The organism is Polaromonas sp. P3_B4, assembly GCF_056402835.1.
The window spans coordinates 162345-218333 of the sequence record NZ_JBFUGQ010000002.1 but is presented as its reverse complement, the minus strand read 5'-3'; the positions used below and the strand labels follow the sequence as shown (position 1 = coordinate 218333).

The 55989-nt window shown below is 61.8% G+C and carries 51 protein-coding genes and 1 riboswitch (2 of these 52 running past the window's edge); of the genes, 15 read left to right on the top strand and 36 right to left on the bottom strand.

The features are described 5' to 3' along the window. A protein-coding gene (locus tag AC1DVV_RS17880; protein ID WP_457282894.1) for a protein kinase domain-containing protein crosses the window boundary here: on the top strand, positions 1 to 307 show its final stretch. It extends 1766 nt beyond the left edge of the window; 307 of the gene's 2073 nt are visible here — the last part of the coding sequence; its start codon lies off the left edge, out of view; the stop codon is at positions 305 to 307. Positions 308 to 526: 219 nt separating this feature from the next. Here AC1DVV_RS17880 and AC1DVV_RS17875 read toward each other — a convergent pair whose 3' ends face one another. From AC1DVV_RS17875 to AC1DVV_RS17865, 3 genes are read right to left on the bottom strand one after another with little or no spacing between them, the layout of a single operon-like run. Then, positions 527 to 1558, bottom strand: coding sequence for a cytochrome d ubiquinol oxidase subunit II (locus AC1DVV_RS17875; protein WP_457282893.1), 1032 nt, complete (start codon positions 1556 to 1558; stop codon positions 527 to 529). Further along, a complete protein-coding gene (locus AC1DVV_RS17870) occupies positions 1551 to 2966 on the bottom strand; it encodes a cytochrome ubiquinol oxidase subunit I (RefSeq protein ID WP_457282892.1) in 1416 nt (471 codons plus the stop codon). The genes AC1DVV_RS17875 and AC1DVV_RS17870 overlap by 8 nt, the downstream gene beginning before the upstream one ends. 2 nt (positions 2967 to 2968) lie before the next feature. Beyond that, complete coding sequence (locus AC1DVV_RS17865) at positions 2969 to 3625, bottom strand: GbsR/MarR family transcriptional regulator (protein ID WP_477651344.1); 657 nt, start codon at positions 3623 to 3625, stop codon at positions 2969 to 2971. Positions 3626 to 4148: 523 nt separating this feature from the next. Between AC1DVV_RS17865 and AC1DVV_RS17860 the strand changes: the two genes are divergently transcribed. Continuing rightward, complete coding sequence (locus AC1DVV_RS17860) at positions 4149 to 4619, top strand: cupin domain-containing protein (RefSeq protein WP_457282890.1); 471 nt, start codon at positions 4149 to 4151, stop codon at positions 4617 to 4619. 27 nt (positions 4620 to 4646) lie between these two features. Here the strand turns inward: AC1DVV_RS17860 and AC1DVV_RS17855 are convergent, their stop codons facing one another. The 4 genes from AC1DVV_RS17855 to ahcY form a co-directional block, all read right to left on the bottom strand. After that, positions 4647 to 5270 carry a septal ring lytic transglycosylase RlpA family protein gene (locus AC1DVV_RS17855; protein WP_477689865.1) on the bottom strand — a complete coding sequence of 208 codons (624 nt, stop codon included), beginning with the start codon at positions 5268 to 5270 and terminating at the stop codon, positions 4647 to 4649. An 11-nt stretch (positions 5271 to 5281) separates the two neighbouring features. Continuing rightward, positions 5282 to 6118: a methylenetetrahydrofolate reductase [NAD(P)H] gene (metF, locus tag AC1DVV_RS17850; protein WP_457282888.1), complete on the bottom strand. Its 837-nt coding sequence runs from the start codon at positions 6116 to 6118 to the stop codon at positions 5282 to 5284. Positions 6119 to 6126: 8 nt separating this feature from the next. After that, positions 6127 to 7161 (bottom strand): TlyA family RNA methyltransferase, encoded by a 1035-nt coding sequence (locus tag AC1DVV_RS17845; RefSeq protein ID WP_477702223.1) that lies wholly within the window; start codon positions 7159 to 7161, stop codon positions 6127 to 6129. Between the two features lie 147 nt (positions 7162 to 7308). Then, on the bottom strand, positions 7309 to 8739 hold the full coding sequence (ahcY, locus tag AC1DVV_RS17840) for an adenosylhomocysteinase (RefSeq protein ID WP_457282886.1): 1431 nt from the start codon (positions 8737 to 8739) through the stop codon (positions 7309 to 7311). Positions 8740 to 8842: 103 nt separating this feature from the next. Next, positions 8843 to 8915, bottom strand: a riboswitch (S-adenosyl-L-homocysteine riboswitch). 451 nt (positions 8916 to 9366) lie between these two features. Between ahcY and AC1DVV_RS17835 the strand changes: the two genes are divergently transcribed. Next, complete coding sequence (locus AC1DVV_RS17835; RefSeq protein WP_457306586.1) at positions 9367 to 9798, top strand: DUF3592 domain-containing protein; 432 nt, start codon at positions 9367 to 9369, stop codon at positions 9796 to 9798. Next, the gene (locus tag AC1DVV_RS17830) at positions 9795 to 10616 is read left to right on the top strand and encodes an HAD-IIB family hydrolase (RefSeq protein WP_477702221.1); all 822 of its coding nucleotides are present in this window, start codon (positions 9795 to 9797) and stop codon (positions 10614 to 10616) included. Before AC1DVV_RS17835 ends, AC1DVV_RS17830 begins: the two co-directional genes overlap by 4 nt. A gap of 115 nt (positions 10617 to 10731) precedes the next feature. Here AC1DVV_RS17830 and AC1DVV_RS17825 read toward each other — a convergent pair whose 3' ends face one another. After that, positions 10732 to 11979 carry an MFS transporter gene (locus tag AC1DVV_RS17825; RefSeq protein ID WP_477702220.1) on the bottom strand — a complete coding sequence of 416 codons (1248 nt, stop codon included), beginning with the start codon at positions 11977 to 11979 and terminating at the stop codon, positions 10732 to 10734. Positions 11980 to 12085: 106 nt separating this feature from the next. On the opposite strand from AC1DVV_RS17825, the gene AC1DVV_RS17820 reads away from it, so the two are divergent. Then, positions 12086 to 12661, top strand: a complete 576-nt coding sequence (locus AC1DVV_RS17820; protein ID WP_477702219.1) for a TetR/AcrR family transcriptional regulator — start codon at positions 12086 to 12088, stop codon at positions 12659 to 12661. Positions 12662 to 12774: 113 nt separating this feature from the next. Here the strand turns inward: AC1DVV_RS17820 and AC1DVV_RS17815 are convergent, their stop codons facing one another. Both AC1DVV_RS17815 and uvrA read right to left on the bottom strand, forming a co-directional pair. Then, a complete protein-coding gene (locus AC1DVV_RS17815) occupies positions 12775 to 13746 on the bottom strand; it encodes a Bug family tripartite tricarboxylate transporter substrate binding protein (protein ID WP_457282881.1) in 972 nt (323 codons plus the stop codon). A gap of 312 nt (positions 13747 to 14058) precedes the next feature. Next, entirely contained in the window at positions 14059 to 19929 is a 5871-nt protein-coding gene (gene uvrA / locus AC1DVV_RS17810; RefSeq protein WP_477702218.1) for an excinuclease ABC subunit UvrA, read from the bottom strand. 200 nt (positions 19930 to 20129) lie between these two features. Here uvrA and AC1DVV_RS17805 point away from each other — a divergent pair, with 200 nt between their 5' ends. Continuing rightward, positions 20130 to 21242, top strand: coding sequence for an ABC transporter substrate-binding protein (locus AC1DVV_RS17805; RefSeq protein WP_457282879.1), 1113 nt, complete (start codon positions 20130 to 20132; stop codon positions 21240 to 21242). Between the two features lie 482 nt (positions 21243 to 21724). On the opposite strand, the gene AC1DVV_RS17800 is transcribed toward AC1DVV_RS17805, so the two are convergent. From AC1DVV_RS17800 to AC1DVV_RS17740, 13 genes are all read right to left on the bottom strand, one after another. Continuing rightward, positions 21725 to 22189, bottom strand: a complete 465-nt coding sequence (locus tag AC1DVV_RS17800) for a hypothetical protein (RefSeq protein WP_477702217.1) — start codon at positions 22187 to 22189, stop codon at positions 21725 to 21727. Between the two features lie 190 nt (positions 22190 to 22379). Further along, positions 22380 to 22538 carry a hypothetical protein gene (locus tag AC1DVV_RS17795; protein ID WP_457282874.1) on the bottom strand — a complete coding sequence of 53 codons (159 nt, stop codon included), beginning with the start codon at positions 22536 to 22538 and terminating at the stop codon, positions 22380 to 22382. Between the two features lie 121 nt (positions 22539 to 22659). Beyond that, positions 22660 to 24318, bottom strand: coding sequence for an MFS transporter (locus AC1DVV_RS17790; protein ID WP_457282873.1), 1659 nt, complete (start codon positions 24316 to 24318; stop codon positions 22660 to 22662). 192 nt (positions 24319 to 24510) lie between these two features. Then, on the bottom strand, positions 24511 to 25161 hold the full coding sequence (locus AC1DVV_RS17785; RefSeq protein ID WP_477702230.1) for a 2-hydroxychromene-2-carboxylate isomerase: 651 nt from the start codon (positions 25159 to 25161) through the stop codon (positions 24511 to 24513). Positions 25162 to 25208: 47 nt separating this feature from the next. Further along, positions 25209 to 25946 (bottom strand): YbaK/EbsC family protein, encoded by a 738-nt coding sequence (locus AC1DVV_RS17780; RefSeq protein ID WP_477702216.1) that lies wholly within the window; start codon positions 25944 to 25946, stop codon positions 25209 to 25211. A 16-nt stretch (positions 25947 to 25962) separates the two neighbouring features. Then, positions 25963 to 26883, bottom strand: coding sequence for a hydroxymethylglutaryl-CoA lyase (locus AC1DVV_RS17775; RefSeq protein ID WP_477702215.1), 921 nt, complete (start codon positions 26881 to 26883; stop codon positions 25963 to 25965). A 26-nt stretch (positions 26884 to 26909) separates the two neighbouring features. Then, complete coding sequence (locus tag AC1DVV_RS17770) at positions 26910 to 27368, bottom strand: DUF3592 domain-containing protein (protein ID WP_477702214.1); 459 nt, start codon at positions 27366 to 27368, stop codon at positions 26910 to 26912. Positions 27369 to 27404: 36 nt separating this feature from the next. Next, positions 27405 to 28334: a 2-hydroxyacid dehydrogenase gene (locus AC1DVV_RS17765; protein ID WP_477702213.1), complete on the bottom strand. Its 930-nt coding sequence runs from the start codon at positions 28332 to 28334 to the stop codon at positions 27405 to 27407. Positions 28335 to 28370: 36 nt separating this feature from the next. Continuing rightward, positions 28371 to 30362 carry an acetyl/propionyl/methylcrotonyl-CoA carboxylase subunit alpha gene (locus AC1DVV_RS17760; RefSeq protein WP_477702212.1) on the bottom strand — a complete coding sequence of 664 codons (1992 nt, stop codon included), beginning with the start codon at positions 30360 to 30362 and terminating at the stop codon, positions 28371 to 28373. Positions 30363 to 30472: 110 nt separating this feature from the next. After that, positions 30473 to 31141 (bottom strand): DUF4126 domain-containing protein, encoded by a 669-nt coding sequence (locus AC1DVV_RS17755; protein WP_477702211.1) that lies wholly within the window; start codon positions 31139 to 31141, stop codon positions 30473 to 30475. Then, positions 31141 to 31920, bottom strand: a complete 780-nt coding sequence (locus AC1DVV_RS17750) for an enoyl-CoA hydratase/isomerase family protein (protein ID WP_477702210.1) — start codon at positions 31918 to 31920, stop codon at positions 31141 to 31143. The genes AC1DVV_RS17755 and AC1DVV_RS17750 overlap by 1 nt, the downstream gene beginning before the upstream one ends. Before the next feature lies 1 nt (position 31921). Continuing rightward, positions 31922 to 32770, bottom strand: a complete 849-nt coding sequence (locus tag AC1DVV_RS17745) for an alpha/beta hydrolase family protein (RefSeq protein WP_477666803.1) — start codon at positions 32768 to 32770, stop codon at positions 31922 to 31924. Positions 32771 to 32905: 135 nt separating this feature from the next. After that, on the bottom strand, positions 32906 to 34528 hold the full coding sequence (locus tag AC1DVV_RS17740) for a carboxyl transferase domain-containing protein (RefSeq protein ID WP_477707227.1): 1623 nt from the start codon (positions 34526 to 34528) through the stop codon (positions 32906 to 32908). Between the two features lie 181 nt (positions 34529 to 34709). Here AC1DVV_RS17740 and AC1DVV_RS17735 point away from each other — a divergent pair, with 181 nt between their 5' ends. The 4 genes from AC1DVV_RS17735 to AC1DVV_RS17720 all read left to right on the top strand — a co-directional run bounded on the left by AC1DVV_RS17735 (position 34710) and on the right by AC1DVV_RS17720 (position 40587). Continuing rightward, positions 34710 to 35741, top strand: coding sequence for an AraC family transcriptional regulator (locus AC1DVV_RS17735; RefSeq protein WP_477702229.1), 1032 nt, complete (start codon positions 34710 to 34712; stop codon positions 35739 to 35741). 141 nt (positions 35742 to 35882) lie between these two features. Next, the gene (locus tag AC1DVV_RS17730) at positions 35883 to 37358 is read left to right on the top strand and encodes a KAP family P-loop NTPase fold protein (RefSeq protein ID WP_477707226.1); all 1476 of its coding nucleotides are present in this window, start codon (positions 35883 to 35885) and stop codon (positions 37356 to 37358) included. 41 nt (positions 37359 to 37399) lie between these two features. Next, positions 37400 to 39199, top strand: coding sequence for an ATP-dependent nuclease (locus AC1DVV_RS17725; protein ID WP_477707225.1), 1800 nt, complete (start codon positions 37400 to 37402; stop codon positions 39197 to 39199). A gap of 410 nt (positions 39200 to 39609) precedes the next feature. Further along, complete coding sequence (locus tag AC1DVV_RS17720; RefSeq protein WP_477702817.1) at positions 39610 to 40587, top strand: Bug family tripartite tricarboxylate transporter substrate binding protein; 978 nt, start codon at positions 39610 to 39612, stop codon at positions 40585 to 40587. Between the two features lie 57 nt (positions 40588 to 40644). Here AC1DVV_RS17720 and AC1DVV_RS17715 read toward each other — a convergent pair whose 3' ends face one another. Genes AC1DVV_RS17715 through AC1DVV_RS17705 form a run of 3 tightly spaced genes read right to left on the bottom strand, consistent with a single transcriptional unit; the run spans position 40645 to position 43260 of the window. Further along, complete coding sequence (locus AC1DVV_RS17715; RefSeq protein WP_477702816.1) at positions 40645 to 41580, bottom strand: hydroxyacid dehydrogenase; 936 nt, start codon at positions 41578 to 41580, stop codon at positions 40645 to 40647. A 29-nt stretch (positions 41581 to 41609) separates the two neighbouring features. Then, complete coding sequence (locus AC1DVV_RS17710) at positions 41610 to 42290, bottom strand: RraA family protein (protein ID WP_477702815.1); 681 nt, start codon at positions 42288 to 42290, stop codon at positions 41610 to 41612. A gap of 1 nt (position 42291) precedes the next feature. After that, positions 42292 to 43260, bottom strand: coding sequence for a Bug family tripartite tricarboxylate transporter substrate binding protein (locus AC1DVV_RS17705; RefSeq protein WP_477702814.1), 969 nt, complete (start codon positions 43258 to 43260; stop codon positions 42292 to 42294). A gap of 108 nt (positions 43261 to 43368) precedes the next feature. Here AC1DVV_RS17705 and AC1DVV_RS17700 point away from each other — a divergent pair, with 108 nt between their 5' ends. Further along, positions 43369 to 44124, top strand: coding sequence for an IclR family transcriptional regulator (locus AC1DVV_RS17700; protein WP_477707224.1), 756 nt, complete (start codon positions 43369 to 43371; stop codon positions 44122 to 44124). 99 nt (positions 44125 to 44223) lie between these two features. Here the strand turns inward: AC1DVV_RS17700 and AC1DVV_RS17695 are convergent, their stop codons facing one another. From AC1DVV_RS17695 to AC1DVV_RS17675, 5 genes are all read right to left on the bottom strand, one after another. Next, the gene (locus AC1DVV_RS17695) at positions 44224 to 44448 is read right to left on the bottom strand and encodes a DUF6500 family protein (RefSeq protein WP_477666814.1); all 225 of its coding nucleotides are present in this window, start codon (positions 44446 to 44448) and stop codon (positions 44224 to 44226) included. Between the two features lie 8 nt (positions 44449 to 44456). Beyond that, on the bottom strand, positions 44457 to 44816 hold the full coding sequence (locus tag AC1DVV_RS17690; protein WP_477666815.1) for a DUF1801 domain-containing protein: 360 nt from the start codon (positions 44814 to 44816) through the stop codon (positions 44457 to 44459). A 148-nt stretch (positions 44817 to 44964) separates the two neighbouring features. Next, on the bottom strand, positions 44965 to 45264 hold the full coding sequence (locus AC1DVV_RS17685) for a hypothetical protein (RefSeq protein WP_477666816.1): 300 nt from the start codon (positions 45262 to 45264) through the stop codon (positions 44965 to 44967). A gap of 48 nt (positions 45265 to 45312) precedes the next feature. Further along, positions 45313 to 46470, bottom strand: a complete 1158-nt coding sequence (locus AC1DVV_RS17680; RefSeq protein ID WP_477666817.1) for a formyltransferase family protein — start codon at positions 46468 to 46470, stop codon at positions 45313 to 45315. 88 nt (positions 46471 to 46558) lie between these two features. Further along, positions 46559 to 47719 (bottom strand): aminotransferase class V-fold PLP-dependent enzyme, encoded by a 1161-nt coding sequence (locus AC1DVV_RS17675; protein WP_477702426.1) that lies wholly within the window; start codon positions 47717 to 47719, stop codon positions 46559 to 46561. A 342-nt stretch (positions 47720 to 48061) separates the two neighbouring features. On the opposite strand from AC1DVV_RS17675, the gene AC1DVV_RS17670 reads away from it, so the two are divergent. The 3 genes from AC1DVV_RS17670 (at position 48062) to AC1DVV_RS17660 (ending at position 52285) form a co-directional block, all read left to right on the top strand. Continuing rightward, positions 48062 to 49576, top strand: a complete 1515-nt coding sequence (locus AC1DVV_RS17670; protein WP_477707223.1) for a sensor histidine kinase — start codon at positions 48062 to 48064, stop codon at positions 49574 to 49576. Beyond that, a complete protein-coding gene (locus tag AC1DVV_RS17665) occupies positions 49573 to 50259 on the top strand; it encodes a response regulator (RefSeq protein WP_457282848.1) in 687 nt (228 codons plus the stop codon). The genes AC1DVV_RS17670 and AC1DVV_RS17665 overlap by 4 nt, the downstream gene beginning before the upstream one ends. A gap of 82 nt (positions 50260 to 50341) precedes the next feature. After that, positions 50342 to 52285 (top strand): potassium transporter Kup, encoded by a 1944-nt coding sequence (locus AC1DVV_RS17660; protein WP_477689832.1) that lies wholly within the window; start codon positions 50342 to 50344, stop codon positions 52283 to 52285. Between the two features lie 260 nt (positions 52286 to 52545). Here AC1DVV_RS17660 and AC1DVV_RS17655 read toward each other — a convergent pair whose 3' ends face one another. Continuing rightward, a complete protein-coding gene (locus tag AC1DVV_RS17655; protein ID WP_457282846.1) occupies positions 52546 to 52923 on the bottom strand; it encodes a YciI family protein in 378 nt (125 codons plus the stop codon). Then, positions 52920 to 53132, bottom strand: a complete 213-nt coding sequence (locus AC1DVV_RS17650) for a hypothetical protein (protein ID WP_477689831.1) — start codon at positions 53130 to 53132, stop codon at positions 52920 to 52922. Before AC1DVV_RS17650 ends, AC1DVV_RS17655 begins: the two co-directional genes overlap by 4 nt. Positions 53133 to 53186: 54 nt before the next feature. Between AC1DVV_RS17650 and AC1DVV_RS17645 the strand changes: the two genes are divergently transcribed. Beyond that, positions 53187 to 54131, top strand: coding sequence for a hypothetical protein (locus AC1DVV_RS17645; RefSeq protein ID WP_457282844.1), 945 nt, complete (start codon positions 53187 to 53189; stop codon positions 54129 to 54131). A gap of 43 nt (positions 54132 to 54174) precedes the next feature. Here the strand turns inward: AC1DVV_RS17645 and AC1DVV_RS17640 are convergent, their stop codons facing one another. The 3 genes in view from AC1DVV_RS17640 to AC1DVV_RS17630 are tightly spaced (at most 16 nt apart) and all read right to left on the bottom strand, a layout consistent with a single transcriptional unit that may run on beyond the window. Next, entirely contained in the window at positions 54175 to 54837 is a 663-nt protein-coding gene (locus AC1DVV_RS17640; RefSeq protein WP_457282843.1) for an HAD family hydrolase, read from the bottom strand. 16 nt (positions 54838 to 54853) lie between these two features. Further along, a complete protein-coding gene (locus AC1DVV_RS17635) occupies positions 54854 to 55777 on the bottom strand; it encodes a metallophosphoesterase (protein WP_477702428.1) in 924 nt (307 codons plus the stop codon). Beyond that, positions 55764 to 55989: the 3' portion of a hypothetical protein gene (locus AC1DVV_RS17630; protein WP_477666823.1), read on the bottom strand. It continues 71 nt past the right edge of the window; 226 of the gene's 297 nt are visible here — the last part of the coding sequence; its start codon lies off the right edge, out of view — the gene reads right to left on this strand; its stop codon occupies positions 55764 to 55766. The genes AC1DVV_RS17635 and AC1DVV_RS17630 overlap by 14 nt, the downstream gene beginning before the upstream one ends.

The following is a 55989-nucleotide window of genomic DNA, read 5'->3' as shown; positions in this document are numbered from 1 at the left end:
GCCCTACTACATGAGCCCCGAGCAGGCCACCGGTCGCAAAGTGACGGCGCAGTCCGACCTCTACAGCCTGGGTGTGATGCTGTTCGAAATGCTGGCCAACCGCAGGCCCTACGTTGCCGAATCGCTCGAGCTGCTGCTGGCCAAACACCTGAATGCCGATACCCCCGCACTTCCCGAAGTGCATGCGGAATTGCAAGGCGTCGTCAACAAGCTGATGGCCAAAAGCCCCGAGCACCGCTACGAATCAGCCGAAGCCTTTCTGCTCGAACTCGAATCCATCGCGCCCGCGCCTGAGATCAGTTTGTAACCCCCGTCCAGGCTCACTTCGTGTAGCCCGTTCCCCCCTTTCAGGGGGCGGCGCCTGGGGCCGGCAAAGCCGGACCCTCGGCCCCCACTGGTGAATACCCCCGCTGGTAGCGCCCATAGAACTCTTCAACCAAGCAGGGCCGCGGAACCGGCTTTGCCGGGCCGCAGGCGCAGCGGCCCCTTGGGGGCAGGGAGCTACACGCAGTGAGCGACCGTGGGGCTAATACTTCAATGCAGTGCTCTTGCCCCAGAACACACGGTAAGCGAACACGGTGTAGCCGATGATCATCGGTAGCACCACCGCTGCGCCGGCCAGGATCACGCCCATGGCCTCGGGCGCGCTGGCCGACTGCCAGATCGTCAGCTTGTCGATCACCAGCCACGGGAAGAGGCTGTAAGCCAGGCCGTAGAAGGCCAGCAAAAACACGCCCACCGTCGCACCAAAAGGTACCCATGCGCCGTATTCATTGCCTTGTGCCAGGCGCACCGGCAGGCGCTGCAGGCTGCGGAAAATCACGCCAAACAGCACCGCCGTGGCCGCCGGGATTGGCAGCAGCAGCACGATGTTCGGAAACGAAAACCATTTGTCGAAAATGCTCTGGCTCACCAGCGGTGTGGCCACCGAGATGGCGCCGATACCGATCACGGTGAACAGGAGGCTGCGCCTGGCCCAGCGCACGGCTTGCAGTTGCAATTCGCCTTCGGATTTGATGATGAGCCAGCCGGCGCCGAGCAGGCAATACGCCGCGACCAGCGCCGCGCCGATGACGGCGTTGAACACAATCGTCCACCAGGTCGCCGCAAAACCGGTGATCAGCGAACCCAGCATGTAGCCCTGCGACCAGCTTGCGAGCAGCGAACCGGTGTAGAACATGCGGTTCCACAAGGGCTTGTGGCTGGCGCGCGCCTTCACGCGGAAGTCAAAGGCCACACCGCGCAGCGTGAGGCCGATGAGCATGAACGCCACAGGCAAATACAGCGCACCCAGGATGACGCCATGCGCCAACGGAAACACCGTGAGCAAGATGCCTACGCCCAGCACCAGCCAGGTTTCGTTGGCATCCCAGAAGGGGCCGATGCTGGCGATCATGGTGTCCTTGTCATCATCGCCGGCGGTGCGCATCAACACGCCCACGCCCAGGTCGTAGCCGTCAAGAATCACATAGGCCAGCATGGCCAGGCCCATCACCACCAGGAAAACAATGGGCATCCAGCCGGCGGCTTGCGTCAGGTCAGGGGCAAGGTCAAGCATGGGGAGCTCCTTCTTTTTCGGGGTAGTTCACAACGTTGAGGTCCTTCTCGGTCGCACCGGCGGTGCTGTCATCGCCGAACGGTTTGTCCGCATGTTTCCTGTGCCGCGCGAGGTAGAAGACCACCGACACATAAGACACCAGCAGCACCGCATACAGCGCGAGGTAGAGCGTCAACGTCAACGCGATGCGCGGCGCCGGCACTTTTGAAGCCGCCTCAGCCGCCGTCAGCACACCCGTCACCAGCCAGGGCTGCCGGCCGATTTCGGTCACATACCAGCCGGCGATGAGCGCAATCCAGCCGGCGAATGTCATGGCGACCAGCACGCGGGCATGCCACACCGTGAGCGTGCGCGCCGGGTCCTTCTTCCATGGGGCCAGTTGCAACACACTGGCCCAGCTCACGGCCAACATCAGCATGCCCACGCCTACCATGATGCGAAACGCCCAGAACACCGGCGCAACCGGCGGATGTTTTCCCTCGAACTCGTTCAAGCCCTTGACCTCGCCGTCCAGGCTGTGCGTGAGGTAGAGCGAGGCCAGCTTGGGAATTGCGATTTCGTAGTGGTTGGCCTTGGCCTTTTCGTCCGGCAATGCGAACAGAATCGCGGGCACGCCTTTTTCGGTCTTCCAGATGCCTTCCATGGCGGCCAGCTTGGCCGGCTGGTGTTCCATCGTGTTCAGGCCGTGCTGATCGCCCGCGACGATCTGCAGCGGAATCAGCATCGCAGCCATGTAGATGCCCGTCTTCAGGCCGGCCATGACTTCTGCCCCGCGATCGTTGCGCAGCCAGCGGTAGGCCGAAACACCCGCCACCAGAAATGCCACCGTCAGCCCCGACGCCAGCAGCATGTGCGTGAGGCGGTAAGGAAAGGACGGGTTGAAGATCACCTCGAACCAGCTCGTCACATGCGCCTGGCCGTTGATCATTTCAAAACCCGCCGGCGTCTGCATCCAGGAGTTGAGCGCCAATATCCAGAAAGCCGACAGCGTGGTGCCGCCCGCCACCAGCAGCGTGGCGATGGTGTGCATGGTTTCGCTCACGCGTTCACGCGCAAACAGCATCACGCCCAGCATGGTGGCCTCCAGAAAGAAGGCCGTCAGCACTTCGTAGGCCAGCAGCGGCCCGGCGATGTTGCCCACTTTCTGCATGTAGCCCGGCCAGTTGGTGCCGAACTGGAAGCTCATGGTGATGCCGCTGACCACACCGAGGGCAAAGGTCAGCGCGAAAATTTTCACCCAGAACTGGTAGGCGTCCATCCAGTATTGCGCTTTGGTTTTCACGAAGCGCAGCTTGAAGTACAGCAGCACCCAGCCCAGCGAAATGCTGATGGTGGGAAACAGGATGTGGAAGGTGATGTTGGCCGCGAACTGGATGCGGGCCAACAGGAATGCGTCTAAACCGTCCATCATCAACTCCTGTTTTCGTCGGGAAGGTTGGCAGCGGGTGCTGCTGGGCCGGGAAGCTCGCCGGAAGGCTTCGCCGCCACTTTGCTGGATGCGGTGCGGCCTGTCAAACCGGCCTTCATGCTGCTGGCGACCTTGTCTTTGACCTCCAGCAGCTTCTGCACCTTGGCGCCCATCTTCATCAGGCTCATCAGCGTGGCCGAGTCCATCTTCTGCACATCGGCCAGCCAGCCTGTCATCAGCTCGATCAAATCGTGCATCTGCTTCATGCGCGCCTGGGCGTGAATGTCGTCCTGGTTGGCCGGGTGTTCCATCAGCGCATCGCGCAGCATGGAAAGCGTCGGGTCAATCTCGCGCTTGCGGCGTTCCTCGGCCAGTGTGCGGAAGATGGCCCAGACGTCTTCCGGCGCACTGAAATACTCGCGCCTGTCGTTCGGCAGGTGCTGCAGCCGCACCAGGTTCCACGACTGCAATTCCTTCAGCCCCATGCTGACGTTGGAGCGCGAAAACGCCAGCGCCTCGCCGATTTCGTCGGCATTCAGGGCCCGTGGCGAGACGTACAGCAAGGCATAAATCTGCCCCACGGTCCGGTTAATGCCCCAACGGCTGCCCATTTCACCGAAATGGAGGACAAATCGCTGGGTCAGGGGAGCAAGGTTCATGGCGCAGGGCCTCTTTGGGTTATTGAATTTTCAGGAATTACTGAAATTCTAATAAATTGAAGCAGTTTGCGCTGGCGGCTGGATTGACCCTGTGTGCAGCCGGGTGAAATCGGGTGTAGCCGTCGAACGCTGACCTGACCCGACACCAGTTTGTGCTGGCAGGTTGCTATCGAATTCGTAGCTGCTTGCGTTTGTATCTATTGGGCTAGAGGCCAATCTCATGCGTAAAAAAGCCCCAAAACAGCGTCAAAAGCGGCCCCGCAAACGTTCATGTGCGAGCTAAAGCTGTTTTTCGCCGGTTTCAAGGCTATTTTCAGCATGAAAACAGCCTTCAGGCCAATCCAGACAAGCGCAATAAGCTATCAAATATATAGCACTACCAACATACAACCCAAGCTGTGGCAGCGGGATTTGCGCTGAAACGAAACGACCGGTTGCCGGGTCGGGTCACCGCTATTGGCAAGCCCGTCGCAACATGGGCATACTGGCCCGCCCATACACAACACCCCACAAAAAGGATTCCATGCGCCACACCACCACCGTCCTCGGCTTTTCCGTCACCGTTGCCTTTGTGGCCGGGATTGCGCTGTCGCCGCTGGCCCAGCACGCCCTGCCCGATGCGCACGCGCAGGCCGTGCCCCTGGCGCCGGCGATGATTGACCTTGCGGCGCTCAAGCACGGCGACATTCCCGGCACCCCAAACCCTGAAATGAATGCGAAAGGGCTGGTCATCACCGACAACGCCACCATCGGCATTCAGTCCGGCAATGTGGCCAAACACATTCACCCGAAAACCGACGAGATCCAGTACATCATCGAAGGCAGCGGTGCCATGTGGCTGGGCGGCGAGCGCAAGGAATTCAAGCCGGGCACGCTGATCATCATTCCCAAAGGCACGGCACACGGCGGCACGCTGGTGACCAGCGGGCCCGTCAAGGCGCTGGCCATCAAGATCCCGCCGCAGGCCAGGGACGACGTGACTTTTGTGAATTGAGCGAGCGCGCCTCGTCAGCGGGGCGATTCAGCGCGGCGTACGCGGCGCCGCTGGGCGCCGCCTTGCAGGCGGGCGCTTCCGGACCGCAGGCGCGGGTGTCGTCGCGACCTCCGGTGTGGACTCCGGCACCAGCAGCACAACTTCCTTCAGCCCCATGCCCAACATGCCGAGCTCTTCCGCCGCGGCGCGGCTCAGGTCGATGATGCGGTTGCCGCTGTAGGGTCCGCGGTCGGTGATGCGGACGTCCACATCACGGCCGTTGACCAGGCTGTGCACACGCACCATGGTGCCAAAAGGCAGCGTGCGGTGCGCAGCGGTGAACTCCTGCATGTCAAAGCGTTCTCCGCTGGCGGTGCGCCGGCCGTTAAAACGCGGGCCGTACCAGGAAGCCTGGCCGCGCTGGAATTCGCGGGGCACTTCGCCGGCCAGCAGCGACGGCCTGGGTGCAGCGGCAGAAGGCGGCACCTCGTCGGCTATCTCACCGGTCGCGGGTGATGCATCGGTGGCGGGACGTGAAGGACGCGGCGCCGGTGCAGCAGCACCCGGCACGGTGGATGGCTTGTTGGGTGGCGGCGTGGTGCATGCGGCCAGCAAGGCCAGCAGCACCGCAGCACTGAGGGTGACGGCAGACCGGCGTGCACCCTGCTGCATGGCGTGTAGCTTCAGGCGCGCTGCAGTCGCCCGATGATTTCGGTCGTCGCTGCGGCCTGGTTCATCGTGTAGAAATGAATGCCGGGCACGCCTGCGGCGTAGAGCTGCTCGCACAGGCCGGTGATTACGTCCAGGCCGAAGCTCTTGATGGACGCGGTGTCGTCGCCAAAGCCCTGCAGGCGCAGGCGGATCCAGCGCGGAATCTCGGCGCCGCAGGCATCGGAAAAGCGCATGAGTTGCGTAGAGCTGGTGATGGGCATGATGCCGGGCACGATGGGCACGTCCACACCCAGAGCCTGCGCGTCGTCGACAAAACGGTAGTAGGCGTCGGCGTTGAAAAAATACTGTGTGATGGCCGAGTTGGCGCCGGCCTTGACCTTTTGCACAAAGGCCTGCAAGTCGGCATCGGCCGATCTGGCCTGGGGATGGATTTCCGGGTAAGCGGCCACTTCGATGTGGAAAGTGTCGCCGGTTTCAGCGCGGATGAAGGCCACCAGGTCGCTGGCGTAGTGGAACTCACCGCCCGCGCCGTAGCCGCTGGGCAGGTCACCGCGCAGGGCGACCAGGCGTTTCACACCCATGATTTGCAAGGTGGTGAGCTGCTGGCGCACCGTGGCCTTGGTGGCGCCCACGCACGAGAAATGGCAGGCCGCCGCCACGCCTTCGGCCAGGATTTCGTTCACCGTGCCGAAAGTGCCGTCTTGCGTGGAACCACCCGCGCCAAACGTCACCGAGCAAAACTCGGGCTTGTGCGCATAGAGCGCCTGGCGCGCCACACGCAGCTTCTCGGCGCCTTCAGGTGTCTTGGGCGGGAAGAATTCAAAACTGAGGGGAAGATTCAGGCTCATCACGGATCTCACTCGTCGTTATTTGTCGTGTCGGTTTTGCTGTCACGCCGCTTGCCACGCGCAGGGCCAGGCTGGCCGGCATGCGCAAGTTCGGAGTCTTCGTGCGGCGCGCGGGAGGCGCGCATTTCGCTGCGTGGCACGCGCTTGGCAATCTTGCGCTGCGGTGCGGCCGGCAGTGGCTGGTCTTCGCCCGCCACGTCCTGGCCCTTGACAGCCTGGATAAAAAATTCGCGGTTGCCGTCGCCGCCTTCAATCGGCGACGCCAGCCAGGCTTTCACTTCCAGCCCCAGCGCTGCGCAGGCATCGCGCAAGCGCTTTTCGACAAACTCGAAATGCGCCGGGTCACGCACGATGCCGCCCTTGCCGATCTGGCCGGGCTGCAATTCAAACTGCGGCTTGACCAGCATGAGCAGGTCGCCGCCGGGCTTGAGCAGGCGAACCACGGCGGGCAACACCAGCGTGAGCGAGATGAAGGACAAATCACCCGTCAGGAAGTCGAAGTTGGCTTCTGCGGCCAGGCTCGCTTCATCCAGGTCGGCGTCATCCCCATCGCCATCGAAGTCATCCGGAAAATCCATGTCGCCGCTGTCGCCTGCATGGCCGGCCACCAGGTCGGCGGCGGTCATGGAACGGGCATTCAGACCCTCGACGCAAACCACACGCGGGTCTTCACGCAGGCTGGCGTGCAGCTGGCCATGGCCCACATCGACGCCCACCACCTGCATGGCGCCGTGCTGCAGCAGGCAGTCGGTAAAGCCGCCGGTGGACTGGCCCACGTCAAGGCAGCGCAAGCCATCCACCTTCAGGCCGGTAGCTTTCAGCGCGCCTTCGAGCTTGAGCCCACCGCGCGAGATGTACTTGGCTTCGGTGGTGTCCAGCAACTGCAGTTCAGCGCCGGGCGGAATCTCGTCGCCGTTCTTGGCGACCTTCTTCCAGGCAGCGTCGCTTTCAGGACGCCACTGCACACCCGACGCAATCAGGCGCTGGGCCTGGGAGCGGGTGGCGGCATGGCCGTGTTCGACGAGGAATAGGTCAGCGCGCATGTAGTTCCAGAAAAAAAGGGCTCAGCGCGTCGCGAGCGGCCGTCAGGCTAGGCGCGGGAGGACCCATGAACCGGAGCGTACTGGAGGTACGTGAGGATTCATGGAGGGACCCGCAACGACGCATCACGGCCGCGCAGTAGCGCGGGATCAGTAGCGGTAGGTGTTGGCTTTGTACGGGCCTGCTTTGCTGACACCGATGTACGCAGCCTGCTCGTCGCTCAGTTCAGTCAGCACAGCGCCAACCTTCTTCAGGTGCAAACGGGCAACCTTTTCGTCAAGATGCTTGGGCAACACATAAACCTTGCCCACTTCGTACGCATCTTTCTTGGTGAAGAGCTCGATCTGGGCGATCGTCTGGTTCGCAAAGCTCGAAGACATCACGAAGCTGGGGTGGCCCGTGCCGCAACCGAGGTTCACGAGGCGGCCCTTGGCCAGCAGGATGATGCGCTTGCCGTCCGGGAAGATCACGTGGTCGACTTGCGGCTTGATCTCTTCCCAGGTGCATTTTTCGAGCGATGCGACGTCGATCTCGTTGTCGAAATGGCCGATGTTGCAGACGATGGCCTGGTCTTTCATCTTCGCCATGTGCTCATAAGTGATGACGTTCTTGTTGCCGGTGGCGGACACAAAAATGTCAGCCTTGTCGGCAGCGTATTCCATGGTCACGACCTTGTAACCTTCCATCGCGGCCTGCAGGGCGTTGATGGGGTCGATCTCGGTCACCCACACCTGGGCGCTCAGTGCGCGCAAGGCTTGTGCGGAGCCCTTGCCCACGTCGCCGTAACCGGCCACGAGTGCGACCTTGCCGGCGACCATCACGTCGGTGGCGCGCTTGATCGCGTCAACCAGGGATTCGCGGCAGCCGTACAGGTTGTCGAACTTGCTCTTGGTGACGGAATCGTTCACGTTGATGGCGCGCAAGGCCAGCGTGCCCTTGGCCGACATTTCATTCAAACGCAACACGCCGGTGGTGGTTTCTTCAGTCACGCCGATGATGTTTTTCAGGCGGCGGCTGTACCAGGTCGGGTCTTGCGCCAGCTTGGCCTTGATCGAATTGAACAGGCAGATTTCTTCTTCGCTGCCGGGCTTGGAAATGAGGCTCGCGTCTTTTTCGGCCTTGGTGCCCAGGTGCATCAGCAGCGTCGCGTCGCCGCCGTCGTCCAGGATCATGTTGGGACCTTCTTCAGGCGTGCCCTTGGCGCCGCTGAATTCGAAGATCTTGTGGGTGTAGTCCCAGTAGTCGGCCAGGGTCTCGCCTTTGATGGCGAACACCGGCGTGCCGGCGGCGGCAATCGCGGCGGCGGCGTGGTCTTGTGTCGAGAAAATATTGCACGAAGCCCAGCGCACTTCAGCGCCCAGGGCTTGCAGGGTTTCAATCAGCACGCCGGTCTGGATCGTCATGTGCAGCGAACCGGTGATGCGCGCGCCCTTCAGCGGCTGCGCCTTCGCGAATTCTTCGCGGATGGCCATCAGGCCAGGCATTTCGGTTTGCGCGATGTTCAGTTCCTTGCGGCCCCAGGCGGCAAGCGAAATATCGGCAATGGTGTAGTCGGTGGAAGGTTTCAGGACGGCGCTCATACGGTTCTCCAAATTCAAACGTCAACTGGGCAAAATCGCCACGGGCAAGGCGCTTTCGAAACAGCGGGGGAATTCAGTCATTCACCCGGCTTGAGAGAGCACTTGCGGGTGAGCGTGGTTGCAATGAAGTCCTGAGCCTGGTCCACATGGTGTGGCTTGCAACGCTCCTCAGGAAGCCACGATTATACCGAACTCCCCCGTTCAGGCTCACTTCGTGTAGCCTGCTCCCCCCTCAAGGGGGCGGCGCCTGGGGCCGGCGAAGCCGGACCCTCGGCCCCCGCTGGTGAAATACGCCATCACCGATCGCGCCCAAAGAACGCTTCAACCCGCATGGGCCGCGGAACCGGCTTTGCCGGGCCGCAGGCTCAGTCCCCTGCAAGGGGAAAAGGGCTACACGCAGTGAGCCCGATAGGGGTGTGCCAATTTTTCGGCTTTGCCGGGCCGCAGGCGGGCGGCCCCCTCGAGGGGGCAGGGAGCTACACGCAGTGAGCGACCGTGGGGGCCCACACCATGCGAGAATTTCACCATGCAAGAGTCCGCAGCCCGCCACTTTCGCCCCTCTTCCGTAGGGCATCCAGGCTTCGGGGCGGCCTGATGTACCCCCGTCTGGCGCCCGTCTACTGTGCCTTGTTCCTGATCATGGGTGCGGGAATGAGCGCCAGCTTCGCATCAAAGGCATACCGGGCCTTGCAAACCCTCGATTGGGAAACAGGCAGCGCGCAAATACTTTCGTCCAGCGTGAAGGCCACGTCCGACAAGCGAGCCAGTTGCTATGAGCAGCTTGCCACCTATAGCTACAAGGTGCAGGGCCGAACCTTCACCGGCCAACGTGTGCGCGCGGCGGACAGCTGCCTTTCGAAGGAAGAGTCCGAGCTATTCGAGGCTGCGTTCAAGAAAGGCGACACGGTGGCCGTGCGCTACGATCCCGAAAATGCCTCCGAAGCGGTGCTCGAGCCCGGGGAACTGTGGTTCAACGATTGGATCCAGGGGATCGCGGGCTTGTTGATCACAGGCATTGCCGTTCTGATGGGCATCGAGATACTGAGAAAGCAGCGATGAAGGACCTCACATCCTGGGCGCTCACCGAGCGCGCACAGATCACCGGCGTCTTCACCGACATCGACGACACACTGACCACCGAGGGAGCGATCACCGCCGATGCGCTGGAGGCTTTGGGTGCGTTGAATGCCGCCGGGCTCAAGGTGGTAGCCATCACCGGGCGGCCCGTAGGCTGGAGTGAGCCCTTCGCGGCAAGCTGGCCGGTCGATGCCATCGTGGCGGAGAACGGTGCGGTGGCGCTGCTGCCGGCGCAGGTTTTAGACAAAAAAGCCCCACAAGCCGCACCAGTCTTGCGCAATCAGCTATCAAAAATATACCAACAGGATTCCGCGACACGCGCTGCCAACTTCGCCCGCATGCAGGCCGTGCTGGCGCGCATCGAGCGCGAGATGCCGGGCGTCACCCGCGCCACCGACTCGCCGGGCCGTGAAACCGACATCGCCATCGATCACAGTGAGTTTGTGCAACTGAGCGACGCGCAAATCGCGGCGGTGGTGGCGCTGATGAAAAGCGAGGGCATGCACGCCACCGTCAGCAGCATCCACATCAACGGCTGGTATGGCAACCACAACAAGCTCGAAGGCGCGCGCTGGATAGTCCGGCAGCTCTGGCAGCGCGACCTGGACGCCGAGATGGATCAATGGGTCTATGTGGGCGATTCGACCAACGACCAGCTGATGTTCAAGACCTTTGCCAACAGCGTGGGTGTGGCCAACATCGCGCGCTTTGTGCCGCAGCTGGCGCACCTGCCGCGCTATGTCACCCAGGGCGAGCGCGGCGCAGGTTTCACCGAAATGGCGCGCGCTTTACTGGATTAACAACCGCGGCTGCCCCGCGTTACCTCAGCGGGTGCCGCGGATCGGGCTTTGCCCGGCCGCAGGCACCGTCCCCTGAAGGGGAGGGGACGCTACACGAAGTGAGCGTCAGCAGGGGTTAGCTATATTGGCGGCGCACTGAGCCCCAGCGCAACCAGGCGCCGAGAGCCGCTACCGCCAGAACCAGCGCGGCATAACCCTCTACCGTAGCAGGCAGGCCCAACGGTGCGATCAAGCGGCCTGCCAGCATGGCGGGCACGCTGAAGGCCAGGTAGCTGATGGCGTACAGCGCAGAAAACAACTCCGCCCGCTGGTGCGGCTGTGCCATCGGCGCCAGCGTCTGCACCTGCGCGGAGAAAGCCGAGCCGCCGCCGAAACCGGCCAGCGCCGTCCCCGCGAAAAACAGCGCCACGGAACGGGTGACCAGCGACAGGACCACCAGACCTGCGCCCACGGCAAGCAAGCTCATGCCGATGGCGCTCATGCGCACGGGCGAAAAGCGCCTCAACAAAGTCGGCGAAGCAGCGCCCAGGCCGAAGAAGGCCGCAATGGCCAGGCCGTTAACGATGCCGTCGTGGATGCCAAAGATTTGCTGCAGCACGGAAGGCACCAGCGACAGGTACAGGCCCGCAAGCGACCACACCGCCAGCATTGTCGGCACGCCGCGCACAAATTCGGCGCGCGCCTGCACCGGCACCGAGATGCGCGGCACCAGCGAAGCCAGCGCGCCGGGGCGCGGCGTGACGCTTTCGGGCAGGAACAGCGTGGCCACCGCACCCACCACGCAGATGGCGACCAGCACGCCAAACACCAGCGGCACCGGGTGCAAGGTGAACTTGACGGCGATACCGGTGAGCAGCGCGCCCACGGCCAAGCCCGCCAGCGGCGAGACGCTGCCGATCATCGCGCCCAGGCGTTTTTGCGCAGCGGGGGCGGCCTCCACCACCGCCGCCGTCAGCGCGCCGCCGACCATTCCGGTGGCGATGCCCTGCACGATGCGCGCAGCAATGATGCCGTTGATGCTCCCGGCCAGCAAAAAAGTCAGCATCGCGCCGGCCTGCAGCAGCAAGGCGGTAAACACCACAGGCCGCCGGCCGATGTGGTCAGACAGTGAGCCAGCCACCAGCAGCGAGGCCAGCAGCGCAATCGCGTAAATCGCAAACGCCACCGTCAGCAGCGCAGGGGAAAAGCCCCACTGCTGCTGGAAGACGACGAACAGCGGCGACGGCGCACTGCCCGCCACGAAGAACGCGAACAACAGGATCGCCAGCAGGGGGAAGGCGGCTGCGGGCGGCAGTTGCCAGTGGGCCGCCGTCGGGCGGGATGGTTGCAATGAGGGATCGGCGGGAGCAGCAGGGGTAGCCATGGGGAACGCTCAACTTTCTTAAAGCTAATTTATTCGCGTTTGCAAATTCTATACCCGTTCAAAAATTAACGCAAACATCGTTGCTTTTAGGCTAGAATTCGCCCTGATGAGCACCCTCCAAACGCCCCAGAACAAACGCCCCGGCGGACGCAGCGCCCAGGTGCAAATCGTGGTGCGCAAGGCGCTGGAAGAACTGATTGCCCAGGAGGGCCGCGACAAAGTCACCGTGCCGGCCGTGGCCGAGCGCGCCGGCGTGAGTGCTTCCAGCATTTACCGGCGCTGGGGCGACGTGAACGGCCTGCTCGGCGAAACCGCCCAGCAGCGGCTGGACCCGAACCGCCCCCTGCCTGAGACGGGCGACCTGAAAGCCGAACTCACGGCCTGGGCCAAGGAACTGATCAACCACCTCAACAAGCCAGGCAATGCCTCACTGCTGAAGGCCGCTGCCGCGCTGGCGGGATCAGAAGAAACCAATTGCCTGAAAAACCGCCGCAACGAAGCCACGGTTCTGGTCAAACGCGCCCAGGCCCGCGGCGACGCCACACCCACCGTGCAGCAGGTGCTGGACCACATGATGGCCCCCATCATCTACCGTTTGATTTTTGGCGCCGGCGTCGAGCCCGCGTTGGCGGAACAGTTAGCCGACGAATTGTTTGCCTTGGCAAACCCGGTCAGCAAATAGACCCGAAGAAGCCCAGGAGGCCGCGGAACCGGCTTCGCCGGGCCGCCAGCCTCGTCCCCTGCAAGGGGAAAAGGGATTACACGAAGTGAATCCCGATAGGGGTGTGCCTACTTTTAGTTGGGCTTGGCGAGGCCTAACTTATCGATCAGCACCTTCTCCCGCCCAACGGTGTCTTGCGCAAACTTGGTGTAGTCGGCCGAGCTCAGGTAGTTGGGCAGCATGTCGTAGCGGCCCAGCGCCGCGACGTAGCTGGGTTCTTCCATTGCTTTCTTGAAGGCGTCGTGCAGGCGCTTGACCACTTCGGGCGGCGTGCCTTTGGGCGCGCCTATCCCGAAGGGCGAGTTCTGCACGATGTCATAGCCCAGCTCTTTCAGGGTGGGTGCGTTCGGGAATTTGTCGAGCCGCTTCTCGCCCCAGGTATTGAGCACGCGCAGCTTGCCCGCCTCGACCTGCGGCGCAAAACCGGTGCTGTCGGCGCCTGCCATCAGCTGGCCGCTGACGAGCGCCAGCATCAGGTCGGCGCTGCCTTTGTAGGGCACGTGCTGCAATGTGATGCCCGCTTTTTGCGCGATGAGTTCGGTCGTCAGGTGCGGGCTGGTGAGTGTGCCCGTCGAGCCGTAGGTCAGCTTGCCGGGGTTGGCCTTCGCATAGGCGACAAAGTCGGCCCAGGTCTTGAAAGGGCTGTCGGCCGGCACCACGATGCCGAAGGCGTAGCCGGTCACGTTGATCACGTAGCTGATGTCCTTGACCGGGTCCCAGTTGATCTTGGTGGTGTAGCCAAGGCGGAACACGCCCAGCGGAATCTGCGCCAGCGTGTAGCCGTCGGCCTGCGCGCTTTGCAGTTGCTGGGCCGGCAGGGTGCCGCCCGCGCCGGGCTTGTTCTCAACGATCACCGTCTGGCCCAGAATCTTCGAGGCATTGTCGGCCAGCGAACGCATGGTGATGTCGGTGGGCCCGCCCGCCGGGAAGGCGATGATCAGCTTGATCGGTTTGACCGGGAAATTTTGCGCATGGGCCGCACCCCACGCGCCGGCAAGGGAAATGGCCAGGGCGGCGGTGATCTGCAGTAAAGGGCGGCGTTGCATCGGTGTATCTCCTGATCCTGAAAGTATGGCGGCTTGAAGCCCATATCATGCGTGCAGCAAGCCGCCATCGCATCAGGGCAACACCTGAAAGGTTGTCACGTCGGTGTCAGCACTTTCTTCGGCGTTTTGGGTGTTTTAAGCGTTTCAACCATACAGGACCAGCGCAAGCAGCTATTAATTCAATAGCAAAGCCTGCCGCAGCGTTGACTCCATCTCTGCCAGCAGGGGCCGCGGAACTGGCTTAGCCAGGCCGCAGGCGCCGCCCCCTCGAGGGGGGAAGGTGCTACGCGAAGCGAGCATCCGACGGGGGTGCTATCTGTTCAGCACGCTTCCCAAGGCTTTCCCGGTATGCGTGCCGAGCTTGACGACAGCCTCGGGCGGAGCCGAAGCCACCACGCGTCCACCCGCATTGCCGCCGTCCGGCCCCAGGTCAATCACCCAGTCGGCTTCGGCGATCACATCCAGGTCATGTTCGATCACCACCACGCTGTGGCCGCCGTTGACCAGGCGGTGCAACACATGGATCAGCTTTTCCACGTCGGCCATGTGCAGGCCCACCGTGGGCTCGTCCAGCACGTAGAGCGTGTGCGGCGCCTTCTGGCCGCGGCGCGTGATGTCGTCGCGCACCTTGCTGAGCTCGGTCACCAGCTTGATGCGCTGCGCCTCGCCGCCCGAGAGCGTCGGCGACGGCTGCCCCAGGGTGAGGTAGCCCAGGCCCACGTCTTTCAGCAACTGCAACGGGTGGCTGATGTTGGGCATGGAAGAGAAGAAATCCACCGCCTCGTCCACTTCCATCTTCAGCACGTCGCCGATGTTTTTGCCGCGCCAGGTCACGGCCTGCGTTTCGGGGTTGAAGCGCGCGCCGTGGCAGGTTTCGCACAGCACCTTCACGTCGGGCAGAAAGCTCATGCCGATGGTCCGCACCCCCGCGCCTTCGCAGGTGGGGCAGCGGCCTTCGCCGGTGTTGAACGAAAAGCGCCCGGCACTATAGCCGCGTGCGCGGGCTTCCAGCGTGTCGGCAAAGAGCTTGCGTATCGTGTCCCAGAAACCGATGTAGGTAGCCGGGCAGGAGCGCGGCGTCTTGCCGATGGGCGTCTGGTCGACTTCCAGCACGCGGTCTACCACCGCATAGCCCTCGATGCGTTCGCAGCCGGTCCAGTCGGGCGTCTTGCCCTTGTCGTCGGCGTCGCGCCCAGATTTGGTCGAGCGCTGCATGACGCCCGCGTGCACATTGGTCAGCAGCACATCGCGCGCCAGCGTTGATTTGCCGGAGCCCGATACACCCGTCACCGCCACCAGGCGGTACAGCGGCACGGTGACCGACACATCCTTGAGGTTGTGCAGATCGGCATTGACCACGGTGAGCCAGGAGGTGAAAGGCCCGGCCGCCGCCGGCGCCGCATTGTGCAGTGCGCTGGCATTGGCGGCGGCGGCTTTGAGTGCGGCTGCCTTGAGCGTGGCCGCCTTCTGCTTGCTCACCGGCTTGGCGTTCACGTCAACGGGCGCTTCTTTCACCGCGGCCAGGGGTGCCACGCCCTTGCGTGTTTCGCGCCGGATCTGTAGCGGGTGAATAAGCGGGTTGGCAAGGTAGCGTCCCGTCAGAGATTCCGGCACAGCCGACAATTGCGCCGCCGTGCCTTGTGCGACCAACGTGCCGCCGCGCTTGCCTGCGCCGGGGCCGATGTCGATGATGTTGTCGGCGCGGCGAATGGTGTCTTCGTCATGCTCGACCACCACCAGCGTGTTGCCGCGGTCGCTGAGCTTGCCCAGCGCGCTCAGCAAAATCCGGTTGTCGCGCGGATGCAGGCCGATCGTCGGCTCGTCCAGCACATAACAAACGCCTTGCAGGTTGGAGCCGAGTTGCGCCGCCAGGCGGATGCGCTGCGCCTCGCCGCCCGAGAGCGTGGGCGCGCCACGGTCCAGCGTGAGGTAGCCCAGGCCCACGTCTTCGAGAAACTCGAGGCGGCTTTTGATTTCGGGAATCAGGTCGCGCGCGATGCCAGCCTCACGGCCCAGCAGCGCGAGTTTTTCGACCCAGCCCCGCACGTCCGTCACCGACAGCGCTGCGATGTCGGCAATGCCGACACCCGCGAACTTCACCGCGCGGGCCTTGGCATTGAGGCGCGTGCCTTCGCAGGTCGGGCAGGCGGTGCCGGCCACGTCTTCCACCTCGGGCTCGGCAAAACTTTGCTCGCGGCCCTTGTTGTCGTCGTCCATCACCGAGTCATCAAACACCTTGCGCTGTTCTTTGGTGAGCTTCACGCCCGTGCCCACGCAGTCGGGGCACCAGCCGTGCTTGCTGTTGTAGCTGAAGAGGCGCGGGTCCAGTTCGGCATACGAGGTGGCGCAAATCGGGCAGGCGCGCTTGGTCGAAAACGCGATCAGCTTGCCGATGTTTTTGGCGCTGGCGCCGGCCATCATCGCGCCGCGCAGGCCGTCGAGCGGGGCCAGCACGTGGACCACGCCCTTGCCGTGTTCCAGCGCGGTCGCCAGCGCGGCGCGCAAGGCGGCTTCGTTGTCGGGCGAGACATGGATATCGGCAATCGGCAATTCGACCGTGTGTTCCTTGAATCGGTCAATGCGCGGAAAGCCCGTGGTCGGCAAAAATTCGCCATCGATGCGCAAATGCGTGTAACCGCGCGGGCGCGCCCAGTCGGCCAGCTCGGTGTAGACGCCCTTGCGGGCAATCACCAGCGGAGCCAGCAGGCCGATATGCTGGCCGCGGTAGGTCTTGATCAGCTGTGCGGCAATGCTCTCCGGGCTTTGCGGCATCACGGCTGCGCCGTCTTTGGTGCAATGCTGGATGCCCAGCTTCACATACAGGAGGCGCAGGAAATGCCAGACCTCGGTGGTCGTACCCACGGTGGACTTGCGGCCGCCGCGCGAGAGGCGCTGCTCGATCGCCACGGTGGGGGGAATGCCGTAGACCGCATCCACTTCAGGCCGGCCGGCCGGCTGCACGATGCTGCGTGCGTAGGCGTTCAGCGATTCAAGATACCGCCGCTGCCCTTCGTTGAACAGGATGTCAAAGGCCAGCGTGGACTTGCCCGAGCCTGACACGCCCGTCACCACATTGAACTTGCCGCGCGGAATGTCGACCGACAGGCTCTTGAGGTTGTTCTCTTTGGCGTTGACGATCTGGATCAGGTTGGAAAACGCCGGCCGTGTGGCCCAGACCTTGGGACGCGACTCTTCAACGCCGTGCACCTTGCCCATGGCCTGCTCGTATTCGCGCAGGGCGAGCGCCGTGTGTGAAGTCGGGTGCTGACGCACCTCCTCAGGCGTTCCCTGGGCCACCAGCAGGCCACCGCCCTCCCCGCCTTCGGGGCCGAGGTCAATCAGCCAGTCGGCCGAGCGGATCACGTCGAGGTTGTGCTCGATGACGATCAGCGAATGGCCGGCTTCGAGCAGCTTGCGCAGTGCGCGCATCAGCTTGGCGATGTCGTCAAAGTGCAGGCCGGTGGTCGGCTCGTCGAACAAAAACAGCGTGCCACGGCCCGGTTGCCTGAGCGCCAGCGCCTGCTTGCTGGCGCTGGTGGTTTTGCTGGCGTTGGCGAGGAAACCCGCGAGCTTGAGGCGCTGCGCCTCACCGCCCGACAGCGTGGGCACGGGCTGGCCCAGCTTCACGTATTCCAGGCCCACGTCGACGATGGGCTGCAGCGCGCGCACCACTTCGCGATCTTGCGCAAAGAGGGCAATCGCCTCGCTCACCGTGAGGTCCAGCACGTCAGAGACATTGAGCAGGCGCGGCTTGACGTCGCCAATCGCCTTGCGCTCAATCGTCACTTCAAGGATCTCGGCGCGGTAGCGCTTGCCGTCGCAGTCGGGGCAGCGCAGGTAGACGTCACTCAAAAATTGCATCTCGACATGCTCGAAACCCGAACCGCCGCAGGTCGGGCAGCGCCCGTCACCGTTGTTGAAGCTGAACTTGGTGGCGGTGTAGCTGCGCTGTTTGGCCAAGGGCGCCAGGGCGAAGAGGTCGCGCACCGCATCCCACGCCCCCACATAGCTGGCCGGGTTGGAGCGCGCCGTCTTGCCGATGGGCGACTGGTCAACAAACACCACGTCGGTCAGGTGGTCGGCGCCCATGAGGCGGTCATGCAGGCCCGGCGTCTCGGTCGCCTTGCCGAACTGGCGCAGCAGCGCGGGCGCGAGGATGTCCTGCATCAGCGTGGACTTGCCCGAGCCGCTGACGCCGGTGACGCACACCAGGCGCTGCAGCGGAAAATCGACGGTCAGGTTCTTCAGGTTGTGGTCACGCGCGCCTTCGAGGATGAGGCGCGGGGTGTTGTCGGTCACCGCGCGCTTGAAGCCCATGCCCACCTGCTTGCGCGAGCCGAGGTAGGCGCCGGTCAGCGTGTCGGCATGTTTGATGTCGTCGGGCGTACCATCAAACACGATCTGGCCGCCCTTCTCGCCCGGGCCCGGGCCCATGTCGATCAGGCGGTCGGCCGCCAGCATGACAGCCGGGTCGTGCTCGACCACCACCAGCGTGTTGCCGGCGTCACGCAGGCGATGCATGGCCTGGGTGATGCGGTTCATGTCGCGCGGGTGCAGGCCTATGGAGGGCTCATCGAGCACAAACAGCGTGTTCACCAGCGAGGTGCCCAGCGCAGTCGTGAGGTTGATGCGCTGCACCTCTCCGCCTGAGAGCGTGCGGCTTTGCCGGTCGAGCGTGAGGTAGCCGATGCCGACGTCGCAGAGGTATTTGACGCGGGTCTGGATTTCTTCGAACAGCGACTTCAGCGCCTGCAGCTCGGCGTCGTCGCCCATCACATCGAGTGACAGGCCGCTGAAGAACTGTCGCAGCCTGTCGATCGGCAGGCGCATCAGGTCGTGCAGCGCCAGGCCCGGCAGGGCTTCGAGCTGTTCACGGCTCCAGTGCACGCCCACCGGCATGAAGCGCTGGCTGGGCGGCAGCACCGCATCGGCGGCTTCTTTGGAACCGAGGCGCCAGAGCAAAGACTCGAGCTTCAGACGCGCGCCGCCGCAGGTTTCGCACTGCGTATAGCTGCGGTATTTGGACAGCAGCACGCGGATATGCATCTTGTAGGCCTTGCTTTCAAGGTATTCGAAGAAGCGCTTGATGCCGTACCACTGCTTGTTCCAGTTGCCGTCCTTATAGCCCGGTGTGCCGTTGATGACCCAGCCCTGCTGCTCGGGCGTGAGCTTGTACCAGGGCGTGTCGCGCGGAACGCCCGCCGCTTCGGCGTGGCGCAGCAGGTCGTCCTGCGCTTCTTTCCAGGCCGGGGTCTGGATGGTCTTGATCGCGCCGGCGCGCAGGGTGAGTTTGTCGTTGGGAATCACTAGGCCGTAGTCAACGCCGATGACACGGCCAAAGCCGCGGCAGGTTTCGCACGCGCCCATGGCCGAGTTGAAGGAGAACAGCGAAGGCGTGGGGTTGGTGTAGCGCAAGTCGCTGTCGGGGCAATGCAGGCCGGTGGAGAAACGCCACATGACATCGGGCTGACCGTCCTCAGCGTGCTGCACATAGATATTGAGCCTGCCGCCGCGTTTAAGCGCGGTCTCGATGGCTTCCATGACCCGGGCTTTTTCCACTGCGTGCGTGCGAAAGCGGTCTGCCACCACATCCAGCAACTTGTGCGGACCGGCGGGCGTGGCGACGTCGCGCTGGGCATGAACGCGTGTAAAGCCGCTGACAGAGAGCCACTGCTCGACCTGTTCGGCACTGGTGTTGCCGGGCAGTTCGACCGGGAAGGTCAGCACGACGCGTGGGTCGCCCTCTTTGGTGCGTGCCATCAGTTCGGCGTAAATCGATTCGGGTGTGTCGTGGCGCACGTTCTGCGCAGTCTGCTTGTCGAAGAGCTGCGCGGCGCGCGCGTAGAGCAGCTTCAGGTGGTCGTTGAGCTCCGTCATGGTGCCCACGGTGGAGCGCGAGCTGCGCACCGGGTTGGTCTGGTCGATGGCGATGGCGGGCGGCACGCCTTCCACCTTGTCGACGGCCGGCTTGTCCATGCGATCCAGGAACTGCCGCGCATAGGCAGAGAAGGTTTCCACATAACGGCGCTGGCCTTCGGCAAACAAGGTATCGAACACCAGGGAAGATTTGCCCGAGCCGCTGGGGCCGGTGACGACCGTCATTTCACCGGTGCGAATATCCAGATCGAGGTTTTTGAGGTTGTGCTGGCGCGCGCCGCGAATGCGGATGATTCCCTGGGACATGAGTGCAGTCTTTCCTGAAGAGGTCAAACATTCTAGACAGGGCAACCGGCTGTGCAGGGCGTAGGGATTAATGTCCTTTTTGCACACTTTTTGCTACGCCAATTAGGGCGGCTTCTGGTTTTCCTGATCGCATTTTTTGCGCTTTCATGCTTCACTTATGGATACATCATTTCACCCCGGATGGAAACACTGTGAACAACATGACAAAACTCAGCAGATGGTGCGCCGCCATCGCGATGGTGGCCGTGGCCCAGGCCAGCCATGCGCAACTCCTTGTCGGGCAAACCGCGGGGTTCACCGGTGCCGTGGGCGCCGGCGTCAAGGAAACCACGGAAGGCGCCAAGCTCTACATCGACGCCGTCAATGCCAAGGGCGGTGTGGGCGGGCAAAAGATTGAGCTGGTGTCACTCGACGACAAGTTCGATCCCAAGCTGGCAGTCGAAAACGCACGCAAGCTGATTGAAGAACAAAACGTGCTGGCCATGTTCCTGACCCGCGGCACACCCCATACCGAAGCCATCATCCCGCTGCTCGACAAGAACGGCGTGCCGCTGGTTGGCCCCTCCACCGGCGCCATGGTGCTGCACCAGCCCGTCAAAAAACATGTGTTCAACGTACGCGCCACCTACCAGCGTGAAGCCGAGAAGGCGGTCACCCACCTGCATTCCATGGGCATCACGCGTATCGGCATCGTGTATGCCGACGACAGCTTCGGCGCTGACGGCGTGACGGGTGCGCAAAAAGGGCTGACGACTGCCAAGCTGCAGCCCGCTGTACTGGAAAAATTCGACCGCTCCAAACCCGACTTCGGACCCATCGCACCCAAGGTTTACCAGTCCAATGCGCAGGCCGTCATCATGGTGGCCTCAGGGCAGGCTGTGGTCGACGGCATCAAGGCCTTCCGCGCGGGTGGCTCTACGGCGCAAATCGTGACGCTTTCGAACAATGCCTCGGGCGGCTTTGTGAAAAGCCTGGGCGACAACGCCCGCGGCGTGATCGTCACGCAGGTGTTTCCGTATGAGCGCTCCATCGCCTTTCCCATGGTGAAGGAGGCACAGGAGCTGGCCAAGGCCAAGGGGCAAGCCGACGTGAGCCCCGCGATGCTGGAAGGTTTTGCCGCCGCAAAGGTGTTGGTGGAGGGCTTGCGCCGGGCAGGCGCCAAACCCACGCGCGAGAAACTCCAGGCCGCGCTGGAAGGCATGCGCAAGCTGGATATCGGCGGGCTTGAGGTGAGCTACAGCCCCGAAGACCATACCGGGCTGGACTTTGCCGATCTGTCCATCATCGGCACCGATGGAAAATTCAAGAGATAAATAGCACCCCCCCTGCCGACGCTCACTTCGTGTAGCGTCACCTCCCCCCAGGGGGACAGGCGCCTTGCGCCCGGCATAGCCGGATCGCGGCCCCTGCTTGGAAAGAGAATCCCCCCTGCCGACGCTCACTTCGTGTAGCGTCACCTCCCCCCAAGGGGGACAGGCGCCTTGCGCCCGGCATAGCCGGATCGCGGCCCCTGCTTGGAAAGAGAATCCCCCCTGCCGACGCTCACTTCGTGTAGCGTCACCTCCCCCAGGGGGACAGGCGCCTTGCGCCCGGCATAGCCGGATCGCGGCCCCTGCTTGCGAATTCGCAGACCCGCGGCCAAGCCATGCAGGTTTGAAGATACCCCCTGCCGACGCTCACTTCGTGTAGCGTCACCTCCCCCCAAGGGGGACAGGCGCCTTGCGCCCGGCATAGCCGGATCGCGGCCCCTGCTTGCGAATTCGCACACCTGCGGCGCCAAGCCGTACGGGTTTGCTCAGCCGTACAGAGCCTGCTCAAGTTCCTTGAACTTCTCGGGGCCTACAGCTTCCTTGATTTTGGGTGCCAGCTCCTTGAGCTTGTCGATATCGCCTGCGGCTTCCACCGCCAGGTTCAACCTGAAACCCCGAAGGCCCAAGGCGGCCGTCAACCGTGTGGCGATGGGATAGGCCCTTGAATAATGCTCTTGTGCATTCAGGGTGGGACTGCCGTCGGCGTTGTGCGCCGACACCTCAGGGGCTGGCTCGGCAGGCGGCTGCACTGCCAGCGGCGCCAGCAGGCCCAGCGAAATCAGGTGGTTGATGTCTTCTGCGGTTACGCCGAATCCTGAGGTGGCCTTGACCACATCGGCCATGCTGCGTTTGCCGTCAAACATGATAAAGGCAGAGCGCTGCCGGGGGGTCAATGCGACGGTTCGGTTCTGTACGGCGGTCTGGCCGGCTTCCGTCTTGGTGTAAATCATCGGCTGGTCTCCAGTAAATGCGCGAGGGCGCCACCATGCGGTGCTTGATATTCAGAGACGCTGTAATGGCTTGTTTTGTCTCTGTTAATTCAATTTACCTCATTTTTACCTGCGCCGCACCTATTTCGGGCATGTCGCGGCACTGTCCTGCCTGCGAATGCGCCACGCGCTGCCAGCCTGATCCCTTCACTCAACCGCCCGCATCAACCCCAAAAGCAGCCGCAACAACAGGTACATCCAGCCGCGAAGCACCATGTTTTTCACCACTCAGATCAATATCGCCGCCCTTGTTCAACAGAAATAATGCCAGCCCGGCAATCACGATAAAACCCACAACAATTTTCCACATCTTTCTTTCTCCCAAAAAAAAGCCCCCGGCAAATGGATGACGAGGGCCCGTAAAAAACACAAGGCTTTTCAGCCTGAAAAGGCCGGTGCGGGCTCCTGGCCCGCACCGGCGCAAATACCCATCAGTCGTTGGCGTAAATATCCACGTCCTTGGTTTCCTTGATGAACAAGGTGCCAACCACCAGCGTCATGGCGGCGACGATGATCGGGTACCAGAGGCCGTTGTACATATTGCCGGTCTGCGCCACGATGGCAAAAGCCGTGGTGGGCAGCAGGCCACCGAACCAGCCGTTACCGATGTGGTACGGCAGGCTCATGGAGGTGTAGCGGATGCGCGTCGGGAACAGCTCCACCAGCATGGCGGCGATCGGGCCGTACACCATGGTGACCAGCAGCACCAGATAGAACAGGATGACCGTGACCATGACCTTGTCGACCTTGGCTGGATCAGCCTTGCTCGGGTAGCCGGCAGCCTTCAGGTCGTCCGCGACCGCTTTCTTGAACTCGGCGTCCTTCTTCTTGGCGTCGTCGGCGCTCAGGCCCTTGGCGTTGTAGCTGGGGATGGCGGTTTCGCCGATCTTGATGGTGGCCACGGTGCCGGCGGGTGCTGCGACGTTGTCATAGCTCACCGAAGCGCCTGCCAGCACCTGCTTGGCGATGTCGCAAGAGCTGGTGAACTTGACGGTGCCGGTCGGGTTGAACTGGAACGAGCACTCTTTCGGATCGGCGGTCACAACCACCTTGTTCTTGGCTTGTGCCGCGGCCAGGTCAGGGTTGGCGGCTTTGGTCAGCGCAGTGAACACGGGGAAGTAGGTGACCACAGCCAGCAGGCAGCCGGCCATGATGATGGGCTTGCGGCCGATCTTGTCGGACAGCGTTCCGAAAATCACGAAGAAAGGCGTACCCAGGATCAGCGAATAAGCCACCAGGATGTTGGCCGTGGGGCCGTCGACCTTGAGCGCCTGCGTCAGGAAGAACAGCGCGTAGAACTGGCCGGAGTACCACACCACAGCCTGGCCGGCGGTCAGGCCGATCAGCGCCAGGATCACGATCTTCAGGTTTTTCCACTGGCCGAAAGACTCGGACAACGGTGCCTTGGAGGTCTTGCCCTCAGCCTTCATTTTCTGGAAGGCAGGGGATTCGTTCATCGACAACCGGATGTAGACCGACACGGCCAGCAGCAGGATGGAGACGATGAACGGAATGCGCCAGCCCCAGTCGGCGAATGCGACTTCGCCCATGGCGGTACGCACACCCAGGATGACCAGCAGACTCAGGAACAGGCCCAGCGTGGCTGTGGTCTGGATCCAGGAGGTATAGGCACCGCGCTTGCCCTGTGGCGAGTGCTCGGCCACATAGACAGCTGCACCGCCGTATTCACCGCCGAGCGCCAGGCCTTGCAGCATGCGCAGTGCGATCAGGATCACCGGGGCGGCGACACCGATGGAGGCGTAGTTGGGCAAGAGGCCGACGATGAAGGTCGACAAGCCCATGATCACGATGGTGACCAGGAAGGTGTACTTGCGGCCGATCATGTCGCCCAGGCGGCCGAACACCAGCGCGCCGAAGGGGCGCACGATGAAGCCGGCTGCAAAAGCGAGCAGCGCAAAGATGAAGGCAGAGCCTGCATCCAGTCCGCTGAAGAACTGCTTGGCAATGATGGCTGCCAATGAACCGTAGAGATAGAAGTCGTACCACTCAAATACGGTGCCGAGCGAGGAGGCGAAAATCACCTTCTTCTGCTCGGCTGTCATCGGCCTGTTGTCGACGGCTGTTGCCATGATGTTGTCTCCAAAATAATGAGACTTCCGGTATGGAAGCTACCTTCATTATTTTGGTTGTGCCTGACCTAGCTCTGACGTGAAACTAACAGGAGCTTTCACGAAACTTATGCCTGGCTGACAAGTCAAGGGGAAACCCTTGAAGAACTTTTCAGCATGCGAAGCACCTCAGGGAAAACGCTTAAAACCTTCTTAGGCCCCGCGTTTGATGCCCGTCGCAACCTTACACACGGCATTCCAGCCATCACCATCAAACCAGGGGCTGCCGAGCAGGTACTCGCGCAGCATCGGCAGCGCATCCAGGCCCCAGAAAATTTTGCCGTCCACCTCAAACGCCGGCACGCCAAAAACGCCCTTGGCAATCGCCGCTTCCGTATTGCTTTTAAGCTGCGCCTTCACGCCCTCGTCCTGCACATCGCGTACCGGCGCAAGCTGCTTGAGCAGGGCTTCGTAACGGGCCGCATCGCCGGCTTCACCGCCTTCGCCCCAGACATGGCGAAAGATGGTTTCGCACGCATAGCGGTTGGGCGTGCCACCCTGCCCCTCGGGGCCGCAGGCCACAGCCAGGCGCAGCAAGGGCAATGGGTTGAAGGGGTGGCTGACCGGCATCTTCATCGCGATACCCAGGCTGTGCGCCAGCCACAGCACCTGCCGGTAGGTCCAGTCGCGTTTGGGGGCGATCTCCGCAGGACCCAGCTGGCCATAGTGCTTGAGCATGCCCGCGAACAGCACCGGCGTGTACGCCACGCTGTAGCTCACACCCTTCAGCGCTTCTGGAAGGCGCTCAAAAGCCAAAAAGGCATAGGGCGAAATGACGTCGAAGTAGCATGTGATGTGCTTGATCGCGGGTGCATCACCGGCTGCCGGCTTCATCGTTGTGTTCTCGCCGGTCATGGCTGCATCGCAGCCATGCGCTGCCCTATGGATGTCCAGATATGGCGCTTTGCGGTGTCGTCGGCCCCACTCCACTGCGCAATTTCATCGCGCGTGCGAAAGCAGCCTTCGCACAGGCCCGAAGCCGCGTTCATGCGGCACACGGAAATGCAGGGCGACGGCGCGTCGGGCTCATCATCAAGTGTGGCCGCGCGCAGAGAGACCAGTTCGATCGCATGCTTCCTCGCCAGTTTGTCTTCGTCCACATTCACCGCAAAGTCCGACACCGGCGCGCCCGTCAGCAGCTCAAGCTCCTGCGGCGACAGCTGGAACACCGCATGCGGATGGCCCGCAGCCGCCCACACGGTTTCAAAGCGGAACAGCGAGCGGTCAATCAGCGTCACGGAGGGCGTGGCATGCGCCAGCGGCGACACACCGCCTATGGAGAACCCCGTGCGCGCCTTCACAAACTCCGCATCGGCCCGTGCCAGGCGCTTGCCATCGATACACACCATGGCCTCGACCTTTTTTTCATCGACCCGCTGGTCGCCGGACGTCACCACCAGCACGGCGGCATCGTCGGACTTGCGGCGAAAAATAATGCTCTTGGCAATCTGGCCCACCTGCACACCCAATGCATCGGCTGCCTGCTGCGCGGTGCGCGCGGCATCGTCGAGCATGACGGGTGCATGCAGGTGGCCGCTGTCCAGCAGCACTGCGGCAACCCGCTGCACGCCTTCCGGTAACGATTTCAATTCAGCGCCACACATGTCAATTCATTCGTTTGTTAAGAAGCGCGGTTGCCGCGCGGGAGTTCGGCTTGCGCCCCAGAAAATCGCTGATGAATTTTCCCGCATCAATGAGCTTGTCCAGGTCAATGCCCGTCTCAATGCCCATGCCATGCAGCATGTACACGACATCTTCGGTCGCCACATTGCCCGTCGCGCCCTTGGCAAACGGGCAGCCGCCCAGGCCGGCCGATGAGGTGTCGTATTGCCATACGCCCATCTGCAATGCCATCAGCGTATTGCCCAGCGCCTGGCCGTAGGTATCGTGAAAATGCCCGGAGACATCGTTGATGTCGAAATGCTTGAGCGTCGCCTCCATGGCGCGCTGCACCTTGAGCGGCGTGCCCACACCAATCGTGTCGGCCACACCCACATGCTGCACGCCTATGCCCTTCATCAGGCCGGCGAGCATGTCCACACGCTCAGGCGCAATGTCGCCCTCATAGGGGCAGCCCACGGTGCAAGACATCGCGCCCCGCACATAAATGCCTTTTTCACGCGCGGCCTCGACCACGGGGCGAAAGCGCTCAATGCTTTCGGCAATCGAACAGTTGATGTTCTTCTGGCTGAAAGCCTCGCTGGCCGCGCCGAACACCACGATCTCGTCGGGCCACAGCTCGCGCGGTGGCGCAATTGCGGCTTCAAAGCCTTTCATGTTGGGCGTCAGCACCGAATAGCGCACACCCGGCTTGCGCTTGATACCGGCCATCACCTCGGCGTTATCGGCCATTTGCGGCACCCACTTGGGCGACACATAACTCGTGACTTCGATCTCGGTCAGGCCCGCGTCCTGCAGGCGGTGCACCAGCTCGATCTTTACGGCGGCAGGCACCTGGGCTTTTTCGTTCTGCAAGCCGTCGCGCGGGCCGACATCGACAATTTTGACTTTGGAGGGCAAGGACATGGTTTTTCCGTATTCGATTTCAAGTATCAGGCGGCCGCAGGTGCCACGCCGCGCGGGCGCAACCACAAAAGCAGCCAACCGGCCAGCACACCCAGCGCACTGAACAACAAAAGAACCCCACCGATAAAGCCCTGCACCAGCACCGACCCCACAATCTGGGCCTGCACCGGATCTGCCACCGGATAACGCACCTTCACGGCCTCACCCACTTTATGGACGGCGCCGCCCTGGCGCACCAGCGGATCAGCCACACGCAGGGTACGGCCATCGTGCGCGGAAAATTCGACAATGCTTTTCTGGCCCGTGCTGAGCTTCAGGCGGGAAGCTTCATGTCCCACCACCCGCCCGGCTACCGTGCGGGTGTCGCTGCCAAGGCCCAGGCTTGAGGCCAGCAGCCAGGCCGCTGCCAGGGCTGTCAGCCCGCTAGGCACCAGCAACAACCAGCCCAAAACACTGAGCAGGCGGTGAGATGTGGACGATGGCATCAATGAAACTCCGGGGCCTGCGCTTCAACGGTCACTTCAATAGCCACGCAGTGGATCAACAATACCAGCAACCCGCTCCCCGCGTTCGACGGCACGCACCTTGCCCGCAATCTGGGTGATGCTTTCCTCGCGCAACGTGCGGGCCGAGGTGTGCGGGGTTACCGTGACCTTCGGGTGTTTCCAGAAAGGGTGATCTGCCGGCAGCGGTTCAACATGGAATACATCCAGCGTGGCGCCCGCCAGGTGGCCGTTGTCGATCAGCGTGATCAGGTCGCCATCGACCAGGTGGCTGCCGCGCGCCACGTTGATGACATAGCCGCCCGGCCGCAACCGCGACAGCGTGTCCAGGTTCATGATGCCCCGCGTTTCAGACGTCAGCGGCAGCAGGCACACCAGGATGCGGCTGGCCGCCAAAAAGTCCTGAAAACCCTGCCCACCCGCATCGCCCGAAAAACACTGCACGCCCTCAATCGTCTTGGGCGACCGGCTCCAGCCATTGACCGGGAAGTCAAACTGCGCCAGCGCACGTCCGACGCGCTCGCCCAGCACGCCCAGGCCCATCACGCCAATGGGGTAGTCAGTGCGCAGCCGCGGCTTGCGGTACGACCATTTGCCTTCGGCAATATCGGCCTCGTAACCATCGAGCTCGCGAAAGTGGCGAATCACCGCATGGCACACAAACTCGGCCATCTGCACGGACATGCCGGCATCGTCCAGCCGCACCACCGGTACGCCGTCTGGCAGCCGCAGCTTCATCAGCGCATCGACACCGGCGCCAATGTTGAAGATGCCCTTGAGCTGCGGCTGCTCGTCAAAAAACTGCTGGGGCGGCGCCCAGACCACCGCGTAGTCGGCCGGCGCCGCGCCGGCGGACCACAACTCCACCTGCGCATCGGGAAACTCGGCCTTCAGGCCGTCTACCCAAGGCTGGGGTTTGATATCGGAACAGCAAAAACTGATGCGCATGAAGAAAATCCCGTTTGAATCAAAGCAAAGTAAAAATCAAACGGCTATTTTCAACAATTCCGAACCCTCGCTCACCTGGTCGCCCGGCGCATACAGCAACTCTTGCACCACGCCGTCGGCCGGCGCGGCAATGGTGTGCTCCATCTTCATGGCTTCCATCACGGCCAGCGGCTGGCCCTTGCTCACCTTGTCACCCGCCTTGACGGCAAACGACACCACCTTGCCGGGCATAGGTGCTGTGAGGCGGCCGCCTTCGGCCTGCGCTTCGCCCGCATGGGCCAGCAGGTCGATGGAAAGGATTTGCGTGGCGCCTTTGGCGGTGAACACATAGTCCAGTTCACCCTGGGCATACACGGTAGCCGTCATGCGCTGGCCGGCAAACTGCACGTCAATGCCCTGGGCGGTTTCAGCAAACACCAGCTGGCCCGATACCTCACCCATCGTCAGGCGTAGCGCGCCGTCGTGCAGGTAGGCTAGCGTTGCCTTGGCAGGTTCGCCGTGAAATTCAAACTCAAAGCGGCGCTCCATCACACCATGCGAGCGCCAGCCGTCGCGGCGGCTGAAAGGGTCTGCGCCTTCCATGGCCCGCTCATCCAGCAGGGCTTTGGCCACCGCCGCCGCACCCGCCATGGCCAGGCCCACCGGCTCCTGCCTGAAGAGCACGGCTTCTTCGCGCTGGATCAGCGCGGTGTCGAGGTTGGCTTTGGCAAACGACGGGCTGCGCACCACATAGCGCAAGAACTGCACATTGGTGCTCAGACCCACGATGCGGGTCTGCGCCAGCGCGTCGTCCAGCCGGGCCAGGGCTTCCTCGCGTGTCGCGCCGTGCACGATCAGCTTGGCCACCATGGAGTCGTAGTACGGAGAAATCGAATCGCCCTCACGCACGCCGTCGTCCACCCGGACCTGTCCTCTTTCAAACGCCGTGTGCGCCGGCTTCTTGTAGACGTGCAGCGTGCCGGTGGCGGGCAAGAAGTTGTTGTCAGGCGTTTCGGCACAGATACGCGCTTCGATGGCATGGCCGTGGATTCGCAGTTGATCTTGCGCCAGCGGCAGCTTTTCGCCTGAGGCCACGCGCAGCTGCCACTCCACCAGGTCCAGCCCCGTGATCGCTTCCGTCACAGGGTGTTCCACCTGCAGACGCGTATTCATTTCCATGAAGAAGAAGTTCATGCTGCCATCTGCGCGCTGCTCGACGATGAACTCCACCGTGCCCGCGCCCACATAATTCACGGCACGCGCAGCGGCCACGGCCGCCTCACCCATCTGCTTGCGCATGGCTTCCGTCATGCCGGGCGCCGGCGCCTCTTCCAGCACCTTCTGGTGGCGGCGCTGCACCGAGCAGTCACGCTCAAACAGGTAAACGTAATTGCCGTGCGTGTCGCCAAACACCTGGATCTCGATGTGGCGCGGGCGCTGGGCATACTTTTCCACCAGCACCGCATCGTCGCCAAAGCTGTTGATGGCTTCGCGCTTGCACGATGCCAGCGCCGCGTCGAAGTCTTCCGTCTTGTCGACCGCGCGCATGCCCTTGCCGCCGCCGCCCGCGCTGGCCTTGATCAGCACCGGGTAGCCAATACGGTCGGCCTCGCGTTTGAGCAGCGCCGGGTCCTGGTCGCTGCCGTGGTAACCGGGCACCAGCGGCACGCCGGCTTTTTCCATCAGCTGTTTGGACTCCGCCTTCAGGCCCATGGCCTTGATGGCCGAGGCCGGTGGGCCAATAAAGACCAGCCCTGCGTCGGCACAGGCCTGGGCGAATTCTTCGTTTTCGCTCAGGAAGCCGTAACCCGGGTGAATCGCCTCGGCGCCCGTGGCCCTGGCGGCTTCAATGATGCGCTCCCAACGCAGGTAACTGTCTTTGGGCGCGCTGCCGCCGATGTGCACAGCCTCGTCGCAAAAGCCGACATGCTTCGCACCCGCATCGGCATCGGAATACACCGCAACGGACTGGATTGCCATGCGCCTGGCAGTAGCAGCCACTCGGCAGGCTATTTCACCGCGATTTGCGATAAGGATCTTTTTAAACATGGTTAGCTTTCGCGGTGAAATACCCTGCGCACGCTTCGCGTGCCATGCAATTTAGCTTCGCTGCTGCGCGGCTTTGCCGCTGGTCTCCACGATTGGCAATAAGAATTTTTTTAAACATGGTCGTTCTTTGAGAAAGGAGACTTCAAGGTGAAAGCGGAAGCGGTGCCGGGGTCCGGCCTGCCGCTGAAAATACGGGCCACGCGGATAAACAGCTGACGCAGGAACCGCCAGCAAACGCGGATCAGCCAGACGCTGAGCGCCAGCACCAAAGCCAGCACCACCACAAACACCAGCGGGTGCGCAATCGCCAGCCACAGGCCGGCCGGCACCAGCGAGTCTTCCACCAGCGAGGCGCCGATGTTGCTGAAGGGCTCGGGCGATGTGTTGATGGCTGCGCGCGTCGTGGCCTTGGCCGCAAAGCTGGTAGCGGCCAGCGTGCCGCCCAGCAGCGCCGCTACCAACGCGCCCAGGCCGTTGTCTGCGCCAAACACCGCCGCCGCAAGCGCCGCACCCGCAGGGATACGAATCACGCCGTGCACCACATCCCACAGCGAATCCAGCCCCGGAATCTTGTCGGCAAAAAATTCAATGAACACCATGAAGCCGCTGACACCCAGCACCACCGGGTTGGCCAGCAGGTGCAGGCCCTGCGGAAGCTCTACCCAGCCCATAAAGCCCGCCAGCCCGGTCAGCAGCACGACAAGGTACAGGCGCACGCCACTGGCCCAGCCCAGTGCGCCGGCGAGGGCAATCAGTTGCGCGGTGTCCAGGGCTTGCATCAAGTGATCCAGTTCGGTTTGCGCTTTTGCAGGAAGGATTGCACGCCTTCACGCCCTTCCGGGCTCACGCGCACGTCAGCAATGCTTTCCACCGTCATCTGCACCAAGTCCGGCGTGATGGGCTGGCCGCCCACGTCCTGCACCAGCTGTTTGCACAGCTTCACGGCTTCAGGCCCTGAATTGACAATTGCCTTCACAAGCTCGGCCACCTTGGCGTCCAGTACGTCGGCCGCCACCACTTCATGAACAAAACCAATGCGCAAGGCCTCCGCCGCATCAAAACGCTCGGCCGTGAGGAAGTAACGGTGCGCGGCCCGCGCGCCCATGGCGCGAATCACATACGGGCTGATGGTGGCGGGTATCAGGCCCAGTTTCACCTCACTGAGGCAATACCCTGCCGTGTCCACCGACACAGCCATGTCGCAAGCCGCCACCAGGCCCATGCCACCGGCATACACGTCGCCCTGTACGCGGGCAATGACGGGCTTGGGGCATTCATAAACAGCCTGCAGCATGGTCGCCAGGCGGCCCGCGTCTTCCAGGTTTTGCGCATGGGTGTAGTCGGCCATGCTGCGCATCCAGTTCAGGTCTGCGCCTGCGCAAAAGGCCGGGCCGTTGGCCGCCAGCACAACGCAGCGCACCTCATCGTGCATGCCAAGCTCAACAAAGGCTTGCGTCATCTCGGCGATGACCTCCTGGTTGAAGGCATTGCGCACGTCGGGGCGGTTCAGTGTGACGGTCGCCACCAGCGACTCGACCTGGATGTTCAGATGGTTCATCTCATTTGTCCTTTCCGGCTGGCTTGCTAAAGCCCACGGTGTCAAGAAACTCGGCAACCCGCGGCTGCCACACCTCGGGAAAGCGGGAAAACAGGCTGTGCCCGTCTTCGCCATGCGGAGGGTATTGCGTCATCTCGGCCTTGCCACCCGCAGCCACATAGGCGTCGAACCACTCCCTTGGCAGCTTCGGGCCAGAGTACATGTCGTTTTCGGTATAGACCCAGAGCATGGGGATGCGCGCCGTTGCCCCGTAATCGCGAAACAGGCGTTCCAGCATTTGCGGCTGGCAGGGTTGTTGCGGGTGGGTTTTGGGGTTGCCTCCCCCGCCTCCGGCGAAATTAATGCTGGCCTGCACACCCGGCGGGTTGAGCGCAGCGACGGTAGCCGCCGTAGTTCCGCCGTACGATTGCCCCATCACAACAGCCCGGTTCTTCGCAGCGTCCGGACGTTGCCGCACGGCCTCAAGCACCGCCAGAGTCTGCGCAGCCGCAGCCGCATAGCCCGGTGGATAGTTCTTGCGATTACAGGCACCGCTGTATTCCACGTCCTCGCCACCGCTCACGCCGTAGCCGATACGTGTCGGTACGGCGACGATAAAGCCGCGCTGGACAAAAAACTTCGACGCGTTGCTGAACCGTGCCCGCCCGACTTTCACCCGGTCTTCCGGCTCGACAGCACGCCCGTGGTTGAGCACCAGCACCGGGGCCGGCCAGGGATTCACGCCGTCAGAGAAGACGGTCACCTTGATGGTGTGCTCGATCGTCTTGCCGTACGCGTCGACCACCTTCACCGGCAAGTCGAACTGGTCTTCACGCAAGCGAGCCTGCGCGGTGCCGGTGGTGACAAGCATTGCGGCACATAACAGGAAGGGCCAAAGTCGATACTGTTTCACGTCAATACCTTTTTGGCCATTTCTTTCCCACACGATTTCCGTATGCTCAGAATGACGTAGGTGTTGTTCATGGTCTTTATTCGCTCCGCAGGCTTACATGCGGAACACGCCAAACTTCGTATCCGGGATGGGCTGATTGAGCGTGGCCGACAGCCCCAGCGCCAGTACACGCCGCGTATCCGCCGGGTCAATCACGCCGTCGTCCCAGCCACGCGCGGTGGAGTAATACGGGTGCGACTGCTGGCCAAACTGGTCCAGCACCGGTTGCTTGAAGGCGGCCTCTTCTTCGGCGCTCCAGGTGCCGCCCTTGGCTTCAATCGCGTCGCGCTTCACGGTGGCCAGCACGCCGGCGGCCTGCTCGCCGCCCATGACGCAGATGCGCGCGTTCGGCCACATCCACAAAAAGCGTGGTGAATACGCCCGGCCGCACATGCCGTAGTTGCCGGCGCCGTAGCTGCCGCCGATGATCACGGTGAACTTGGGCACCTGGGCCGTGGCCACGGCCGTCACCATCTTGGCGCCGTGGCGGGCAATGCCCTCGGCTTCGTATTTGCGGCCGATCATGAAGCCGGTGATGTTCTGCAGAAACACCAGCGGCACCTTGCGCTGGCAGCACAGCTCAATAAAGTGCGCGCCCTTCTGGGCTGATTCACTGAACAGAATGCCGTTGTTGGCGATGATGCCCACGGGCATGCCCTCAATGTGCGCAAAGCCGCAAACCAGCGTGGGGCCAAAGCGCGCCTTGAACTCATGAAATTCGCTGCCATCGACGATGCGGGCAATCACCTCGCGCACGTCATACGGCTTTTTAGGGTCCACCGGAATCACGCCATGCAGCTCTTGCGGGTTGTAGAGCGGCGGCACCGGCGTACGCAGGGCCTGGTCGAAGCGCTTGGTTTTGTTGAGGCTGGCCACCGCCTGGCGGGCGAGCGCCAGCGCATGCGCGTCGTTTTGCGCCAGGTGGTCGGCCACACCCGAAAGCCGCGTGTGCACATCGCCGCCGCCCAGGTCTTCCGCGCTGACGATTTCGCCAATAGCCGCCTTCACCAGCGGCGGGCCGCCCAAAAAGATGGTGCCCTGGTTCTTCACGATGATGGTCTCGTCGCTCATGGCCGGCACATACGCGCCGCCGGCCGTGCAGCTGCCCATCACCACGGCAATCTGCGCAATGCCCTGCGCGCTCATGTTGGCCTGGTTATAAAAGATGCGGCCAAAGTGGTCGCGGTCAGGGAACACGTCGTCCTGGTTCGGCAGGTTGGCACCGCCCGAGTCGACCAGGTAGATACAGGTGAGGTTGTTTTGCATCGCCACTTCCTGCGCGCGCAAATGCTTTTTCACCGTCATCGGATAGTAAGTGCCACCCTTCACCGTGGCGTCGTTGCACACGATCATGCAGTCCACCCCGTTGACACGGCCGATGCCGGTGATGACGCCGGCGCAGGGCGCGCTGTCGGTGCCGTCACGGTCGGGGTACATGTCTTTGGCGGCCAGGGTACCGAGCTCAAGGAAAGGCGTTCCCGGGTCCAGCAGCATCTGCACGCGGTCACGCGGCAGCAGCTTGCCGCGCGACACATGCCGCGCCCGCGTGGCCTCACCGCCGCCCAGGGCGGCCTTGGCCACTTGCGCGTTCAGGTCATCTACCTGCGCCTGCATGGCGGCGGCATTGGCCTGAAAGTCGGCAGAGCGGGCGTTGAGTTTTGTCTCCAGAGCGGGCATGGCAATTCCTGAAATACGGGTGAAAGGCGCTGAAACGGGGCTGGCATGCGCCAGACCTACGGGCGCGTGGGCCCTACCTTAGCGCCAGATTAGCGCTAAAGAGCCAGCTTAGCGAAAACCCGCCCCACAGGCACAGCCAATGAGGTTGCAAATCCTGCCACCTGCGCGGAAAATTGCCGTCATGCCCATGAAAGCCATTGCAAAGCCCGCCAACTCACCCAAAGCCGCCACGCCCATGGCCTTCGCCAGAAGCATTTCGGCCGCCTATAAGCGCTATTGCCAAAGCCCATCAGAAGCCCTGAAACGGGCACAGATCACGCCAGCACAACTCAAACAAGCCAACACCCACATCACCGCCCGCCAGATGGAGCTTCTTTCAGGCGCCGCCATGCAAGAGCTGGGCGACGAAGGCCTGGGCGCCTTCAGTCGCAAACTGCCCTGGGGCAGCTACGGCATGCTGGCCCGCGCGTCCATCAGTTCACCCAACCTGGGCGTGGCCCTCAAACGCTGGTGCCGCCACCACGCACTGATTGCCGACGACATCACCTTGCGCCTAAGCACCTCCGGCGACACCGCCGCCATCAGCGTTGAAGAGAAGGTGCCTGGCCAGGTCGGTGAGTTTGCTTTGGTGCATGTGCTGCGCAACATCCACGGCCTGGCCTGCTGGTATGTGGATTCGCGCATTCCGCTGCAAGGCGCAAGGTTTCCATTTGTCGCGCCGCTGCATGTAGAGGCCTATGGGCTGATGTTTCCTGGGCCGTCACTGCAGTTCAATGCCGCGCAGGCCGAGATCCGGTTCGACGCGCGCTACCTGGCCTTGCCGCTGCGGCGTGACGAAAAGGCCTTGCAGCAGATGCTGCAGCGCGCTTTGCCGCTGACGGTGCTGCAGTACCGGCGCGACAGGTTGCTGGTGGAACAGGTGCGGCAGGCGCTGGCGGACCCTGCGGTGGCTTCGCACAATGCAGAGACCTTGGCTGCGGCGCTGAACATGTCAGCGCGCTCATTGCACCGGCAGCTTCAGGAAGAAGGCGCTTCGCTGCAGCAGCTGAAAGACGAGGTGCGGTTTGAGAAGGCGAAGGAGTTGTTGCTGCGGACCTCAAAGCCGATCAAGCAAGTGGCTGACGCTTCGGGGTTCCGGAATGAGAAGAGTTTTATTCGGGCGTTTCAAGTATGGGCGGGAACATCGCCAGCGGGATTTCGACTAAAGAACTAGCGCTATCGGCAACACGTCAACTGCGCGACATTCACCAAGGATTGAGGCCGACTTGAACCGCTAATCGAAGTCGTGTCCAAACACAAATCGCGATTGCATTGTTAGCGCCATAGCGCCATCATGAGGAAAAAGAGAGGGAACATGGCTAAAGAACATTGGGACGGAGATATTTTCGAGCGCTCCGCTTACGCGGATAAGTGGGCAAAATTCCTCATCCAAAAGGCAGCGATACATTCAAACGGGGTGACTGTTGCACTGGATGCGCCATGGGGCGCCGGTAAATCGTTCTTCGTTCAACGGTGGGCTGAAAGCCTAAAAGCAAACCACCCAGTTGTAATCTTTGACGCTTGGAAGAATGACCACGTTGACGACCCTATGGTGGCGTTCATTGCAGAGCTGACTCAGGCCATCAATAAACTCAAAAAGGAAGCGGGGCTTTCAACGACAGTCGCAAAAAAGATCGAAGCCCAATCGGCAGTGATGGTCAAGAGCATGGGTAAAGCACTAATGCCTGCCGCGAAAGTCATTGGAAAGTCAGTGGTGCGCAAAGTTATCGGACTGGAAACCGACGAACTACTCGCAGCGATTGAGACTGGGAAAACATCGGAAGCCATCGAGATATCGGGTGCAGCGTCCGCAGAAATTGTTGGAAAGGGAATCGAGCAGTTCATGCAAAAAACGCTTGAAGGCTACCAGCAACGTCGACAAGGCGTAGAGGCATTTCAGCAAGCGCTCGGTCAGTTGGTACAACTCGTTGAAGAGAATGCAGACTTACACAAACCGCTCTTCGTCTTTATCGATGAGGTAGACCGCTGTCGACCAGACTTCGCTATCAGACTTCTTGAGGAGGTAAAGCACATCTTCAGCGTGAAGGGCATTGTGTTTGTCCTCTGCGTAAATATCGACCAACTTTCGAAATCAGTACGTGCTCTGTATGGATCGGATTTCGATGGTCAAGGATATTTGCATCGATTTTTCGATCTGGAATTTCGATTACCCCGCCCCACCAATTTGAGTTACGCAAAACTGCTGCTTAAGGAGTCGAATTTGCTTGGAATGCACGTCTTTCAGGAGATGTATGTGCAGGGCGGACTTGAAGATTTCACGGCACGCTGCTTTGCGGATATCGCTGAGTTGTTTGGTCTCTCCTTGAGAGAACAGGAGCACGTTCTTAACTCAGCCAGTCTTGCTGCTACTGATTTAAAGGATCAAACTTTGCATCTGCACTGGCTTTTTTATCTGGCTGCACTGAAATACAAGCTACCACCCTGGTTCGCACGGCTCAGCGAGGGATCCGCAGTAGAAGAGGATATTACAAAGATGGGGCCTTTTACTTCTCAGCCCAACGCTACCGTCGCCATCTATGCAAAACGTCAAGAGAATAGTAGCCATTGGGTAGAGAAAAGTATGACGCTTTCTACCCTTATGCAGGTCTACTACACGGTGTGGTCGATGACATATGAACAAGCCGTGCAGTTGGTCAGAGGCGATCCGACCTTTAAATCCGACATAGCAACGTCCTTCATGCAAGGCAGGCGCAGCTCTACAAATAATCAACGGATCCCAGGTCCGCAAACTTATGTGGATGCCGTGGCGACATGCGGGTTACATGCGTAAACAGGTATGCAAACTAGAAGAGAAGTCCAGAGGGAAACGAGATGAAGGTATTGACGGCCAGGATTACCAATTACAAAAGCTACCTCGATTCAGGCGAGATCGAATTCGATTCTGGAATGAATGTGGTGGTGGGGAAAAACGATGCAGGCAAGAGCGCATTTATTGAGGCTCTAAGCCTAGCTTTCACCGCTAAGCCACACAGAAGTCAAACTACGGCACCAGCGATTTCTTCTCAAGTAAGGCCTTCGAGTGAGGTAGAAATGCTGTTTCAGCTTACGCCCGCTGACGCGAAGGTTTATCTCGCCCAATATGCAGGACTCTCTTTCGCGCTTGATCAACAGCTTCATCCACAAGCGCAAGCCCTTGCGAATGCAGCTCTAAATGTGCCGTTCAAGTTACGATGTAGCTGGGTAGATGGTGCTCCTCAAAGCTCCGTGTTCCGTGACAACACGTTCACGACGCGCGGCCCGAAAATCGAGATAAAAAACGCTGGGTATCCAACAGACCTCGTTTTTGATGTGGGTAACGTATACAGCCCCATTCCAGATGCCGCCAATGCGCTACGGGACGAATTGCGCAAGCGTATTTACGGCTTCAAAGCAGAGCGCTTGGGGCGCTCCAATTTTTCTGCTGGCGGCTCGCTAACCCTGCATCCCGATGCGGGGAACCTTTCAGAAGTACTTAATTCTCTGGCAGCAGGAGACCCTCACCGGTATGCCGTGCTTATGCGGCACTTAAGGACTGTATTCCCGGAGATCGAGTGGGTAACTACCGAAATATCTTCCCAGCATGCCGTAGCAAAAGTTTGGAACATACCAATCGAAACTCAGCGCCGTGATTTAGCAATTCACCTGTTTGACAGTGGAACGGGAATATCTCAAGTATTGGCAATACTTTATGCAATTGTGACGTCCAATGATCCACAACTCATATGCATCGACGAGCCCCAAAGCTTCCTTCATCCCGGAGCTTTTCGGAAGTTGTTCGAAATCCTTCGTGCTTACCCCCAGCATCAATACATAGTCACCACTCACTCCCCCTCCGCACTTCTGAATACCGATCGCATTTTCATAGCGCGACGTAATTTGCAGGAAACAAAGATTGTTCAGGTACCAGCTGAGTCTCAAGAAACCTCACGAGACTTTTTACTTGAGGTAGGTGCACGATTAAGCGATGTATTTGGGGCGGATAGCGTTCTTTGGGTTGAAGGTAAGACGGAGGAAAATTGTTTCCCAATAATCTTGCGTGAGGTTGCCGCTAAACCATTGGCAGGAGTTCAGATTCTCAGTCTTATTCAAACTGGAGATCTCAACAAAAAAGACGCCTCGAGAATTCTCGGCATCTACACGAGCCTGAGTCGCGGGCCGACCTTAATGCCGAAGGCTTTGGCATTTATCCTAGATGACGAGGGTCGCTCAACCAAAGACAAGACCGATCTCAACAGGCAAGCGGCTGGGTTAATAAGCTGGCTACCTAGGCGCTTGTTTGAGAACTATCTTATAGACGCCTTGGCGATTTCCAACGTCATCAACGCTGGAGACCCCGAAGCAGCCACCACAGAAGAAACCGTTTCCGACTGGCTAAAGGCTCACGCTCGAAAGAAGAAGTTTTGGAAGTTAACGGACCCCATTGCGCCCTATCCATCTAAAGAATGGACTAAATGCGTGCACGCCGCCGAACTTCTAAGCGATGCTTTTTCATCGCTAACGGAAGCGCGTCTTACATATGACAAGGTGAAGCACGGAGTTAAATTGACTGAAATATTGGTGGCAAGGGAGACTGATGACATGCAAGAGCTGGCAAATTTTCTGGCTCACATTCTTTCGAGCAACAAACCCTGATGTTGCAGCGAAAAGGCTAAACACCTAATTACCGTTCACCTCAAGAGACAGCCGCTTGCCGCTCCCCCAACGCAATATCCAACATCATCTCGCTGGCCAAAGTCCCCAGCTCCTTCTGCAGCGCCCCACAGACAAATTGGCCGGCACCAGCAAATGCGCCTCCACCTTGAAGGTCTGCTTGCCTGAGACGTCACTGCGCACGCTGTCGGTGTGAATGCTCTCGATGCAGATGCCGCTATCGGGCCAGCATCTTCGTCAGGTTGCTGACGATGCCCAGCCGGTCTTCGCCTACCAGTTCCAGTTCTAAACCCTGCCTGCAGGCATACAACTTGCATCCCCATGCGCTAAGCAAAGCAAGTTTGCAGAGCGCGAACTGGCGATGCCCGGCACCCCAACTCTGAAAGCAACCTATGTCATTCACCCGCACCGCTTGCCTGGCGCTTTGCGCCGCGTCCGGCCTGGCGCTCGCAGCCCCCTCCTTCGCGCAAGAGCCCTACCCCAGCCACCCAGTCAAAGTCATCGTGGCGCTGCCGGCTGGTGGCAGTGTCGACATGGTAGCGCGCCAGGTCAGCCAGCAGCTGACCACTGACCTGGGCCAGCCCTTTGTGGTGGACAACCGGGCCGGGGGCTCGGGGCAGATTGGGGTGCCGGTGGTGGCCAAGGCGGCGCCGGATGGCTACACCATCATGGTGTCGCCGGCTTCCTTTCTGACGACAAACAAGAGCATCTTCAAAACCTTGCCCTACAACCCGGAAACCGACTTTGTGGCGGTGACCAAGCTGGTGAACCAGGCCATGGTGCTGGTGGTGAACGACAAGGCGAAGTATGGAACGCCGGCCAGCATTCTGGCGGCGGCCAAGGCCAACCCGGGCAAGCTGACGTATGCCTCTTCAGGTGACGGCAGCCCGCAACACCTGGCGGGGCTGATGTTTGAAAGCCAGACGGGCGCCAAGCTGCTGCACGTTCCTTATAAGGGCGGTGCACCGGCCATTACCGACCTGATCGGCGGCGTGGTGGACATGGCCTTTGCGCCGCTGCCGGAGGCGCTTCCGCACATCAAGTCGGGCAAGCTGCATGCGGTGGGTGTGCTGAGTGAAAAACGCGCCGTTTCTGCGCCGGACATTCCCACGCTGCGCGAAGGCGGCGTGAACAATGTAGTGCTGTCGGCATGGATCGGCCTGCTGGTGCCCGCCAAAACGCCGCAGCCGGTGATCGACAAGCTCAGCAAGTCTGCGAAGGCGTTTCTCAGGGGCGATGCCAAAACCAAACTGCTGGATATCGGCATGGAGCCGGCGCCCGATGAGGCCAAGCCCCTGGCGCAAGTGATTTCAGAAGAGATTCGCATCCACGCCGACCTGGTGAAAGCCGCTGGCCTGGTGCCGCAGTAAAAGCGAAAGGCGCCGGCGGGGCTGGGGCGCGTGCCCCAGGCAGCCCTTGATCAAAAGCTAAGCCAAAGCCCCAGCGGTAACGCCTTCAATCACGCTTCGCGCGTTGCTTGCAGCCGCAAAGCCCATGTTCACGTACGCGTTGCTCGTGACACCGCCGATGTGGGGGCTCAGGATGAGACCCGGCTCGTTCTGGAAGGGGTGCCCTGGCGCCATGGGTTCCACGCTGAAGCTGTCCAGGCCTGCAGAATGGACTTGTCCGCTGCGAAGGCCTTCGAGCAAAGCGGCCTCGTCTACCAGCCCACCGCGCGCCGTGTTGACGATGATCACACCTCTTTTGCACTTGGCCAGCGTGCTGCCATTCAGCAGGTTGCGGTTGTCGTCCGTCAGCGGGCAATGCAGCGAAATCACATTTGCGTTTTGCCAAAGCGTTTCGAGCTCGACCCGTGTCATGAATTCCGGCAGCTCTTTGGCGTATGGGTCAAAGCCCAAGACCTCCATGCCCAATGCACTCGCCATGCGTGCAAAGCGCAGCCCGATGGCACCCAGGCCCACCAGCCCGACAGTCTTGCCATACAGTTCCACGCTTTTGTGGGTGGCCTTGTCCCAGTGGCCGGCGCGCATGCGCGCGTCCAGCACGGGAATTGACTTGGCGCAGGCGAGCATTAATGCCAGGGCCTGCTCGGCGACGGCATTGGCGTTGGCGCCGGCCGCGGCACGCACTTCGACACCCCGCGCGGCGGCGGCCACCTTGTCGATGGTGTCGGTGCCGCTGCCGTGCTTGGAGATCACGCGCAGGGACGGCGCCGCCGCGATGGCGGCAGCACCCACCTTGCTGTAGCGCACGATGATGCCCACCGGGTCGTACTGCTTGCAGAGGGCGACGATGTCTTCTTCCGTCGGCGTCTTGCCGGCGTAGATGACTTCGTAGCCCTGCAGAAGTGCCAGCGCTTCGGGTGCAAGGTCTGCCGCAGTGACAAGAATGACGGGTTTCATGACGGACTTTATGGCAGGTTGCCCATTTCTCACAGCGACTCGCCTTCTTTCAGCACACCGGCGCTGCGCAGCGCTGACTCCAGCCACTTGGCCGCTGTGTCGCCTTTTTTGATCGCCGCTATCCGTGCGTTTTCGTCAGCCACCTTCTTCGCAGCTAGCGGCAGCAGGGATTCGATCTTCCCGCGCTCCACCACGACAACGCCGTCCGCGTCGCCCATCACGAAGTCGCCCGCATGCACAGTGACGCCGCCTGCCGTTACCGGGTGGCCGATGCGGCCCGGGCAGGTTTTGGTGGGGCCGTTCGGGTTGTACCCGGCCGCAAAGACAGGGAAATCCATCTCGTCGATCTCCAGGGTGTCCCGCACTGCGCCGTCAATGACAACGCCGACGATACCCAGCTGTTTGCAGGCGGTCATCATGATGGTGCCCATCAGCGCGGCGGTGAGGTCACCCTTGCCGTCAATGACCAACACATCACCCGGCTGTGCCAACGACATGGCCGCGTGAATCATCAGGTTGTCGCCAGGGCGAACTTCAACCGTGAGAGCCGTTCCGGCAAATTTCATGCGCGGGCGCAGTGCCTTGATACGCCCGTGCATCGCACCCCGGCGGCCGGCCACGTCAGCCAGGATGGCGGGCTGGAATTTAGCGGCTTCGCGCACAACGGCGGCCGGCACGCGGTCAAATTTGCGGATGATGTCTTGTGTCATGTCAATCTACTTTCGCACCGGATTCTTTGACAATCTTGCCCCAGCGGGTGATGTCTTCCCGGATCAGTTTGCTGAATTGCTCCGGCGTGCTGCCTGCCACGTCGGCGCCCTGGTCGCGCAGCTTCTTGCGCAGGTCGGCCGCCTGCAACGCCTTGTTGATGTCGGCGTTGAGTTTGGCGACGACATCCTTTGGCAGGTTCGCAGGCCCGGCAATACCGAACCAGGTCACGGCCTCAAAGCCCTTGTAGCCGGACTCGGCAATGGTTGGCACCTGCGGCAGGTCTTCGGTACGTTTGGCCGACGTGACGGCGATGGCGCGCATTTTTCCGTTCTTGATGTGGCCAATGAGCGTGGGGATGGATGACACATAAAGCTGCACCTGCCCGCCAATCAGGTCGGTGGCTCCCTGTGCTGCACCTTTGTACGGCACGTGCGTCAGCTTGACGTCTGCGGCCTTCTGGAAGGATTCGGTCGCGAGGTGTGCGACGGTGCCGTTGCCGGAGGTTGCGTAGTTGAGGGAGCCGGGTTTGGCCTTGGATGCCGCAACGATGTCAGCGAGCGTCTTGTACGGCGAGTCCGCCGCGACGACGATGACCAGCGGCGCACTCGCCACGAGGCTCACGGGCGTGAGGTCCTTCACGGGGTCGTACGGAAGCTTGGCATACAGGCTCGTGTTGATCGCCAGGTTGCTGGTCTGGCCGAGCACCAGCGTGTAGCCGTCTGCCGGTGACTTCGCCACGGCGTCTACACCGAGGTTGCCGCCAGAGCCCGGCTTGTTGTCAACGATGAAGGTGTAGCCCGGGCCCATGAGCTTGTTCGTGACTTCGCGGGCGATGATGTCGGTGCCGCCGCCGGCCGGGAACGGGACGACGAGGCGAATGGGTTTGGTGGGCCAGGCCTGCGCAAAGGCGCTGGTGGCCAGGGAACACGCGACGGCAGCGGCCAGCGCGTAACGGCGGGAAAGTTTCATGTATGTCTCCAAGGCTCCGCTTTAAACAATAGCTGCGGTATGGGTGTGACTGTAGGCGCGCGTTGCACGCCATACAATACCGTTTCATACAGTGAACCATGGTGCGGCATGCGCAACGATCCGATAAATGAGCCAGTTGAGACAGGCGGCGGCGTCATCGCGGTGACGCGGGCGCTCTCGCTGATGGAAGCTTTTGAGGTGGGCGAGTCAACGCTTTCGCTGGCGGAATTGAGCCGGCGCTCACACATGCACAAGACCACGGTGCTGCGCCTGGCGCGCACGCTGGCCTTGTCGCAATACATGGTGCAGGCCGACGACGGCCAGTGGCGGCTGGGGCCGGCCGCCGGCTGGCTGGGTGCGCGCTACCAGGCCGGGTTTGACGTCAATCGCATCGTCGAGCCCACGCTGCACGAGCTCGTTGAGGCAAGCGGCGAGAGCGCGTCGTTCTACGTGCGCGAAGGCGACATTCGCGCCTGCGTGGCGCGCGTCGAAGGGCCGCAATCGGTGCGGCACCACGTGCGCGTCGGGGAAAGGCTGCCCTTGAACAAGGGCGCGCCGGGGCGTGTGATCCTGGCCTTCAGCGGCGCAGCGGGAGAACCCTACGAGTCGATCCGTGAACAGGGGTACCAGATCTCGATGGGCGAACGCGAAGCCGAAGTGGCCAGCGTGGCGGCGCCGGTGTTCGGCCTCAACTGGCGATTGCTGGGGTCCATCTGCATCTCGGGCCCGAGTGCGCGGCTGTCAAAGACCAAACTGATGAAGCACGCAAAGAGCGTCATCCGCGCGGCGAACCAGCTGTCGTATGCACTCGCCGGAAGCAAGTCGGCTCAGACGCCGCGGGCGGTCTCGCGCTGGCATCCTTGAAGGCGGCTTGTCAGCCGTCTTGGGGTTCGCCTGAAAAAGAGATGGTGCCGGGGGCGGATATGGCCCTGGAGGATGACTTGCATCAAGGCGCGGTTTTTCTCAATCGACCGCTTCCTGCTCAACCAGACGCCTGATCTTCAACGCTTTCTCGAAGTGGTCCAGCCGGTGCGTTTGGATCCACCATTTTGCGGCCTCCATCAGGAGTTCCGGGTTGTCATTCTTGTTGGCAAAAAACGCGTAGAAAGACACGCCGACGTTTTCGCCTTTCTCTCTGATCTTGTTTTCGCAAACATCGATTATTTTCTGTTTCAGGTGGGCGCGCATTTGCATCCTCACGCCTTCGCCGACATCTTGAGCGCCAAAGCAAGATAGTCACGAACATGTTTGCCCGTGATGTCTTCAACTGATGCCAATTTGATGTGGCGACGGAATTTGCCTTCGCCCTCGAGCACTTTGAACTTGTCCGGCAGTGATGCGCCCTCGCCGAACTCCAGGGAGACGTGTTTTGCGTATGAGAACACCCCACAAAACGGCTTTACAGCGGAGAACAGGAGCCCACCGTATTTCACCTCTTCAGAGATCGAGGAATCCAGGCCAAGGATGATTTTTCTCAGTGCTTGCACAAGCTCGAAGCGTTCAGAATCAAGAAGACGTATGTCGTCGAGTAATTTTGAGATGCGGTCATTGGTCATGGTTTCAGGATTTGTAGTATTGCTTGAACTCAGGGCTATTACAGCAAATCATGATTTTCGTTACTGCCACCACTCTCAGCCACCACGCCGGACAAACCGAATCTCAGCTGACTTGCCGGCAACCTGCCGCCCTTCCAAGCGAAATATCTTAAAACTCGCGCACGATCAACCAGGCACACAAGCCCACCACCAGAACCCCGGCAGCGACAAGCCCGGTCATTGTGGACATCCGGCGCTGGCGTTGACTGCATGGCAGGCAGTAATTGAAGGTTGCGCCTTTGTAGTGAGGCAGAGGCAAGAGCAGACCCGACCCGCCGCAGGCGTAACACCTGCCCTGCGCATTCCTCCGCTTGCCCCGGCGGTCACGCCACACCTGGATGATGAGCCCAACGATGGGAAGCACACCCAAGCCCCCAACAACCAGCACCGCCACAACGATTTCAACCATTGCTATTCCGTACTCTTAGCTCACTTCATGCCCGAGATGCGTATTGACTTACCCGACAGCAAGCTGCCGCTCCCCCAACGCAATATCCAGCATCATCTCGCTGGCCAGGGTACCCAGTTCCTTCTGCAACGCCTCCACCGACAACTTGGCCGGTACCAGCAAATGCGCCTCGACCTTGAAAGTCTGTTTGCCTGAGACGCCGCTGCGCACGATGTCGGTGTGAATGCTCTCGATGCTGATGCCGCGCTCGGCCAGCATCTTTGTCAGGTTGCTGACGATGCCCAGGCGGTCTTCGCCTACCAGCTCGAGTTCAAACACGCGCAGGGCGGCGGGGGTGTTGGCGCCGTCGCTCTTTGCCACCACCACTTGCAGGCCGCTGGACTGCAGGCCGCGCAGTGAGTTGGCGAGGTTGTCGGCGTTTTCGCGCGGGACTTCGAAGTGGACCATGCCGGCGAATTCACCGGCCAGGCGTGTCATGCGGCTGGCGGCCCAGTTGGCGCCGAAGCGTTGGGCTTTGTCGGCCAGAGAGCTGACGATGCCTTGCCGGTCTGTGCCGACGATGGAGACGACCAACGATGTGTTGGCGGATGAGACCTCTTCGGTCAGCACCACGGCCTTGCGCAGCATGGGCGCGCGGGTGGCGAAGGCCGGGTCTTGCACGTCGGCGGGCAGGCTGCCTTGCAGGCGGGCGTGGTGCACGACTTTGCTGAGCAGCGCCAGGCCCATGGGCGCCAGGGCGCGTTCCCACAGTTCGCGGGCGGTTTCGCCTTTCTTGACAAAGCACCAGTCTTGCGCGGCGATGGCGCCGGCGTCCCAGCCGTCGGCCAGGTGATAGACGGAGCCGCCGGCAATCGGGTCGCCTTCCAGAATCGTCCATTCAACGGCTGCGATGCCGCGGTGGCGTGGCAGCAGCGAGGGGTGGTAGCCGATGCCACCCAGGCGCGAGCGCGCAAGGGCGTCGTCGCTCACGCGGGCATGCGTGTGCGCGGCGATGATGAGCTCGGTGCCTTCGGCAATCGCCTCGCCGGGCACAATTTTCGGGTTGGCCAGCACGTGCACGGGGATGCCGGCGGCGCGGCCGGCAATCGCCAGCCGGTCGTCTTCAGCCGGGGCGACGATGCTGGTGAACTCAATGCCTTCTTCTTTGCGAAGCGCCTCAAACACCGAGGCAGCGAAAAAACGGGAACCGACCAAAGCGCATTTCATGGACACGTCTCTTTAGGAATGAAGTGATGAATTAAAACGGAAGCGAACATAAAAAAGGGAGCCGAAGCTCCCGATGAGAAACAGCCGCTCAGGCCGCGACAGCCTGGCGCGCCTTCTCGGTCAGGCCGATCTGGTCGAGTGCGGCGGCGAGCTGGCCGACGGTGCGGTCAGACTGGTGCCACTTCTCGAGGCCAAACAGGCCGACGCGGAAGGTCTTGAAGTCTGCGGTCTCGTCGCACTGCAGCGGCACGCCGGCGGCCGTTTGCAAACCCTGGGCAAGAAATTTTTTGCCGGACTGGATGTCGGGGTCTGTGGTGTAGCTGACGACCACGCCCGGGGCCTTGAAGCCTTCGGCGGCCACGCTGGGCAGGCCGCGGCTTTCAAACAGTTTGCGCACCTTGCTACCCAGGGCTTCCTGCTCGGCTTTGACTTTGGCGAAGCCGTAGTCTTGCGTTTCTTTCATGGCAGCGCGCAGGCGCGTGAGGGCGTCTGTGGGCAAGGTGGCGTGGTAGGCATGGCCGCCGTTTTCATACGTTTCCATGATCTGCATCCACTTCTTCAGATCACACGCAAAGCTGGAGCTGGCGGTGCTGTCTATCGCGGCGCGGGCGCGCTCGCTGAGCATGACCATGGCACAGCAGGGTGAGCTGCTCCAGCCTTTTTGCGGGGCAGAGATGAGCAGGTCAACGCCGGTGGCCTTCATGTCGACCCACATGGCGCCGGAGGCGATGCAGTCGAGCACAAAGAGGCCGCCCACGGCATGCACCGCCGCGGCCACGGCCTGCAGGTAGCTGTCGGGCAGGATCATGCCGGAGGCGGTTTCTACGTGCGGCGCAAAAACGAGCGCGGGCTTTTCTTTGGCGATGGCAGCCACCACATCCGCGATGGGTGCGGGCGCCCAGGGGGCTTGCGCGCCGGGGCCGGTCTGCCTGGCCTTGAGCACGGTGTGCGACGCGGGGATGTGGCCCATGTCAAAGATTTGCGTCCAGCGGTAGCTGAACCAGCCGTTGCGAATGACCATGACATGCTTGCCTCCCGCAAACTGGCGGGCCACGGCTTCCATGCCGTAGGTGCCGCTGCCGGGCACCAGGGCCACGGCGTGCGCCTTGTACACGTCTTTGAGGATGCGCGAGATGTCGCTCATCACGCCCTGGAAGCTTTTTGACATGTGGTTGAGCGCGCGGTCGGTGTAGACCACCGAAAACTCGAGCAGGCCGTCAGGGTCAACGTTGGGAAGGAGTCCGGGCATGGTGTTGTCTCTCAAATCGTTATTAAAAGTCGGGCAGCCAGCTTAACAGGATGAGGCGATTTTGGCAGTGGGGTTATGCGTGGTGGCTGGAGGCCCCAGGGTGTGGGAGCGGCGTGGGAAGGCTGTGCGGCGGGCGCTCCGGGGGCACCGTCTGCTATTTATTTCATAGCGGCTCGCGCAGATTCTTATTGGGCTGCAGGCACTTTTTATAGGCAAAAGTTGATACAAATCAAGAATTTGGGCGGTTTGGGCGCCTTGCGGTGCACCACACCCGCCGCCACACCCCGCCAGCCCTTCCTGATGCAATCCTGATGCGGCCGATGGTACGCTGGGCTTCTGATGATGAAAGCTGCTGAACCTACACCCGCCACCGGCACAAGTTTGCGCCACTGGGCCATCGTGGCCGTGCTGCTGGCAGCCGCCACCGGCGGCGGGCTGCTGCTTGACAGGCAGGTCACGATTGCCAGCCAGGCCATGCTGTATGTGCTGGTCGTGGTGGTCGTGTCTTACACCATGGGCTGGAAGGAGTCCGTGACCTGCGCGATAGTGGCCGTGACCGCGCTGAACTACTTTTTTGTGCCGCCGCGCTTTACCTTCGAGGTGGAGAGCCGGGATCACCTGATTGCGATTTTCAGCATGCTGCTGGTGGCGCTGGCCATCAGCCACCTGTCTGCGCGGCTGCGGCGCGAAACGGCCGTGGCCCGCCTGAACGAAGAGCGGGCGCGCCAGCTGCAGGGCCTGGCCACGCAGTTGGCAGCTGCAGCAAACGCTGATGAAATTGCGGCACTGGGCCAGGCGGCGCTGGATGAGGCCTTTGAAGGCCCCTGCCTGCTGGGCACACGGCAAGCCGGCGGCGAACTCTCGAACGCCGCCGTGCTGGAGCCCTCAGTGCTGGACGGCATGAAGTGCTGCATGCGCGAAGCGGCCACGCTGGGGCCCGGCACCGGGCGCTGGCCGGGGCTGAACGCCTGGTACCTGCCGCTGGGCGACAAGACGCAGATGCACGGCGCGGCCCGGGTAGAGCCCGCGCCGGCACACGACACCGGCGGGCGTGAACATGCCGAGGCGCTGTGCGCGCTGCTGGGGCAGGCGCTGTGGCGGCTGCAGCTCAGCCAGTCGATGCAGGCGGCGCAGGGCGAGGCGCAACGCCAGCAGGTGCAAAGCACTTTTCTGGCGGCCATTTCGCATGACCTGCGCACGCCGTTGGCAACCGTGGTGGGCGCGGCATCAGCGCTGCAAACGCAGGGCGACAAGCTGGCCCCGGCCGAGCAGGCGCGGCTGCTGGGCAGCATTGTGAGTGAGGCCTCTTATTTATCGACCGTGACGGAGAACACGCTGCAGCTGGTGCAGCTCTCCAACACCGCGCAGCCGCCGGCGCGGCAATGGGAGTCGCCGGAGGAAATTGTCGGCACCGTGCTGGCGCGCGTGCGCAAGCGCGATACGCAGCGCCGCATCACCTCGGCCGTGCAGGCCGGGCTGCCTCTGATCAAGGCCGACCCGGTGCTGCTGGCGCAGCTGGTCGACAACCTGCTGGACAACGCGCTCAAGTACAGCACCGGCGCGATTGCGCTGTCGGTGGAGGCCCAGGGCAACACGCTGCGGCTGGCGGTAAAGGACAGCGGTCCGCAAATCGCAAAAGACAAGTACGAGGCCATCTTTGCGCCCTATGCACGCGGTGACCAATCCGGCCCGCGCGGCGCGGGCCTGGGACTGGCGCTGTGCCGTGCCATTGCAGAGGCGCACCAGGGCCGGCTCACTTTATCGTCGCGCCGTGATGTTGGCGAACCAGGTGAAGGCAATGTCTTTACGTTGACGCTGCCCATCGAGGCGCAGCAACCCGCGGGGATGCAGCCATGAGCCTGCGCCTTCTGGTGGTGGAAGACGACCGCGACCTGCGCGAGCTGATGCGCGCCTCGCTCTCGGTGGAAGGATTTGAGGTGCAGACGGCCGTGTCGCTGAGCGAAGCCGCGGCGCTGGTGCGCAACGACCCGCCCGACGTGATTGTGCTGGACCTGGGCCTGCCCGACGGTGACGGCGCAGAGCTGGTGCAGGAAGTGCGGCGCAAGCATTCACTGCCCATCCTCGTGGTGTCTGCCCGGCACCAGGAAGCGCAAAAAATCAAGCTGCTGGACGCGGGCGCCGACGACTACCTGACCAAGCCCTTCAGCGTGAGCGAGCTGCTGGCGCGCATACGCGTGGCGCTGCGCCACCGCGGCACGGCCCTGGCTGCGGCCGTAACGGTGCATGAACTTGATGGTTTGCGTGTGGACCTGACGCTGCACACCGCGCAGCTGCACGGCGAAACGCTGCACCTGACGCCCACCGAGTTCAAGCTGCTGGCGCGGCTGGTTCGCAGCGCGGGCCGCGTGGTGACGCACCGGCAGCTGCTGGCCGACGTGTGGGGGCCGGAGTACACCGAGCACGTGCATTACCTGCGCCTCTACATGGCGCAGCTGCGCGCCAAGATTGAGCAGGAACCGGCCGAGCCCCGGCATTTACTGACCGAAACCGGCGTGGGTTACCGGCTGGCGGTGGACTGAAAAGCCCCAGCTTACGCCCACTTATGCTTTCCTGATGCCCGCCGGCCGACAGTGAGGGCTTCTTCACTGAGGGATGGAATGTATGGGAAATGTCGCAACGACTGCGAATGCTGCTGCAGAGGGCCAGGCCACAGCCGCCAACAACAACACGCGTAAAAAAGGCCACCGCGAAGGCGTGGCGGCGCTGACGCTGGGCGCGCTGGGCGTGGTGTACGGTGACATTGGTACCAGCCCGCTCTACACCATGAAGGAAATCTTCAGCCCGGCCACGGGCGTGCCGCTGGATGCGGCGCACCTCATAGGCGCGGTGTCGGTGATTTTCTGGGGCCTGATGATGATCGTCACGCTCAAGTACATCCTGCTGATCTTGCGGGCCGACAACAATGGCGAAGGCGGCATCATGGCGCTGACCGCGCTGGCGGCCAAGGCGGCAGGGCACAACCCGAAAGCGCGCACGGCCCTGCTGCTGACGGGCGTGCTGGGCGCGGCGCTGTTTTACGGCGACAGCGTCATCACCCCGGCGATCTCGGTGCTCAGCGCGGTCGAAGGCCTGGAGGTAGTGACGCCCGCGCTCAAACCCTACGTGCTGCCGGTGTGCATGGCGGTGCTGGTGGGGCTGTTTGCGGTGCAGCGTTTTGGCACGGGCCTGGTCGGCAAGCTGTTTGGCCCGGTCATCGTGCTGTGGTTTGGCGTGCTGGCCTTTACCGGCGCGATTGAGATCGCGCAGCAGCCCGGCATATTGGCCGCGCTGAACCCGCTGAACGCCATTCGCTTTTTAAGCGCGCAGGGCTGGCACATGTTTGTGGCGGTGGGCGCCATTGTGCTGGCCTTTACCGGCGCTGAGGCGCTGTATGCCGACATGGGCCACTTCGGCAAGCGGCCCATCCAGTTTGCCTGGGGCGGCCTGGTGCTGCCGGCGCTGGCCATCAACTACATGGGCCAGGGGGCGCTGCTGATGCGCGACCCGGCGGCGCTGGAAAATCCTTTCTATCGCATGTTTGCCGAAGCCTGGCTGATTCCCGCCGTGGTGCTGGCTACGCTGGCTACGGTGATTGCATCGCAGGCCGTCATCTCGGGTGCTTATTCGATGACGCGGCAGGCCATACAGCTGGGCCTGCTGCCGCGCATGAGCGTGCTGCACACCTCGGCGCGCGAGGCCGGTCAAATCTACATGCCGGGCGTGAACTGGCTGCTGCTGGCGGCCGTGCTGGCCACGGTGCTCGGCTTTGGCAGCTCGTCTGCGATGGCGGCAGCCTACGGCATTGCAGTGACGATCACCATGCTGATCACCACCTTGCTGACTTTCTTTGTCATACGCCAGGGCTGGCGCTACCCCTTGCCGCTGGCGATTGCGGCCACCGCCGTCTTTGTGGCGCTGGACCTGCTGCTGGTGGTGTCGTGCATGCTGAAGTTCATGCAGGGCGGCTGGTTTCCGCTGGTGATGGGTGTGGCGATCTTCACCGTGATGGCGACGTGGCGGCGCGGACGCGAGTTGCTGGTAGAAAGCATCCGCCACGACGACCCGGAGCTGTTGCCCTTTGTGACGGCGCTGTCGGCCGACAGTGTGAACCGGGTACAGCGCACTGCGGTGTATGCGGTGGCCAACCCCGACACGGTGCCGCAGGCGCTGATGCACAACCTCAAGCACAACCAGGTGCTGCATGAACGCAACCTGATCCTGACGGTGGTGTTTCATGAAGTGCCGTGGATACCGTTTACCGAACGTGTGCAGGTGCAGCCGCTGGCACCGGGTTTCTGGCGGGTAGAGGTGAACTACGGCTTCAAGAACACGCCCGACATTCCGAAAGCGCTGGAGCTGTGCAAGGCCCAGGGCCTGCCCATCAACCTGTTCGAGACCTCGTACTTTTTAAGCCGCGAAATCGTGGTGCCCACCCGCGGCTCGGGCATGGTGCACTGGCGCGAGGCGCTGTTCGCCCTGATGTCGCGCAACGCAGGCAGCGTGGCGGGGTTTTTCAAGCTGCCCAACAACTGCGTGATTGAGCTGGGGACGCGGGTGCAGATTTGAGGGAGCCAGCAAGTGCGCGAAGTTACTATCAAATTGATAGCTGATTGCGCAGACTCCCATTGGGCTGCAGGCACTTTTGATGCCTGAAAACGCCTGTTTTTGACACTTTTTGGCGCTCAAAAGGCACTCAGGCCAGTTTTCAGTTCACACGGAAACGCTATCAAAATAATAGCTGCTTGCGCCCGTTGTTATTGGGTCAGAGGCCTTTTTTGTGCCTGAAAATGGCCCAAAAAGGCCGGTCAGACGCCCGCCCAGCCGCGTCAGGCCTTGCCGTCGTACTGCTCAAAGAAATCGATGGGGTGCATGTCGATGCGCCAGCCGGCCTGCTCGCCCAGCGTGGCCGCCGGATGCAGCGAGGCGGTTTTCACGGCTTCGTCCGGGTTGGCAGCGTCGATGATGAAAAAGCCGCCCACCAGCTCTTTGGCTTCGGTGAACGGGCCGTCGATCTTCTGCGTCTTGCTGCCGCGCGGCTGCAGGCGGATGGCGGGCTCGCCCAGCGAGGCGCTGACGCGCAGCTGGCCGGTGGCCTTGAGCTGGGCGTCTTTGGGCGGGCACTGGCTGACCAGGGCCTGCATGTCGGCGGGCGGCATGGCGGCGAATTCGGCGGGGTTGTAGTAGGCGAGGCAGAGGTATTTCATGGTGTTTCCTTCAAAAAATGGTGACTGACACCTCTACGACGAATGGATTCGACCGGAATCGACAGGCTGGCCACGGAAAATTCCGGCTTTATGCCAGATTCGGCCATGGTCGCATCATGGCGCATGTTGGAAGGCGGCAGCCCCAGCACAGCTGGCGCGGTAGCCCATACCCCGCGCAGCGATGACAGCCCGTAGACAATCAGGCACATTGATGCCAATGTGGAATGCATCCATGGCGATGAGTAAAAGCGGTTTCCCATCTTATGAACTCGTTATCCAGATATTTCTTCAAGGTCCTTTTTGTGGCGTCGAGCGGCCTGACCGCGGCAGGGATTGGCATCGCGTGCTTCCTGCTCATCAATCTTGCACCCACTGTCATCTGGGGTGATGAGATTCTTGTGGTCTCACCCTACTTCACGGGAATCCCCAGCCTGGTGGCTGGATTTTTCGTATTTGCGTGGTTCTTCAAGAACGTGCTGGAGTGGCTTAACTACGGCTTTCAGCCACAGCAGAGGTCCCCTTCGGGGCCGCAATTCATTTTTACAGGAGTCACTATTGCGTTAGGCATAGCAGCGATTTTTACTGCCACGAACGGGCTCTACTCCCAATTCTTCGACCTGGCATGGCGCGAAGAAATCCGGCTGGGCAATGGTGAGCTGAAGGTCGTGGAAACACGCAGAACCTATGAGCGCACCGGCTGGCGGCTGCACGAATTCAAGGATGCACGCCTGCAGAGTACCGAACTCAGTTTTGAACCGGCGGCGGGTGAACCCAAGGTGTCCGTTATCACTCAGTTTCAGCCGATCTACCTGAACCGGTTTGATGGAATCTGGTATCTCGTCCTGGCCGGACTGGATGACAGCTTGAACCAAGCACTGCCTAAAGAAAATTGGGGCAGCAGTTACAACACAATGGGACATCGGCTTGCGACATTGGATGGTCGAGAATTCAAACCCATCTCATGGGAGAAAGCCCCCAGATCCATCGTTTTTCACAACCTGCTGTCGACAACTATTTTTGATCTGGCCAAGGTCAAGGCGACAGAAAAGCACGTCATGACCTTGGGTGAAAAGCAGACCTTGATGTACCGGTACGTCAACACGCCGCCGAGTCCAGATCCGCTCAGAATCACGAGAAGCGAGGCCATGAAAACACCGATGATCGCCGAGTACCGGCAGGCCATTGACGATCTCATCAAACCGCCCTGACTGGCAGATCAGCCCATCAAAGATCTGACATCACCCGGTCGCTTCAGCTCAGCAACGCCGGCAGGTCGGCCATAGCGGTGAACACATGCACCGCACCGGCGGCGCGCAGGGCTGCGGGCGCGTCGTGGCCCAGCTCGGGCGGGCTGTAGCCAAACACCGTGCAGCCGGCCGCCACGCCGGCCGTGACGCCGGTAACAGTGTCTTCGACCACGGCGCAGCGCTTCGGGTCTACCCCCAGCGCGGCGGCGGCGGCCAGGTACACATCGGGGAAGGGCTTGGAGCGCGGCAGCTCGTGCCCGCTGAAGATGTTGCCCTCAAAGAAAGGCATCAGGCCGCACTTTTCCAGCTGCAGCTCGACCTTGAAACGGTCGGCGCCGGACGCGCAGGCGATGCGGCCCTGGTAGGCCGTGTGGATCTGGCTGACGGCCTCGACTGCGCCATGCACAGCCAGCAGCGACTCGACCAGGGCTTCGTTGCGGCGGGCGCGAAACTCCAGCATCCACGCTTCAGTCAGCGGCTTGCCGGTGTGGGCTTCGATGGTGGCGGCTTCGTCCTTGACGGCCTTGCCGACAAACATGGCCATGCATTCGGCCGAGCCGAGCTTCCAGCCGAGCTCTTCCAGCATGTCGCGGAGCACGCCGTTGGTCAGCGGCTCGCTGTCGACCAGCACGCCATCACAGTCAAATAACACGGCATCGAACTTCATCTGTCAGCTTTCTTTTTCAGGGGGTCGCCTTGGGCTTGCCGTTGGCTGCGTTGAGGGTGAACATCACCCACTCAGGCCTCATGTTAAATCGCACCGGCAAGATGCTGACGCCCAGGCCGCTGGTGATGTACATGCGATTGTCTTCGTGCCCGACCCAGCCGTAGGCCCAGTCGCGCGGGCCGGCGCCGGGCACGACCAGCGCGCCGACAAAGGGCAGGTAGACCTGGCCGCCGTGCGTGTGGCCGGCTACGACGAGACCGCGCACGGGCGGCAAGTCGATCAAACTGGCCGGCTCGTGCATGAACACCAGGGCGTGCGCGCCCTTGGGCACCTTGCTCATCGCCTTGGCCGGTTGGGAGTGGCCGGTGTGGTCGTCGCCCACGCCCACCACCCAGACGGGCGTTCCGGATGCTCCGGGTGGCACGGGTAAGGGCAGGGGTAAAGGCACGGCGTCGTTCTCGAGCACCGTGATGCCCGCGCGGGTGAATGCCGCGGTGAATTTTTCGCCGTCGTGCCACCAGTCGTGGTTACCCATGACCGCATAGACACCCAGCCGGGCTTTCAGCCCGCCCAGCACCTGGGCGATCTCGTCCTCGGGTGTGGCGGCGGTGTCGGGCTTGTAGTCGCGGTCGGCAATGAAGTCGCCGGGCAACAGCACCACGTCTGGTTGGGCGGCATTGATCTGCGCCACGATGTCACGCGCACGCTCTACCGTCATGATGCGCCACAGCGGGCGTTTGGTGAAGTGCCAGTCGGAAGCAATGGCCACTTTCAGGCCGGGCGGCCCTTTCCAGTCCGGAACGGTTTCACTGATCTCGCGGTGGGCGACCCAGCGTGGTTCGATGATGACGACCCATGTGCCCAGCAGCAAAATCACCGGAACCAGAACGCAGGCCCAGCAAGACCTTTGCAGTTTTACCAGGCGCTCATAAACGGACATCAACACCCGCTTCGTTCACGGCCTCCATCACGCCGGTGCTGTGTGGCGCCAGGCCGTAAGCGCGCAGGTTTTTGCGCAGCTCGGCGGCATCGACTTCGTTCCAGGCCAGGCCGCAGTCCATGCAGGCATGTGAATGCTGGTTTTGCAAAAGCACGGGCTTGCCGACAAGCGAGCGCAGCAAGCCACGCAAGGGATAGAACCGCTCCGCTTCG

Excerpts from the sequence above, each read along its gene's own strand:
- uvrA (WP_477702218.1), bottom strand. The coding sequence starts at position 19,929 with ATGTCCCAGGGAATCATCCGCATTCGCGGCGCGCGCCAGCACAACCTC.
- AC1DVV_RS17825 (WP_477702220.1), bottom strand. The coding sequence starts at position 11,979 with ATGGCTACCCCTGCTGCTCCCGCCGATCCCTCATTGCAACCATCCCGC.
- AC1DVV_RS17805 (WP_457282879.1), top strand. The coding sequence starts at position 20,130 with ATGACAAAACTCAGCAGATGGTGCGCCGCCATCGCGATGGTGGCCGTG.
- AC1DVV_RS17845 (WP_477702223.1), bottom strand. The coding sequence starts at position 7,161 with ATGCGCGCTGACCTATTCCTCGTCGAACACGGCCATGCCGCCACCCGC.
- AC1DVV_RS17790 (WP_457282873.1), bottom strand. The coding sequence starts at position 24,318 with ATGGCAACAGCCGTCGACAACAGGCCGATGACAGCCGAGCAGAAGAAG.
- AC1DVV_RS17645 (WP_457282844.1), top strand. The coding sequence starts at position 53,187 with ATGAACTCGTTATCCAGATATTTCTTCAAGGTCCTTTTTGTGGCGTCG.
- AC1DVV_RS17770 (WP_477702214.1), bottom strand. The coding sequence starts at position 27,368 with ATGCCATCGTCCACATCTCACCGCCTGCTCAGTGTTTTGGGCTGGTTG.
- AC1DVV_RS17730 (WP_477707226.1), top strand. The coding sequence starts at position 35,883 with ATGGCTAAAGAACATTGGGACGGAGATATTTTCGAGCGCTCCGCTTAC.
- AC1DVV_RS17690 (WP_477666815.1), bottom strand. The coding sequence starts at position 44,816 with ATGACCAATGACCGCATCTCAAAATTACTCGACGACATACGTCTTCTT.
- AC1DVV_RS17685 (WP_477666816.1), bottom strand. The coding sequence starts at position 45,264 with ATGGTTGAAATCGTTGTGGCGGTGCTGGTTGTTGGGGGCTTGGGTGTG.
- AC1DVV_RS17705 (WP_477702814.1), bottom strand. The coding sequence starts at position 43,260 with ATGAAACTTTCCCGCCGTTACGCGCTGGCCGCTGCCGTCGCGTGTTCC.
- AC1DVV_RS17665 (WP_457282848.1), top strand. The coding sequence starts at position 49,573 with ATGAGCCTGCGCCTTCTGGTGGTGGAAGACGACCGCGACCTGCGCGAG.
- AC1DVV_RS17680 (WP_477666817.1), bottom strand. The coding sequence starts at position 46,470 with ATGAAATGCGCTTTGGTCGGTTCCCGTTTTTTCGCTGCCTCGGTGTTT.
- AC1DVV_RS17865 (WP_477651344.1), bottom strand. The coding sequence starts at position 3,625 with ATGAACCTTGCTCCCCTGACCCAGCGATTTGTCCTCCATTTCGGTGAA.
- AC1DVV_RS17765 (WP_477702213.1), bottom strand. The coding sequence starts at position 28,334 with ATGCGCATCAGTTTTTGCTGTTCCGATATCAAACCCCAGCCTTGGGTA.
- AC1DVV_RS17750 (WP_477702210.1), bottom strand. The coding sequence starts at position 31,920 with ATGAACCATCTGAACATCCAGGTCGAGTCGCTGGTGGCGACCGTCACA.
- AC1DVV_RS17795 (WP_457282874.1), bottom strand. The coding sequence starts at position 22,538 with ATGTGGAAAATTGTTGTGGGTTTTATCGTGATTGCCGGGCTGGCATTA.
- AC1DVV_RS17700 (WP_477707224.1), top strand. The coding sequence starts at position 43,369 with ATGCGCAACGATCCGATAAATGAGCCAGTTGAGACAGGCGGCGGCGTC.
- AC1DVV_RS17830 (WP_477702221.1), top strand. The coding sequence starts at position 9,795 with ATGAAGGACCTCACATCCTGGGCGCTCACCGAGCGCGCACAGATCACC.
- AC1DVV_RS17740 (WP_477707227.1), bottom strand. The coding sequence starts at position 34,528 with ATGCCCGCTCTGGAGACAAAACTCAACGCCCGCTCTGCCGACTTTCAG.
- ahcY (WP_457282886.1), bottom strand. The coding sequence starts at position 8,739 with ATGAGCGCCGTCCTGAAACCTTCCACCGACTACACCATTGCCGATATT.
- AC1DVV_RS17675 (WP_477702426.1), bottom strand. The coding sequence starts at position 47,719 with ATGCCCGGACTCCTTCCCAACGTTGACCCTGACGGCCTGCTCGAGTTT.
- AC1DVV_RS17775 (WP_477702215.1), bottom strand. The coding sequence starts at position 26,883 with ATGTCCTTGCCCTCCAAAGTCAAAATTGTCGATGTCGGCCCGCGCGAC.
- metF (WP_457282888.1), bottom strand. The coding sequence starts at position 6,118 with ATGAGCCTGAATCTTCCCCTCAGTTTTGAATTCTTCCCGCCCAAGACA.
- AC1DVV_RS17745 (WP_477666803.1), bottom strand. The coding sequence starts at position 32,770 with ATGCTTGTCACCACCGGCACCGCGCAGGCTCGCTTGCGTGAAGACCAG.
- AC1DVV_RS17720 (WP_477702817.1), top strand. The coding sequence starts at position 39,610 with ATGTCATTCACCCGCACCGCTTGCCTGGCGCTTTGCGCCGCGTCCGGC.
- AC1DVV_RS17755 (WP_477702211.1), bottom strand. The coding sequence starts at position 31,141 with ATGCAAGCCCTGGACACCGCGCAACTGATTGCCCTCGCCGGCGCACTG.
- AC1DVV_RS17650 (WP_477689831.1), bottom strand. The coding sequence starts at position 53,132 with ATGTGCCTGATTGTCTACGGGCTGTCATCGCTGCGCGGGGTATGGGCT.
- AC1DVV_RS17855 (WP_477689865.1), bottom strand. The coding sequence starts at position 5,270 with ATGCAGCAGGGTGCACGCCGGTCTGCCGTCACCCTCAGTGCTGCGGTG.
- AC1DVV_RS17815 (WP_457282881.1), bottom strand. The coding sequence starts at position 13,746 with ATGCAACGCCGCCCTTTACTGCAGATCACCGCCGCCCTGGCCATTTCC.
- AC1DVV_RS17695 (WP_477666814.1), bottom strand. The coding sequence starts at position 44,448 with ATGCGCGCCCACCTGAAACAGAAAATAATCGATGTTTGCGAAAACAAG.
- AC1DVV_RS17635 (WP_477702428.1), bottom strand. The coding sequence starts at position 55,777 with ATGTCCGTTTATGAGCGCCTGGTAAAACTGCAAAGGTCTTGCTGGGCC.
- AC1DVV_RS17715 (WP_477702816.1), bottom strand. The coding sequence starts at position 41,580 with ATGAAACCCGTCATTCTTGTCACTGCGGCAGACCTTGCACCCGAAGCG.
- AC1DVV_RS17735 (WP_477702229.1), top strand. The coding sequence starts at position 34,710 with ATGCCCATGAAAGCCATTGCAAAGCCCGCCAACTCACCCAAAGCCGCC.
- AC1DVV_RS17725 (WP_477707225.1), top strand. The coding sequence starts at position 37,400 with ATGAAGGTATTGACGGCCAGGATTACCAATTACAAAAGCTACCTCGAT.
- AC1DVV_RS17860 (WP_457282890.1), top strand. The coding sequence starts at position 4,149 with ATGCGCCACACCACCACCGTCCTCGGCTTTTCCGTCACCGTTGCCTTT.
- AC1DVV_RS17760 (WP_477702212.1), bottom strand. The coding sequence starts at position 30,362 with ATGTTTAAAAAGATCCTTATCGCAAATCGCGGTGAAATAGCCTGCCGA.
- AC1DVV_RS17640 (WP_457282843.1), bottom strand. The coding sequence starts at position 54,837 with ATGAAGTTCGATGCCGTGTTATTTGACTGTGATGGCGTGCTGGTCGAC.
- AC1DVV_RS17800 (WP_477702217.1), bottom strand. The coding sequence starts at position 22,189 with ATGATTTACACCAAGACGGAAGCCGGCCAGACCGCCGTACAGAACCGA.
- AC1DVV_RS17875 (WP_457282893.1), bottom strand. The coding sequence starts at position 1,558 with ATGCTTGACCTTGCCCCTGACCTGACGCAAGCCGCCGGCTGGATGCCC.
- AC1DVV_RS17820 (WP_477702219.1), top strand. The coding sequence starts at position 12,086 with ATGAGCACCCTCCAAACGCCCCAGAACAAACGCCCCGGCGGACGCAGC.
- AC1DVV_RS17870 (WP_457282892.1), bottom strand. The coding sequence starts at position 2,966 with ATGGACGGTTTAGACGCATTCCTGTTGGCCCGCATCCAGTTCGCGGCC.
- AC1DVV_RS17660 (WP_477689832.1), top strand. The coding sequence starts at position 50,342 with ATGGGAAATGTCGCAACGACTGCGAATGCTGCTGCAGAGGGCCAGGCC.
- AC1DVV_RS17655 (WP_457282846.1), bottom strand. The coding sequence starts at position 52,923 with ATGAAATACCTCTGCCTCGCCTACTACAACCCCGCCGAATTCGCCGCC.
- AC1DVV_RS17670 (WP_477707223.1), top strand. The coding sequence starts at position 48,062 with ATGAAAGCTGCTGAACCTACACCCGCCACCGGCACAAGTTTGCGCCAC.
- AC1DVV_RS17710 (WP_477702815.1), bottom strand. The coding sequence starts at position 42,290 with ATGACACAAGACATCATCCGCAAATTTGACCGCGTGCCGGCCGCCGTT.